The 42042-nt window shown below is 49.2% G+C and carries 39 protein-coding genes, 2 rRNA genes and 1 other annotated feature; of the genes, 33 read left to right on the top strand and 8 right to left on the bottom strand.

The features are described from left to right. The 15 genes from rrf to RQP52_RS35295 all read left to right on the top strand — a co-directional run. A 5S ribosomal RNA gene (rrf, locus tag RQP52_RS36645) occupies positions 1–78 on the top strand; the annotation flags it as partial. A gap of 824 nt (positions 79–902) precedes the next feature. Beyond that, positions 903–1772: a PHP domain-containing protein gene (locus tag RQP52_RS35360; protein ID WP_315956140.1), complete on the top strand. Its 870-nt coding sequence runs from the start codon at positions 903–905 to the stop codon at positions 1770–1772. A gap of 1 nt (position 1773) precedes the next feature. Further along, positions 1774–2406: a DapH/DapD/GlmU-related protein gene (locus RQP52_RS35355; RefSeq protein ID WP_315956139.1), complete on the top strand. Its 633-nt coding sequence runs from the start codon at positions 1774–1776 to the stop codon at positions 2404–2406. A gap of 21 nt (positions 2407–2427) precedes the next feature. Then, positions 2428–3129: a GntR family transcriptional regulator gene (locus RQP52_RS35350; protein WP_315956138.1), complete on the top strand. Its 702-nt coding sequence runs from the start codon at positions 2428–2430 to the stop codon at positions 3127–3129. A gap of 155 nt (positions 3130–3284) precedes the next feature. Beyond that, complete coding sequence (gene phnG, locus RQP52_RS35345; RefSeq protein WP_315956137.1) at positions 3285–3710, top strand: phosphonate C-P lyase system protein PhnG; 426 nt, start codon at positions 3285–3287, stop codon at positions 3708–3710. Between the two features lie 14 nt (positions 3711–3724). After that, entirely contained in the window at positions 3725–4318 is a 594-nt protein-coding gene (phnH, locus tag RQP52_RS35340; RefSeq protein WP_315956136.1) for a phosphonate C-P lyase system protein PhnH, read from the top strand. Positions 4319–4321: 3 nt separating this feature from the next. Beyond that, positions 4322–5452, top strand: coding sequence for a carbon-phosphorus lyase complex subunit PhnI (locus RQP52_RS35335; RefSeq protein ID WP_315956135.1), 1131 nt, complete (start codon positions 4322–4324; stop codon positions 5450–5452). 5 nt (positions 5453–5457) lie between these two features. After that, a complete protein-coding gene (locus RQP52_RS35330; RefSeq protein ID WP_157322373.1) occupies positions 5458–6291 on the top strand; it encodes an alpha-D-ribose 1-methylphosphonate 5-phosphate C-P-lyase PhnJ in 834 nt (277 codons plus the stop codon). A gap of 30 nt (positions 6292–6321) precedes the next feature. Continuing rightward, positions 6322–7167 (top strand): ATP-binding cassette domain-containing protein, encoded by an 846-nt coding sequence (locus RQP52_RS35325; RefSeq protein ID WP_315956134.1) that lies wholly within the window; start codon positions 6322–6324, stop codon positions 7165–7167. Positions 7168–7193: 26 nt separating this feature from the next. Then, a complete protein-coding gene (gene phnM, locus RQP52_RS35320) occupies positions 7194–8375 on the top strand; it encodes a phosphonate metabolism protein PhnM (protein ID WP_315956133.1) in 1182 nt (393 codons plus the stop codon). Between the two features lie 14 nt (positions 8376–8389). Then, the gene (locus RQP52_RS35315; RefSeq protein ID WP_315956132.1) at positions 8390–9118 is read left to right on the top strand and encodes a phosphonate C-P lyase system protein PhnL; all 729 of its coding nucleotides are present in this window, start codon (positions 8390–8392) and stop codon (positions 9116–9118) included. A gap of 73 nt (positions 9119–9191) precedes the next feature. Then, positions 9192–10256 carry a phosphate/phosphite/phosphonate ABC transporter substrate-binding protein gene (locus RQP52_RS35310; RefSeq protein WP_315956131.1) on the top strand — a complete coding sequence of 355 codons (1065 nt, stop codon included), beginning with the start codon at positions 9192–9194 and terminating at the stop codon, positions 10254–10256. 38 nt (positions 10257–10294) lie between these two features. After that, entirely contained in the window at positions 10295–11083 is a 789-nt protein-coding gene (phnC, locus tag RQP52_RS35305) for a phosphonate ABC transporter ATP-binding protein (protein WP_315956130.1), read from the top strand. After that, positions 11073–11858, top strand: coding sequence for a PhnE/PtxC family ABC transporter permease (locus RQP52_RS35300; protein WP_315956129.1), 786 nt, complete (start codon positions 11073–11075; stop codon positions 11856–11858). Before phnC ends, RQP52_RS35300 begins: the two co-directional genes overlap by 11 nt. 1 nt (position 11859) lies before the next feature. Beyond that, entirely contained in the window at positions 11860–12726 is an 867-nt protein-coding gene (locus RQP52_RS35295) for a PhnE/PtxC family ABC transporter permease (RefSeq protein WP_315956128.1), read from the top strand. A gap of 183 nt (positions 12727–12909) precedes the next feature. On the opposite strand, the gene RQP52_RS35290 is transcribed toward RQP52_RS35295, so the two are convergent. Further along, positions 12910–13896, bottom strand: coding sequence for a GNAT family N-acetyltransferase (locus tag RQP52_RS35290; RefSeq protein ID WP_315956127.1), 987 nt, complete (start codon positions 13894–13896; stop codon positions 12910–12912). Between the two features lie 177 nt (positions 13897–14073). Beyond that, positions 14074–14327 (top strand) — a binding site (T-box leader). 49 nt (positions 14328–14376) lie between these two features. On the opposite strand from RQP52_RS35290, the gene ileS reads away from it, so the two are divergent. Further along, entirely contained in the window at positions 14377–17457 is a 3081-nt protein-coding gene (gene ileS, locus RQP52_RS35285) for an isoleucine--tRNA ligase (protein ID WP_315956126.1), read from the top strand. 129 nt (positions 17458–17586) lie between these two features. Here ileS and RQP52_RS35280 read toward each other — a convergent pair whose 3' ends face one another. Further along, positions 17587–18300 carry an SDR family oxidoreductase gene (locus RQP52_RS35280; RefSeq protein WP_315956125.1) on the bottom strand — a complete coding sequence of 238 codons (714 nt, stop codon included), beginning with the start codon at positions 18298–18300 and terminating at the stop codon, positions 17587–17589. A 159-nt stretch (positions 18301–18459) separates the two neighbouring features. Between RQP52_RS35280 and RQP52_RS35275 the strand changes: the two genes are divergently transcribed. Further along, the gene (locus RQP52_RS35275) at positions 18460–18798 is read left to right on the top strand and encodes a winged helix-turn-helix transcriptional regulator (RefSeq protein ID WP_315956124.1); all 339 of its coding nucleotides are present in this window, start codon (positions 18460–18462) and stop codon (positions 18796–18798) included. 98 nt (positions 18799–18896) lie between these two features. On the opposite strand, the gene RQP52_RS35270 is transcribed toward RQP52_RS35275, so the two are convergent. After that, positions 18897–19457 (bottom strand): DJ-1/PfpI family protein, encoded by a 561-nt coding sequence (locus tag RQP52_RS35270; RefSeq protein WP_315956123.1) that lies wholly within the window; start codon positions 19455–19457, stop codon positions 18897–18899. Positions 19458–19562: 105 nt separating this feature from the next. Here RQP52_RS35270 and RQP52_RS35265 point away from each other — a divergent pair, with 105 nt between their 5' ends. The 3 genes from RQP52_RS35265 (at position 19563) to RQP52_RS35255 (ending at position 21649) form a co-directional block, all read left to right on the top strand. After that, entirely contained in the window at positions 19563–19817 is a 255-nt protein-coding gene (locus RQP52_RS35265) for a TroA family protein (protein WP_315956122.1), read from the top strand. Beyond that, entirely contained in the window at positions 19814–20002 is a 189-nt protein-coding gene (locus RQP52_RS35260) for a hypothetical protein (protein ID WP_315956121.1), read from the top strand. The genes RQP52_RS35265 and RQP52_RS35260 overlap by 4 nt, the downstream gene beginning before the upstream one ends. A gap of 153 nt (positions 20003–20155) precedes the next feature. Beyond that, positions 20156–21649 carry a glycoside hydrolase family 32 protein gene (locus RQP52_RS35255; RefSeq protein ID WP_315956120.1) on the top strand — a complete coding sequence of 498 codons (1494 nt, stop codon included), beginning with the start codon at positions 20156–20158 and terminating at the stop codon, positions 21647–21649. Positions 21650–21800: 151 nt separating this feature from the next. On the opposite strand, the gene RQP52_RS35250 is transcribed toward RQP52_RS35255, so the two are convergent. Next, positions 21801–22721 carry a phosphotriesterase family protein gene (locus RQP52_RS35250; RefSeq protein WP_315956119.1) on the bottom strand — a complete coding sequence of 307 codons (921 nt, stop codon included), beginning with the start codon at positions 22719–22721 and terminating at the stop codon, positions 21801–21803. A 131-nt stretch (positions 22722–22852) separates the two neighbouring features. Between RQP52_RS35250 and RQP52_RS35245 the strand changes: the two genes are divergently transcribed. Together RQP52_RS35245 and RQP52_RS35240 are read left to right on the top strand one after the other, a co-directional pair. Continuing rightward, positions 22853–23722 (top strand): AraC family transcriptional regulator, encoded by an 870-nt coding sequence (locus tag RQP52_RS35245; protein WP_315956118.1) that lies wholly within the window; start codon positions 22853–22855, stop codon positions 23720–23722. Between the two features lie 129 nt (positions 23723–23851). Beyond that, entirely contained in the window at positions 23852–25120 is a 1269-nt protein-coding gene (locus tag RQP52_RS35240; protein WP_315956117.1) for an FAD-dependent oxidoreductase, read from the top strand. A 290-nt stretch (positions 25121–25410) separates the two neighbouring features. Here RQP52_RS35240 and RQP52_RS35235 read toward each other — a convergent pair whose 3' ends face one another. Beyond that, positions 25411–26100: a 3D domain-containing protein gene (locus RQP52_RS35235; RefSeq protein WP_315956116.1), complete on the bottom strand. Its 690-nt coding sequence runs from the start codon at positions 26098–26100 to the stop codon at positions 25411–25413. Between the two features lie 223 nt (positions 26101–26323). On the opposite strand from RQP52_RS35235, the gene rpoN reads away from it, so the two are divergent. After that, positions 26324–27628 (top strand): RNA polymerase factor sigma-54, encoded by a 1305-nt coding sequence (gene rpoN / locus RQP52_RS35230; protein WP_315956115.1) that lies wholly within the window; start codon positions 26324–26326, stop codon positions 27626–27628. A gap of 13 nt (positions 27629–27641) precedes the next feature. Here the strand turns inward: rpoN and ablB are convergent, their stop codons facing one another. Beyond that, the gene (gene ablB, locus RQP52_RS35225; RefSeq protein WP_315956114.1) at positions 27642–28517 is read right to left on the bottom strand and encodes a putative beta-lysine N-acetyltransferase; all 876 of its coding nucleotides are present in this window, start codon (positions 28515–28517) and stop codon (positions 27642–27644) included. 165 nt (positions 28518–28682) lie between these two features. Here ablB and RQP52_RS35220 point away from each other — a divergent pair, with 165 nt between their 5' ends. Genes RQP52_RS35220 through RQP52_RS35190 form a run of 7 tightly spaced genes read left to right on the top strand, consistent with a single transcriptional unit; the run spans position 28683 to position 35794 of the window. Next, positions 28683–28946 (top strand): YokU family protein, encoded by a 264-nt coding sequence (locus tag RQP52_RS35220; RefSeq protein WP_315956113.1) that lies wholly within the window; start codon positions 28683–28685, stop codon positions 28944–28946. Between the two features lie 41 nt (positions 28947–28987). Then, on the top strand, positions 28988–30355 hold the full coding sequence (locus RQP52_RS35215) for an aspartate aminotransferase family protein (protein WP_315956112.1): 1368 nt from the start codon (positions 28988–28990) through the stop codon (positions 30353–30355). Then, on the top strand, positions 30342–31052 hold the full coding sequence (locus tag RQP52_RS35210; protein WP_315956111.1) for a CoA transferase subunit A: 711 nt from the start codon (positions 30342–30344) through the stop codon (positions 31050–31052). The genes RQP52_RS35215 and RQP52_RS35210 overlap by 14 nt, the downstream gene beginning before the upstream one ends. Then, entirely contained in the window at positions 31019–31681 is a 663-nt protein-coding gene (locus RQP52_RS35205) for a 3-oxoacid CoA-transferase subunit B (RefSeq protein WP_315956110.1), read from the top strand. Before RQP52_RS35210 ends, RQP52_RS35205 begins: the two co-directional genes overlap by 34 nt. Positions 31682–31711: 30 nt before the next feature. Next, a complete protein-coding gene (locus RQP52_RS35200) occupies positions 31712–33001 on the top strand; it encodes a peptidase (protein WP_315956109.1) in 1290 nt (429 codons plus the stop codon). Between the two features lie 3 nt (positions 33002–33004). Beyond that, a complete protein-coding gene (gabT, locus tag RQP52_RS35195) occupies positions 33005–34360 on the top strand; it encodes a 4-aminobutyrate--2-oxoglutarate transaminase (protein WP_315956108.1) in 1356 nt (451 codons plus the stop codon). A gap of 15 nt (positions 34361–34375) precedes the next feature. Beyond that, positions 34376–35794, top strand: a complete 1419-nt coding sequence (locus RQP52_RS35190; RefSeq protein WP_315956107.1) for an aldehyde dehydrogenase family protein — start codon at positions 34376–34378, stop codon at positions 35792–35794. A gap of 439 nt (positions 35795–36233) precedes the next feature. On the opposite strand, the gene kamA is transcribed toward RQP52_RS35190, so the two are convergent. Both kamA and RQP52_RS35180 read right to left on the bottom strand, forming a co-directional pair. Then, positions 36234–37670 carry a lysine 2,3-aminomutase gene (gene kamA, locus RQP52_RS35185; protein WP_315956106.1) on the bottom strand — a complete coding sequence of 479 codons (1437 nt, stop codon included), beginning with the start codon at positions 37668–37670 and terminating at the stop codon, positions 36234–36236. A 113-nt stretch (positions 37671–37783) separates the two neighbouring features. Continuing rightward, positions 37784–39205: a sigma-54 interaction domain-containing protein gene (locus RQP52_RS35180; protein ID WP_315956105.1), complete on the bottom strand. Its 1422-nt coding sequence runs from the start codon at positions 39203–39205 to the stop codon at positions 37784–37786. A gap of 390 nt (positions 39206–39595) precedes the next feature. Between RQP52_RS35180 and RQP52_RS35175 the strand changes: the two genes are divergently transcribed. From RQP52_RS35175 to RQP52_RS35165, 3 genes are all read left to right on the top strand, one after another. Then, a complete protein-coding gene (locus RQP52_RS35175; protein WP_315956104.1) occupies positions 39596–40336 on the top strand; it encodes an ABC transporter ATP-binding protein in 741 nt (246 codons plus the stop codon). A gap of 17 nt (positions 40337–40353) precedes the next feature. After that, on the top strand, positions 40354–41574 hold the full coding sequence (locus RQP52_RS35170; RefSeq protein ID WP_315956103.1) for an ABC transporter permease: 1221 nt from the start codon (positions 40354–40356) through the stop codon (positions 41572–41574). A 376-nt stretch (positions 41575–41950) separates the two neighbouring features. Next, a 16S ribosomal RNA gene (locus RQP52_RS35165) occupies positions 41951–42042 on the top strand; the annotation flags it as partial.

Genomic DNA, 42042 nt, shown 5'->3' with positions numbered 1-42042 from the left:
TCGAACACGACCGTTAAGCCCTCCAGCGTCGATGGTACTTGAACCGCAGGGTTCTGGGAGAGTAGAACGTTGCCAAGCACAGATGAAGAACCTTTTTGAGAGAAATCTCAGAAAGGTTTTTTTTGTTTATTTCGTTCATCTCATCACGTAGCTGCAGAAAGTACATCAAAATCAACAGCCTCAGCCCTTTTTCAACTCATTACCTGCATTTTGTACAGGTAAGTCCACACGAAATGCCCCAAAAAGATCAATTCACCGAAATTTACTACACTTTTTACATCTAAGTTTGTTATTCTGAGCAGCGGAGCATCATTACCTGCACTTTTTGCAGTTAACTTGCCAAGTCCGCTGATGTTTTAAGCTCTTGAGGAACTACAGGCCGCTATCTCTCTGAAAAGGCATGTTTTATAGCCATGGGGAACTACGGTCCTCTATTTTGCAGATATCAGCTGAAAAACACACCAAGGAGAACAAATAAGAGCCTGTAGTTCCGCTCAAAAAAATTTCTCCGAATAGCGGACTCCAGTTCCCTTGAGCGAGTGCAGGGTTTCATTCCCACCAGGCATGTTAAACTTTGCACGATCAAATAAATCGTTCAACTCCATCAATCCAACAGTCTATCGGTCTATCAGCCTATCAGTCCATCGAAACTGCTCATGCAAGACTACGACAGTCGTATACACGAGAGTACTGCATTAGTGTTCGTGCTCCTTCCCGGATCTAGCCTCCTGCTAGGTCCTTTTTTTATATCCTTACAATTTCTTAACCTGGCGATTACACAGCATTGACCCTAAGAACTTGGCATCAAGTTAGAATTGATTTAAAGAACAAAACAAAATAAAAACAAGAAAACGCACGGAATTAACAACGATTTTCACGTTCTTTTCAAGGAGGATGTTTCTATGAAAGTAGAACTGCATTGCCATACAAGACTATCAGATGGTTCTTTCACATTTGATGAAATATTGAATCTGGCTATTCAAGAAGGTATTGGTCATTTGGCGATTACGAATCATGATACAACCCGTGATCTTCAACAAATGGTCCATACTGGGCAGGAGAGAGGCGTAGAGATCATTCCTGGCATAGAAATCTCAGGTTATGATTTTGCAAGAAAGAGAAGGGTTCATATTCTTGGTTACTTCATAGAGCCAGGAAACGCTGCGATTGAGGCGTTATGCAGTCCGCTGCTGGAAAGACGTCACCAAGGCTGCCTTACAGCGATTGATAGACTGATCAAGGCCGGGTACTTAATTACTTTGGATGATGTGATGAAGCATGCGGAAGGCGGAACGGGTATCTACAAGCAGCATATTATGCATGCCTTGATAGAGCAGGGGTATACAACAACGATCTATGGCGATTTATATAAAAAGCTGTTTTCTCGCGGTCAAAGCGGCGAACAGCCGGGTATTGCCTACATCCCGACAGAATATGTAGATGCTTGTGAAGCCGTTAGGGTCATTTTACAGGCAGGCGGAGTACCTGTGTTGGCACATCCGGGGCAATATAGTAGCTTTGAATTGGTTCCGGATCTGGTGGAAGCAGGTCTCCAAGGCATCGAGGTGTGGCATCCGCTGCACAATCAGGAAGATGAGCGAAGAGCTCATGAGTATGCCTTGCAGTTTAACCTGGTGATGACCGGTGGCTCTGATTTTCATGGATTTTATGGCGAAAAAGACGTGCAATTGGGAAGCAAATCCCCCGGTTTGCATGTAGTGAACGAGCTGCGTGAACGCAAACAAGCGCTATCCAACAAGGAGATGATTTGATATGAAGCCGATCCATCAAACCCATGCCAGCCTTCCATTATCTTCCGAGCCAAGGATTCACGCAAGCAGTCATATTACGAACAGTTTTGCTGGAGAGTGGACTTCCATCGGCCCAACGAATCATATTATCGAGTCCCGAATCGGTGACTATACCTATACGATGGATGATGTGACGATCAATTATGCCGAGGTAGGCAAATTTACGTCCATTGCCTCGCACGTTTGTATCAATCCCGTTGATCACCCCATGGATCGGGTGACGCAGCATCACATGACGTACCGGGGAGCTTCCTACGGACTCAGTGACACGAATGACGAGGAGATTTTTAACTGGCGCAGAGGCAATCGTGTCACGATCGGACATGATGTATGGATCGGACATGGAGCGACTGTAATGAAAGGTGTTCACATTGGTACAGGAGCTGTTGTCGGTTCAGGAGCTATTGTTACCAAGGATGTTGCTCCATATACGGTAGTAGTGGGTGTGCCTGCGAGACCGATCAAGCAAAGATTTTCTCAAGAGATCATTGATATGTTGTTTCAAATTGCTTGGTGGGATTGGCCCCGTGAACTCATTCAAGAAAGGTTCCATGAATTGAACGATATCACGAGTTTCGTGAAGAAATACGCGTAATTGGAGAGGGAGGCGGCAAGCATGTTTGAAGAAATGGATATCATGGACCATCTCATCCAGATGATTCAATCGGGGAAGTATGAGCCTGACGATAAACTGCCATCCGAGAATGAAATCGCAGATTGGTTCAAGGTTCCTCGTATCACGGCTCGTAAAGCCTATGAACGGCTTCAGGAGCTCGGCTACATTTACTCCAAACAGGGAAAAGGAAGCTTCGTGCAGGATAGAAACCTGCGAATCCCCCTGGTGCTTTCCGCCAATAAAAGCTTTAGCCAGAAAATGATTGAGCTCGGGTATAAATACGAGTCGAAAAATATTTTTTGCGATCCAATCGAATTCAATCACAAAATATACGAGACGCTTGGCGTAGAGGAAACGGATCGTGTCTACAAGATTGGCCGTCTTCGCATCATCGACAGTAGGCCGATAGCGCTGCATATTTCCTATGTTGCTGAATCTGTTTTCCCTGATATAGAAAGATCGGGTAAGGATATTACTTCAATATTTAGCTATTACAAAAATCATGGTTACAAGAACTTTCAATCTACAGAGTCAACACTTCGGTTAACGCATCCTTCCAAATATGATAGGGAGCTGCTGGCTTGTTCCAGTCTGATTCCATTGCTGGTCCTAGAATGCGAGTGTAAGGACAGCGAATCTGGCCGAACTTTGGAATACAGTAAAACGATGTATCGTGGGGATTTGTTTACTTATGTTATTTAGAATTGCTTTTACACAAACTTAACAGCTGCTAACCTGGCAACAAGATATTGTGTGTGATGTGAGGTTGGTTTGCTCTATCGTGCGTGAAGTAAAGTTAGTTTGCACATTGTGGATGATGTGAAGTTGCATTGCATAGGGAAGAAGGAGGCTTAGACATGAATCGGAAGCAAAGAACGGAAATGCTGATTAACGGTTCGCCCCAGCTCGCTGCTGCTTTGGCTAATGAGATTGAAAGCCGATATCCTGTTGCTTTAATCGAAGAGCCGAATCATGGACTTGTTATGGTGAAGGTAAGGGAGACTGCACAAAAAAGCTTGTTTTACTTGGGCGAGGTGCTGGTAACCGAATGTAAGGTGCGCGTCGAAGGCGCAGTTGGGATTGGCCTATTGAAAGGTGACGAGCCGAAGAAAGCGTACGAACTGGCTGTTATCGATGCGGCGTATGGAGCCGGCTTGAAGGAGACAGAGGCTTGGACAGCTTTGCTACAGTCGGAAGGCGAGCTATTAGCGGCAAGACGACAAGCGCAGCACAAGATTGTTTTAAGAACGAAGGTAGATTTTGAAACGATGGATATAGATTGAAAGGAGTTTGACCGATGATGCTGGATATGGTGCACGACATCCAAACCGCTTATAGAAAGTTAATTGACTCGATGTCAAGGCCGGGGACAATTTCAGACCTTTCGGAAGAAGCAGGAAAGCTGGAACACTTACAAGGTTATCTGCCTGCAACGTATATAGCAGCGCGAATGCTGCTTGATACGGAAGTGACTTTCAAGGTCGTGTCTAAGCGGGAAAAGGAGATGGCCCAAGCGCTTAGTCAATCTACGTATGCCAAAGAGGTTGAGCTAGAGGAAGCGGATTTCATCTTCGTCCTTAGCGATGCTGAGCCATCGGAATTGCTTCGAGCGTTGAAAACGGCCAAAATCGGAGAGCTTCAGGACCCGCACAACTCAGCGACGATCATTATCGAAACGGAAGCTTTATCCGGCGGAACAAAGCTGCTTTTGAGCGGTCCCGGGATTCGGACGACCGTTAAAGCTGAGATGCAGGTAGCAGACGAGTGGATGGCCATTCGTGCTGAACGAAATGCTGAGTTTCCACTTGGGCTGGATCTGATTTTTACAGATGCTTCCCACGGTATGCTGGCATTGCCTAGGACGACTCAGGTCATGAAGGAGGAAGTCTAAAAGATGGGTTATGTAGCGGTAAAAGGTGGAACGCGAGCAATTGAACAATCTTTGCAACGAATCCAGTATGAACGGTTGCAGCAGGGCAAGGTGCTGGATGTGTCTGCGATTGAAACTGGCATGAGAGGGCTCGTTGATCAAGTCATGTCAGAAAGCAGCATGTACAGCGAACAACTTGCGGCACTGGCGATTAAGCAAGCGGAAGGTAACCCGGAGGAAGCGGTTTTCCTACTTCGTGCCTATCGTTCTACGCTGCCTCGAAAGCATTATTCCAGAACTGTGCACTCGGAGGAGATGCGGGTGGAAAGACGAATTTCCGCTTCGTTCAAGGATATTCCCGGCGGGCAAATTCTAGGTGCTTCCATGGATTATTCCCATAGGCTTTTGGACTTCGACCTGGTCGATGAGACAGAAGAAACAGTGACGCAATGGTTGGAAGAATATCGTAAAGCGGAAGAGATTTCGGCTCAAGAGATGACCGATACAAATGACGGGCGATTTCCCAAAGTGTTGGATTACTTGAGGAAAGAAGGGCTCATTGCCGAATGTCCAATGGATCCAACCGAACCGGATGATGTGACCCGGACAAGTCTCACGTTTCCTGCAACACGGAGTGAGAAGCTGCAAGTTTTGACAAGAGGACAGACGGGAGCCGTTACTTCACTGGCCTATGCAGTCATTCGTGGATATGGCATGGTCCATCCTACAGTCGGAGAGCTGAGAGTCGGAGAGCTTCCCGTATATATCGACAGCCCGCTCACGAAGTCTGGTGAAGAGGATGATGCCTATTTTATCGGTGACATTAAGGTAACTGAGGTGGAAATGCTCGTGCCAGTAACGGTTGAGAAGGAGAATGGCCGGAAAGAGCTGCAGCTTGAATTCGGATACGGTCTCTGTTACGGACAAAATGAAACGAAAGCCATTGCCATGAGCATTCTGGACAAAAGCCTCGAAAAAGGCGACAAGTCGATTCCTACGCAAAATGAGGAGTTTGTCCTTTTCCATATCGATTCTGTCGAATCAACAGGTTTCATTTCTCATTTGAAAATGCCGCATTATGTTACGTTCCAAGCGAAGCTTAACGATGTTCGTAAGACGAGAAAAACCCCAGTGGGCAAAGGCCAGGAGGTATAAGGCAGATGCGAATCCAATATAACTTTGCGTTTCTGGATGAAGGGTCCAAGAGAGAGATCCGCCGGGCTACGCTTAAAGCGATAGCGATTCCGGGTTATCAGGTGCCTTTCGCTTCCCGTGAACTGCCAATCGGACGTGGTTGGGGAACCGGGGGTTTACAGCTGACGTTGTCCCTAATCGGGAAAAGCGATGTGCTGAAAGTGATCGATCAAGGATCGGATGAATCGGTGAATGCCGTCAGCATCAAGAAGCTGATCGACAAAACAACGGGTGTTCCTACGGTAGACGCAACGCAGGATGCTACGCTAATCCAATCCCGGCACCGTATTCCGGAAGTCCCGCTGGATGCAGGGCAAATCCTTGTGCTGCAAGTTCCAATGCCGGAGCCGCTGCGGATGTACGAATCCAGTGAACTGGAAACCAAACGCCTGCATGGGGAAAAAGATTATAGCGGAGCTTGGTTGATGTTATTCGAGCAAATTATGAAGTACGGCAGTGTATCCACAGGTGCGGATCATCCGGTGATGGTGCATGACCGCTATGTCATGGCGCCAAGCCCGATTCCAAAGTTCGACAATCCGAAGATGAACTACTCCGAGGCATTAATTTTGCTGGGTGCGGGACGTGAGAAAAAAATCTATGCCGTTCCACCGTATACGCAAGTGGTTTCCTTGGCGTTTGACGATGTTCCTTTCGAACCGGAGTCATTCCCAGGTCAAAGCTGCCGGCAATGCGGAGCACAAGATGTATTTATGGATGAGCTTTATGACGCCGAAACAGATGAAACATTTTATCAATGTAATGATACAAGTTATTGCTTAGAACGAATGAATCCATAATCGCTCCAAAGAGGAAGAGGTGACATGAGGATGGGAGAAATTGCAACCCCTATTTTGAGTGTTAATCATTTAAATAAACAATTCGGTTCAGGCTGTGAAGCGTGCAGTAACCCGGAGACCAGGCAGTTGGAGAGAAATTATTGCCGGGCTTGCGGTACCGTCTATTCGTGCCAGGACATCACTTTCGATCTATACCCCGGCGAGGTTCTTGGTATTGTAGGCGAAAGCGGCAGCGGCAAATCGACATTGATGAGATGTCTTTACTTCGATCAGGAAGTGTCCGGTGGCGAGGCTTACCTTCAGCCATACAAAGATGGCGAGAGCAACCTTTTTCAGGAATCATCCCAACAGAAGAAGCACATCCGTAATCATCTCATGGGCAAGGTGTATCAAAATCCGGTTATGGGCTTGAGGATGAACTTCTCCTCGATCGGTAATATTGCGGAAAAAATGATCGCAGCTGGAAATCGTTCGGTCAGCGCCATGGAGTCCAGGGGAAGCGAGCTGTTGGAGCAGGTTCATATTCCGGTTTACCGGATGAAGGAAGCACCGAAAAATTTCTCCGGCGGTATGCAGCAGCGCGTTCAAATTGCCAAAGCATTGTCGAATAACCCACCGATTTTATTGCTGGACGAAGTGACGACCGGACTTGATTTATCCGTGCAGGCCAATGTGTTGGATTTGATCAAGCACCTGCAAAGAGAGCTGAAGATCAGCATGCTGCTAGTGTCGCATGATCTTGGCGTGATCCGGATGCTGGCAGATCGGACGATGGTGATGCTGGACGGCCGTGTCGTTGAGCAGGGCTTGACGGACCAAATCCTGGAAGATCCACAACATGCCTATACACAACAGTTGGTTCATTCCCTGTTATAACGAATCCCTTGAGTGGAGGTCTTATGATGTATCTACTAACGAATGGCATCATTATTACGGAAGAAGCGCTTTTGGAGGGTTATGATCTATGGGTCCAAGACGGGCGAATCGCCAGAATTGCCCCCAAAGGTGAAATTGAGGCAGGAAATGGCATAGAGGTCATCGATGCAGGCGGAGGTTACGTAACTCCGGGGATGATCGACATCCACTCCGATTACATTGAGCATATGACCGCACCTAGGCCAACTTCACTTATCGATTTTAAAATTGGTTTGCGCGAAACAGAGAAAGAACTTATTTCACATGGCATTACGACGATGTACCACTCTTTGTCCATTTTCAAATCCGTTGATTACAAGTACCGTCCGATTCGGGAGCCTGAAAATGTACGGAAGCTCATCGATTTGATCGATAGCACGCACAACAGCAAGCATTTGATTCGCCATCGTTTTCATGCCAGATTCGAGATCGACAATCTGGATCAGATTGATAACCTGAAGAGCTACATTGAAGAAGAGAAGGTCCACTTGGTATCTTTCATGGATCACACACCTGGACAAGGACAATACAGAGATCTCGAAGTGTACAAAAAGACGGTTCTCGGCTACGACACGCTGTCCGATGAGAACATCGCCGTGTTGATCGCCAACCATCAGACCAAAGAGAAAATGACGGTAGACGCGATAAGGGAAATCGCCGAAATGGCCAGAGCGCACAACATCGCCATTGCCTCGCATGATGACGATTCGGTAGAGAAGTTGGATTTGGTGAAGAGCTTTGGCACCGCCATCAGCGAGTTCCCAATCACGCTCGACATCGCCCGCAAAGCGAAAGAGAAGGGCTTGCATACCGTAGCTGGCGCTCCCAATGTCATTCTTGGCGGCTCGCATAGCGGCAACTTATCTGCAGCTGAGGCTATTGAAGATGGCTGTATCGATATACTATGCAGCGACTATTACCCGGCAGCGATGCTTCACGCTGTGTTCCAACTCGCAGGACCGAACCAGCAGAATCTGGTCGAAATGTTCAAACTCGTTACCCTTCATCCGGCGCAGGCGGTTAACATTGACGCGGAATATGGCTCCGTCCGGGAAGGAAAGAAGGCAGACCTGCTGATCATTGAGCGATTGGAGCCGGATGATTTTCCAGTTGTGACCACCGTCTTGGTAGACGGAAAACTGATTCAGAAAACGAACTACAGGATCTAACAGGAGGTGACGGCATGGAAAATTTGCTGTCGATAGAACGGTTGTCCAAATCTTTTACGCTGCATAATTTAAACAAACAAATCTCTGCGATCGAAGATGTCAGTTTATTTCTGAAAGAAGGCGAATTCGTAGGGATTACTGGAAAAAGCGGAAGTGGGAAATCCACCGTTCTGAAATGCATTTACCGTACCTACCTGCCTCATGCGGGACATATTTGGTACAACTCCGAGAGGTTCGGCCGTATCGATCTGGCTGCCGCTCCTGAACGGACGATTATCGAACTTCGCAAACACGAAATTGGCTATGTATCGCAATTTCTTAGCGTCATGCCACGTACGACAGCTCGAGAGCTGGTCCATAATGCCATCGTGGAGATGGGCGATGATGCCCAGTATGCGGAGGCGGAGACGATCAAAATGCTGGAGCATTTCGAGCTCGACCGCAGCTTGTGGGACAGCTATCCCGCCACTTTTTCCGGAGGGGAGAAGCTGCGGTTAAATATTGCGAGAGCGATGGTCAAGCGCCCGAGACTGCTGCTGCTGGATGAGCCGACGGCGAGCCTTGATCACGGTTCGAAACTGAAAGTGAAACAATTGATTGAGCAATTGATGAAGCAAGGTACTACGATGCTCGGTATTTTTCATGACCTGGAATTCATGGATCATCTGTGTGACCGGGAGTATCAAATCAGGGATGGCCGATTCTACACAGCAGAGAAGAAGGACAAGTTTACAATCTCTTAAATTAGACAGAATATTCTGGAAACAATTGTGCGGTAACCTAGATAAAATAGGAATAATAGGAGGATTTTTTCAAATGAAAAAAATATTAACACTTATCATTTCTTTATCTTTAGTTGCCGTGGCAGCAGGTTGCGGTACAAAAGCAGCAGGAGATTCCAAGGGTGCAGCAGCGCCTGTCAAAACAAAAGACACCATCACGATCGCTTGGTATCCGAATGAATCCGGTGCCGAGTTGAAAGATGCACGTGAAGAACTAGGAAAAGCAATCGCAGCAGCAACGGGGAAAAAAGTCGAGCACAAGACAACAACGGATTACATCATCGCGATTGAAGCTATTGCCAGCGGTGGTGCGGATTTGGCTTATATGGGACCACAGGGCTACGTTGAAGCGAATGCAAAAAATAACAAGGTTCAGCCTCTGGTTGTTCCGAGCGGTGAGTCAGGCACATTGGAAGACGCTGTTTACTATAGCTGGTTAGGCGTACGTAAAGGTGATGAGGCTGCATACAAAAACGGCAACGGATTTGCCATCGATAAAATTGCCGGCAAAAAGTTCTCATTCGTATCGAATTCTTCTACATCCGGATTTAAAGTACCATCTGCCGGAATCATTAACTATTTCAGTAAACAAGATCAGTATAAAAAGTTAACCGTTGATGATCTGCTTCAAGGTGGTAAGGACAAGTTCTTCAGTGAAGTTCTTTTCGGAGGCACGCACCAAGGAGCGGCTGTCAATTTGTTAACAGGTAAAGCTGACGTAGCTGCTTTCTGTGATACATGCGTGGCTAACTATGTGGAAGTGAGCTCAGGAACGGCTAACACGCCAGGAGCGGTATACAAAGTGAAACAAGGAGCAGCGGAACCTTTTAATACGCAGGTTGGTAAAGAGTTTAGTCTCATTTCGGTAACGCCGGTATTGAACTCCCCACTTGCTATTAACACAAACACGGTCAGCGCGGAAGATGTGAAACAATTGAAGGATGCTCTAACATCGGATGCTGTAACGAAAAACCCGAAAATCTTCTTGCCTAAAGACTCCAAAGATGCCGGCGTGTTCAAACAAAAATCAGGTAAAGAGAAATTCCTGCCTGTGGATGATGCCTTTTTCGGTCCGGTTAGAATGCTGTCCAACAACTAATGTTACCACGAACCAACTAAGGGATTAAGGGAGCAACCATGACAACGTTACTGGAATTCAAGCAGGTCTCTAAACAGTACGGTGCGGATACAAGAGCGTTATCAGATGTTAATTTCACTGTGAAGGAAGGGGAGTTCCTTTCAATTATCGGCCCTTCTGGAGCAGGCAAATCAACCCTCCTTCGCTGTATTAATCGGATGATCGACGCAAGCAGCGGAGAAATCATTTTTGATGGCGCGAACATTATGAATTTCAAGAAGCACGAATTGAAACGGCTGAGAACGCAGATGGGTATGGTGTTCCAGCATTACAATTTGGTGAACAGGCTGACAGTAGTCGAGAACGTTCTGCACGGACGTCTTGGCTACAAGTCAACGTTAGAGGGAGTTCTGGGGCTTTATTCCAAGGAAGAGAAAAAGCAGGCTTTTGACATTCTGAGTATTCTCGGATTGGAAGATCAGGTGTACAAGCGTTGTGACCAGTTAAGCGGTGGGCAAAAGCAAAGAGTGGGCATTGCCCGCGCGCTCGTGCAGAATCCGAAGATGCTGCTGTGCGACGAGCCGATTGCTTCCTTGGACCCGAATGCCTCCAAAGTCATTATGGATTACTTGCGTACGATCTCTACCAATATGGGCATCACGGTCATTGTTAACCTGCATCAGGTGGATGTAGCGCTTAAGTATTCGGATCGAATCCTTGGTGTGAACAAGGGAGCTATCGTCTACGATGGTTCCCCGAAACAGATCAAGCGCGACCAGCTTTCCCTGATTTACGGCTCGGAGCTTGAAGAGCATGCCGAGGAGCTGGAGGGCAAATATGCGGGATAACTTCTTTGCCAAAAAGCGCATGAACACGCTGCTCTTCTGTGCTTTCCTATTGGTCATCACGCTAATCGCTATCGTTGTTACAGACTATAACGTCATCAAAGGTTTTACTTCTATACCGAAAGCAGCCGAATGGGCGGCCAGCAATTTTTATCCCAATGAAAAAGCGATGAAGCGGCTTCCCGCAATCATTAGCAGCTTATCAGAGACCATTCTTGTGTCTATAGCATCAACCGCCGTTGCAGCCGTATTTGCCTTGTTGTTCGCCATTGCGGGTTCACATACGACAGGTGTCGGCGGAGTTTTCAGCTTTGTAAGCCGTTCAATCGCAACGCTGTTTCGCAACATTGATGTGGCTGCTTGGTCCATGATTTTGTTAATTTCTTTCGGGCAAAATGTACTTACCGGATATTTCGCGCTCTTTTTCGGCTCATTCGGATTTCTAACAAGAGCATTTATGGAGTCCATCGATGAAGTAAGCAATAGCTCTGTCGAAGCCTTAAGGTCGACGGGGGCAGGTTATTTTCCAATTATTTTTCAATCCGTCATTCCTGCCAGTATTCCGCAATTGCTCAGCTGGGTTCTATTCATGGTGGAAACCAACATTCGTCAGGCAACATTAATCGGCATCTTGACGGGTACCGGCATAGGCTTTCTTTTCAGCTTATATTACAAAGGCCTTAATTACAGCTCTGCCTCTCTGGTCGTTATCGTTATCGTTCTTGCGATTTTCGCCATCGAATCGGTTTCTACGTATGTTAGGAGGGTGATTTTGTAAAATGGACCTTCAAGAATCTTTGAAAGCTGTCTCTAACAAAGACACCAGCTGGAGTCACATCAAGAGTGTGAATCCCAAGAACCCCTTTAACAAACAGTCTTTTGTAATCCGGCTGACATTAGTTGCCCTGGCTTTATTGACGGTTGTTGCATTTGTTACTTTTGACTATAAGGACATTAACCTTGTAGAAGCCGCCTCTTTAACGGCTCAAACGGTTAAAACCATGTTTTTTCAACCGCTTTTTCAACATATTACCTTTTTTGAGGCTATTAAACAGTTGACCATTACATTGGGGCTTGCATTCTTGACGACATTGTTCGGCTCGATCATCGCCCTGTTCCTCGGCTTGTTGGCAGCTCGCAATTTATCCAATCCTAAACTATCTATCGTCATTAAAGCCGGAGTCGCTTTTATTCGTGCGGTTCCAACCGTTCTATGGGTTTTAATTTTTGCTGTTGCATCTGGACTCGGAAGCGTCGCGGCTGTCATCGGAATGACTTTCCACTCCATCAGCTATCTCGTCAAAGCGTACTCGGAATCGTTCGAGGAACTGGACAAAGGGGTTATTGAAGCCTTGAAAGCGAGCGGCGCCAATTGGTGGCAAATCGTGTTTCAGGCTGTGCTGCCATCGTCCGTCTCCTATTTGATCTCATGGACGTTTATGCGATTTGAGATCAACTTCGCAGTCGCTCTGGCGATGGGAGCAGCAGCTGGAGCGGGGGGCATCGGATTCGATATGTTCATGGCCAGTTCCTTCTATTATGATGTGAGGGAAATCGGAGCTATCACGTATCTCATCCTTGCATTCGCTATCTTGCTTGAATTGCTTGCAGCAAAAATCAAGAAGAAGCTAAGGGTTCATGGGTGATCCCATAAAGCAAAAAGCGCATTCACTCCTTGGGGTGAATGCGCTTTATGTTTGATTGGCAGCATAGGCCTTGACGCCAGACCGAAGCTAATTGGGCAAACGCTGCAAAGATTCGGACATTAGCAGGAGTCATCGGCGTTAATTGCTAGAAATTGCACCACTTGGACAAAGCACACAGCTTCCTCACTTCAGTTCACACACCATCTTATAACTCCCAGCTTCCGCACGGAAACCGAGCAGATCACGGTTTATTCGCAGCATGGGGGCGTTCATGGAATCGTTGTGTGTTCTTAAATAAGGCACACCGCAGGCAGTCGCTGTTTGTATGCCGAGCAACTTCAAAGCGAGTGCTATGCGGCGGCCCCGGTATTCCGGCAGCACGCCTGTAAACTCGTGATACATCGCCCGTGTTTGTTCGTTCTGCTGGAGTGTGACAACGCCAATGTAACGATCGCCGTCCTTGGCGATATGAATCCACTCCGGACGTACACCGGATTGCGTGATGGTCCACTTTTTCCATTCTTCGAACCATGGAAAGCTGCCGGAGTAGCCGGGAATATCCGGATGGGTGATTTTATACAGCTCATAAAGCTTATTCTCGCTAGCATCCCCTGGCTCATCCGCTAACGTAATGAATCTAATCCCAGCCTGCTCCGCTTGGTTGATCGCATCATGCAGCGAACCGCCATCGAACGATGCCAAGTCCAGCACGGATTCAAACGTGTGGCGCTCCTTGACATAGCCTCGACGTTCCGCAAAAGCAAGCGATCTCTCATCCGTTTCCCTCATGTAATCAATTAATCGTGACGCCCTGACCTCGCAAGCCCATTGATGAAGCGTATCGAATAGGGCTGCTCCGACCCCAAGCCCGCGATGTTTCGGATGAACGACGATCGTATGACTTAAGGCCCCGGGCTCCGTCCAAGGCGCTCGCCATGCCATCGCGTAACCGACAACTTGTCCGTGTTCATCTTCCGCGACCCATTTGGGACGGTCCCATCCCATCAGTTCGCCGTCCTCATTGTAGTGCAGCTTGCCTGGGGGAATGCTTTCCTCGTCTCGCTGCAGCCGTTCAGCTGTTGTCGGCTCTGACCAAATCAAATTCAGCAAGGGTGCAACAGCCGCATAATCGTCCGGTTGCCGCATTGGGCAAATCGTATACTTTGACATGTATGATTACCTCCATCTCGAATTAAGCTATCGGATATAGTCATTATCCCATCCGTGAAGCGGAACTTCTTGGTAAAGTCTGGATATAAATAAAGATTCGGCAGCAAGCCCTTTTTCCCTAATTCATTTGACAATTTAGCTAAAAAGGTGTAGAAATGAATTAATTGAATGTTCTGAGTAAATTCATTGACGAGATCGAGTAAGCTAATCCCTTGTTCCCCAGAGAGTTGGCCCTGTGCTGAAAGCCAACGTTCAAGACTTAGCCCAAAATCCTCTCCGAGAAGGAAAGCTGAAGCCACTGGAGTAAGCTGACCCGGGATCCTGCCGTTACATGGGGCGCGTATGATGGTACGTTGGCGGAGGTGCCGAGGATCGAGTTATGGATCAATCGGAACAAGGGTGGTATAGCGAGATATAATCTCGTCCCTTATGGGACGGGATTTTTTTGTTTTTATTTTAAAATTGGAGAGGATGTCCTGGATGAGAAAAGTAGATGTAAAAGAAAAAGCAAGGGCTCGCGAGCTGCGCATCCTGAATCAATGGCAACAAAACGAAACATTCCGCGCATCAATCGATCATCGGAATGATAAACCGAACTTCGTCTTCTATGAAGGACCGCCTACAGCCAACGGAAAACCGCATATCGGTCACGTGCTCGGACGTGTCATTAAGGATTTTATCGGCCGGTACAAAACAATGTCAGGTTACCGTGTCGTGCGAAAAGCCGGCTGGGATACACATGGCCTTCCCGTTGAGCTTGGCGTGGAGAAGCAGTTGGGCATTTCGGGAAAACAAGAAATCGAGAAATACGGGATAGCCGAATTTGTTGAGAAGTGCAAAGTCAGCGTCTTCGAATACGAGAAGCAGTGGCGGGAATTGACAGAAGCAATCGCCTACTGGACAGACATGGATCATCCCTATGTGACGTTAACGAATGATTACATCGAGAGCGTCTGGCACATTTTATCCGAAATTCATAAAAAAGAACTCCTCTACAAGGGACACCGGGTCAGCCCTTATTGTCCGGATTGCCAGACGACGCTCAGCTCGCACGAGGTGGCTCAAGGTTATGAGGATGTCAAGGATTTGAGCGCGACAGTCGAGTTTCGCAGCACGAAAGGGCCGGAAATATTCCTTGCCTGGACGACGACGCCATGGACGCTTCCAGCGAACGTTGCACTTGCGGTAAACAAGGACATCGACTATGTGAAAGCCAAACAAAACGGCAAAGTCTACGTCATTGCCAAAAATCTTGCTGAAAAAGTATTGAAAGAGAACTATGAGATCCTTTCTACGCACAAAGGGGAGGAATTCGTCGGGACCTCCTATGAGCCGCCTTTTGGCTATATCACTGTGAACCGAGGGCATATCGTTGTCGATGCGGATTACGTCAGTGACTCAAGTGGTACCGGTATCGTTCATATCGCGCCTGCACACGGGGAGGATGACTACCTCACATGCCGTCAGCATAACCTGGATTTCGTAAATGTGGTGAATCTTGCCGGACGGTATACGGATGAGGTTGTCGACTTTGCCGGACGTTTTGTGAAGGATTGCGATGTGGATATTGTCAAAAGCTTGTCGGAACGCGGTCTATTGTTTGCCAAGGAACGTTATGAGCACAGCTATCCTTTCTGCTGGCGCTGCAAAACTCCGCTTCTCTACTATGCAATGGAAAGCTGGTTTATCAAAACGACGGCTGTGAAGGACCAGCTCCTTGCGAACAACAGCCAAGTGAACTGGTACCCGGCCCATATCCGCGAAGGCCGTTTCGGGAAGTTCCTTGAGGAACTGGTCGATTGGAATATCAGTCGAAACCGCTATTGGGGCACACCGCTGAACCTCTGGCTTTGTCAGGATTGCGGGGCAGAGTATGCGCCAGGCAGCAGGAAAGACCTGTATGAAAAATCCATCACGCCTATCGATGATAGTCTGGAGCTTCATAAGCCCTATGTAGACGCTGTAAAATTGCGCTGCTCCTGCGGCGGAACCATGGAAAGGACGCCGGAAGTGATCGATGTGTGGTTCGATAGCGGCTCGATGCCATTCGCTCAATATCATCATCCGTTCGGTGACGAGAAACAGTTCGAGGATCAGTATCCGGCTGATATGATCTGCGAAGGCATTGACCAAACGCGCGGCTGGTTTTTCAGCTTGATGGCCGTCTCTACTTTGTATAATGGCAAGCTGCCTTACAAAGGGGTAATTTCAACCGGTCATGTTTTGGATGAGAATGGATTGAAAATGTCCAAGAGCAAAGGGAATGTGATTGACCCTTGGGAAATCATTGAAGAATTCGGCGCGGATACCTTCCGTTGGGCTCTGCTTGCAGACAGCGCACCGTGGAACAGTAAGCGATTCTCGAAGCAAATTGTAGCCGAAGCGAAGTCTAAAGTCGTAGATACGATCAATAATACACACGCTTTTTACTCGTTGTATGCCATCATTGATCAATACAATGCCGAAGACCATCCGCAGCAAGCTTCAAAGAACGAGTTAGATCGGTGGATACTCTCCAGGTTGAACACGACCCTTCAGAACGTGGTGAAGGGGCTGGAGGATTACGATTTTCTGAACCCGGCCAAGCACATGGAAGCCTTTGTAGATGAGCTAAGCAATTGGTACATTCGCCGCTCGCGCGACCGTTTCTGGGGCAGTGAAATGACCGAAGATAAAGTTGCCGCCTACCAAACGCTTCGCGAAGTTCTAGTCACCTTAGCACAAATGGCTGCCCCTTATATCCCGCTCATCGCGGAGGATATTTACGGTAACCTTGGCGGCGAAGGAAGTGTTCATTTGACCGATTACCCGAAAGTGAACGAAGCTGCAATCGATACGACACTTGAAAACGATATGGCTACGGCTCGACAAATTGTTGAGCTGGCGCGCAACATACGCAACGAGGTCGGAATCAAAACGCGCCAACCTTTGTCGGAGCTGATCGTTTCGCTGGACCGTGAATTTCATTTGAGCCGGTTCGAAGCCATCATCCAAGATGAAATTAACGTGAAACAGATTCGTTTGGAGACGAGCGAAAGCACCTTCGTCGACTATTATTTGAAATTGAATTTGAAAGCGGCGGGCAAGAAATACGGCAAATTCGTCGGTCCTTTGCAAAATGCCTTGAAACAGCTTTCTGCTGCTGAAGCTAAAAGGGCCGTCGACTGCGGTTATGTGGACGTCAACTTAGACGGAGAAACGATTCATCTTACGCTGGATGAGCTGCTTGTGGAAAAGCAAGGTAAAGCAGGATTTGCCTCTGCGACGGGGTACCATATCAACGTCGCGTTGAATACGAACCTAACGGAGGAGCTGGAACAAGAAGGTCTTGTTCGTGAAGTGATCCGCGGCATTCAGGATTATCGCAAGAAATTGGATTTGCCGATTGAAAAACGCGTCATTCTGACGCTGCATGTTGATGCTCCTCTCCGAGCTGCGATTGAGCGCTTTGATCATGTTTTGCGCGAGAACGTGCTTCTCTCAGAAATCAAATATGCTCAGGCTGCGAATATGGAGGATATTTCGTTCGGTGGTTATCAATGCTTGTTGCTCATTGAGTAATTAGCGCTTGTGGGGGCTGCTACTTGGGAAGCTGCCTTGTTGAAAATAAAGGAATATAGTTCCCTCTAGAGAGGGTGGATAAACAAAGACCAGTCTAACACCTACGTGTTTGGACTGGTCTTTGTCCTATTAGGTTAATCGATGTCCGCCATCGACATGGAGTACAGTTCCCGTTACGAACGAATTTTGGATCAAATACAGGACGCTTTGAGCAACATCCTCAGCAAGCCCAACCCGTTGCACAGGTAGCTTACTTCCCACCTTTTCATAAAATTGATTACGTGCTTCTTCAGTCATCTTACTGCGAGCAGGCGTATCAATAATGCCCGGCGAAACGATATTCACACGGATAGGCGCTAGCTCGAGCGCTAAGGTTTGACCAAAGTTTGAGATTGCTGCATTCACCGCGCCTAGTGCGGCAGATCCCACGGTTGGTTTGTAACCGACTACGCCGGAGAATAACGTGATAGAACCATTTGGGGAAAGGGTATGGGCTCCATATTTCGCTGCGTGGTACTGGCCCCAGAATTTGTTTTCGAATAAGTTCCGCGCTTGTTTTGTTTCTGACTGGAGGAAGGAGCCGCCGGATGTTTCGGCCGCACTTACGACAAGATGTTCGTAGCTGCCGACCTTTTTAAAAAACGTTTGAACCTCATCTTCCTCTGTCGTATCGAGCACATACACTTGCGCTTGGGATCCAAGCAGTTCTTTGGCTTTGTACAACTTTTCCTCCGAACGGCTGGCAATGATGACTTGGGCGCCAAGCACAACGGCTTTTTTGGCAGTCTCCAGTCCAATACCTGAACTTCCGCCAATAATGACAATTCTCTGATTGTGTAACATGAACACTCCTCCTAATGTTTACTAGTGGTTATAGCGCTATTGTATATGTAGTTAATTCCATTAGGGAAGTAGTGATATTAATTTCATATAGTTTCCAAAAAGGAAGTAATGTGCTAATGTTGGGTTTATCCCAATATATTTTTTGAGGAGGCTATTGTTATGTCCGTTCAAGAACCCGTTGTTTTGAATAAAGGAACACCCGGCGAGTTATGCCCAATTGCCAAAACGCTGGACGTCATCGGAACAAAATGGACTTTTTTAATTATTCGTGACCTGCTCATTGAAGGCACGTTGCGGTTTAGTGATCTTTTGAGATCAATGGAGGGGATTAGCCCCAAAACACTTTCGCTCCGCCTAAAGGAGTTAGAAGAAAACGGGCTGGTTGAAAGAAAGGTGTACCCGGAGGTTCCGCCCCGAGTTGAATATTGGTTAACGGAGAAAGGCAAACGCTTGGAAGGTGTATTTATAGAATTGAAGAGATTTGGACTGGACTTGTGACTTGGACGCCTTCGAGGAGATGTTGGGAGGGATCAAGCACGAATATTTAACGAGGGGGCCCAAACTTTACAGCTTGGATCCTCCCTCTTTTATGTAAATTATTTTGCAATTAATTTCAAAAACTCACGCATGAAGCCCGGCAAATCTGGCCAAGCATGACCCGAGACTAACTTTCCATCCACATGCAGCGTATCCGCCGCATACTTAGCTCCAAGCTGCTCGACATCCAAACGGCAGGCTGTATAGGCTGTCATTGTACGGCCTTCAAAGTAATGGTTATCTTTTAACGCGGAGAATACTTGCGCAGCATGGCAGATAGCGCCAAGCGGCTTGTCAGCTTCAAGAAAATGGCGAAGAATGCGCGGGACGTGCTCATTGGACCGAATGTACTCCGGCGCTCTGCCCCCAGGAATGATTAGTCCATCATATTGACTTGGATCTACATCAGCAAAAGCGATGTGTGACGGCAGCAAATGCCCTGGCTTCTCTGTGTAGGTCTCCCAGCCATCGATAAAATCATGGACGACGGTATGAAGCACTTTTTTCGTCGGTGCAGCAATAACAGCCTCATATCCTTCTTCTAGCACACGAAAATAAGGATAATATACCTCTAAAACTTCTGCAGCATCACCGGTAAGAATTAAGATTTTCTTTGACATCGTATCACTCCTTGGAAATGAATGGTAACCCATAATCAATTATGAAGAAACCTCGTAACGATGTAAACGGGTGGAATTTGACACGAATTGTCGAATGTTCTCGTCATGAATGTGTATGGACGGCTTCCCGGCAGAGCCCAAGCGTGTCGTTGCTGCGTAAGACAGAAGGAAGCGGAACAATGGCTCGCCAAATATGAGCAGAAGGCCAAAGAAAACCGTGAGAAAATCAAAGGTGCGGTGAAAGAAGGCGAAACAGCGGTTATCATTAACGTCCGGGAGAAAAAGATTTCCTTCCTTGGCGATAACTATGGTCGTGGCGGAGAAGTTATGCGAATGTCGATCACATTTTTATCTGCATGAACGAAGGCACGACAGAAGCGCAGGTGAAGGAGATTCTTGAGAGCCCGATCTGGAAGACACTTCCTGCTGTGAAAAACAACAAAGTCCATATGCTGGACTACAAAACATTCCTGCACTACGATCCAATCTCCATTCTGGGACAAGCGGATTTGATTACGGATATGTTGGTGAAGAGTGCAAAATAAAGAGCTTGCTTGGCAGCGACAAGCTGCTGCCGCCTTACCTTAACTGGATGAGGCGGCTTTTTGTTTTATACATGAAGGTTAGCAAAGGGGAGATGGAGAATTTGTTTGATGAGGTGTTAGACATTTGGCACATGCGTGACAGGAGGAGAAAACATGGATCAGCAAGCGGTAGAGCGAATTAAGGCGCACGAGGAACGAGTGGAGCAAGCGAATGCATTTTTGAAGCAAAAGGTGGATGAGCTTGAGGAAGACAGTTACAGACTCAGCTATCATTTGATGCCTCCTGCAGGCTGGATGAACGATCCGAATGGCCTTATCTTTTATAAAGATGAGTACCATGCGTTTTATCAGCATTATCCGTATGAAGCCAAATGGGGACCCATGCACTGGGGACACGCCAAAAGTAAAGATTTAGTGAACTGGGAACATCTCCCGGTCGCGTTAGCGCCTTCGGAAGTTTACGACACAGGAGAAAATAGCGGCCATGGCTGCTGGTCAGGCAGCGCAGTGGACGATAACGGTCATCTCACGTTAATTTATACAGGGCATGTTGACGGACGCACCCCCGTGGAGGTGCAGTGTCTCGCCACTAGCACGGACGGATTGAACTTCCGTAAAGAGGCTGGCAACCCGGTCATTGCGGGGGCTCCGGAGGAAGGCGGTCTCGGTTTCCGGGACCCGAAGGTGTGGCGGCATGCAGGGGCATGGTACATGGTGGTCGGATTTGGGAAAGACGGCTTGGGTAAAGTGCAATTGTATACGTCAGAGAATTTACGGGAATGGCGTCACCTTGGAGTGGCTGCGGAGAGCGACGGAACGATGGGGGATATGTGGGAGTGTCCGGATCTCTTCCCGTTAGGGAGTGGGGACGATTATGTGCTGGTCATTTCCCCGATGAATATGGGAACGACGAAGACGATGTACCTAACCGGCAAATTAAACTATGAGACCGGTCAATTCAGCTATGGCTATAAGGAGCGGCTGGATTACGGGTTTGACTTCTACGCCCCGCAGACGTTCATGGACGGGCAGGGCCGGCGCATCCTCCAAGGCTGGATAAACATTTGGGGGGCCAAGATGCCTGAGCAGGAGCGGGGCTGGATGGGCGCATTTACCTTGCCGCGCGAGTTGAAGCTTAACGCGGATGGTACGCTGCGGATGGAACCCGTGGCGGAATTGCAGGCTTTACGCGGGGCTCATCAACGCGTGAATGGTCTGTCAATAGGCGCGGATACGGAAGTGACGCTGGCGGGTGTGCATGGCGATACGCTTGAGCTAATCGCCGTTTTTGATGTGGCCAAAGCCGGAGGCGCAGCAGAATTCGGCTTGCTGCTTCGCTGCTCCGAGGACGGTACCGAGTACACGAAGGTGGTCTATTCAGCCGCTGAGCGCAAGCTCAGCGTGGATCGCACGCGCTCCGGCGCAGGCGAAGCGGGTGTGAGCGAAGCTCCGTTAACGCCGATGGCGGACGGACGCGTGAGGCTGCATCTGTTCCTCGACCGCTCGTCGGTCGAGCTCTTCGCAAATGACGGAGTGAAAACCGTCACGAACCGGATTTACCCTGCGGCGGCTAGCCTGGGTATCAAGCTGTTTGCCGAGAAGGGCGAAGCTCATCTCGAGAGCTTGGACGCTTGGGTGTTGGGGTAGGATTAGATTGGTTTGAGCTCCTCGCTCCTCACTTCCTGGCACATGGGGCAGGAACGCGGATTTACACGGATTCTGCGCAAATAGCGGACACAAGCTCCCTTAACACAAAAACCAGCAAACCCATGTAAAGGGCTGCTGGTTTTTGTGCATTCTAATTCCGTACACGCATCGCCTGATAAGCATTCCGGGTTACGCACTGTGTAAGCCAATTCAGATCCAATCCTTGCTGAGCCGCATAAGGGAGGAAATCAGTCAGCAGGTGGTGATAAGGCCGAAGATTGCCGCCTTTCTCCTCGCCAACCGTGTACCAACCTGTGTCTTGTGAAAGTAGAATTTGCTCGCTGCTTATACCATGATTCCGGAGCTGCTGCAGTAATTCCACATGCTTGTCATAGGTGCCTGGCAGAATGGAATCAATCGAAATCCACATGCCCTCATCCGCCAGTCGTTGATGGACTGTCAAATCCTTGCCGGTTTGGGCATGCACCCAGATGAAGCGCTCCAGGCCGAAGCCTGCTTCTCTCATGATTTCGCCCGCGTGTAGGGCGGTATCCCCGCCGATGGTATGACATTGAATCGGCAATCCGGTTTCAAAGGAGGTGCGAATAGCGGCCCGCAATATTTTTTGCTGCGTCTCATTGATCGACGTTCCGTCGTTTAGAGCGATTTTGATATAGCCAGGGTAGACACCGCTATCTCCAATGCCGTTTTGCGCCTCGCGAATCCATAGATCGGATAGCTCACGCTCCGTGGTTTGATAAACGAAAGACGGCAAATAAGGTGCCTTATAAAAGCCGGTGTTCGTCACGAGATGCAGACCGGACTGGGCAGACAGGTCTTTTAAAACATAGGGGTCACGCCCCAAATACTCCGGCGCACAATCTACGAATGTTGAGCAGCCAGCCTCCTTCAACTGCAGCAGGAGCGGCAAGATGGAGGCAACGACTTCATCGCGGTCGTAATCGTTCGGAGTTAACTTGCCATCTTCGACAAATCCAACTAGGACATGCTCGTGGACGAGAATCGTTCCGGCTTCTTTTTCGTTGATAAGCCCTGTTACGGTCTGCAGCATAGTATCGATATCCCCCTTGATCCTTGATTTTACTCTCCTATAGTCTATAGTGGACCGGTTGGAGTAGGCAACACCCTGTTATTCTTTTACAATAGAATCATCAGGAAAATATTGAAGAACGGAGAATCCGCATGTCCGCCGATTCGATTTTAAATCATGAGCTGCAGCCGTACATTCGCTATGCGGACCTGTTGCATTTTCAACAATGGAAAACGCCGCCCAGAATTATTACCGACTACATGCTGCTTTACGTACAGGAAGGGTCCTTTCGCCTTCAAGCAGAAGGGGCGCTCTATGAGGTGAATCAGGGGCAGTTCATCTTCGTGCAGCCGGGCATTGTGCATCAGATGGAATCCGAAGCGCCGGTTTGGCTGATGTCTTTGCACATGGATCTGTTCCCCTCTCAAGTCGATGCTCGTCCGGAAATGATTGTGCCGATCGATCATGGTTTTAACCCAGATTCAGTTCCTCTGCAGCCAAGCCTGAAAACATTTGCGGATATCTCCATCCCTTATCTATTGAAGCTTTCGAGGCACGAATGGATGTTGGACACTCTGCAGCAAGCAATAGCGCATTGGGGCCGCAAAAATGCAATCGACCTTCTTCAAGCACAAGTCCACGCCACAGAGATTGTGCTGGAATTGTTAAAAGAATACACAACCCGCGATACCTCCGAGCATAGCCGCTCTACCTCGCTTAGTTGGGTGCCGGCCTATATGCAGTACCGGTTGTCGGAACCGCTGACTGTGGAGGAAATGGCACATAAGGCGCTCATGTCCCGCTCTTATTTCTCCTTGCATTTTCGCTCGCAATTCGGAGTGTCCCCTCATCAATTTCTGCTCAAGCTGCGTCTTGATTACGCGACCGACCTGCTCCGTGGAACGGATTTTCCGCTTCAAGATATAGCGGACAGCTGCGGATTTTCGAGCGTTCACCATTTTTCCAAGATGTATAAGCTTCGCTTCGGATACCCGCCAAGTCAAATCAGACGCCATCCATAAAAAAGACGTTTTGATACATTTACTATGCATTTTGACAAAGCCAGGCGGTCCAAAGCTCCCTATAATGAAGCCATAGAACTAGAAACTTTTTGAAGCATGGGCCAAAATAGAAGGGAGCGAAGGCGGAAAATGAGTGACAAACGAACGTATGATTTTCAAAGACAGATAGAGACTTATGATCGCGCTGATATCGTCGTTATCGGAGGAGGACCTGCGGGAACGGCGGCTGCGATTTCGGCGGCAAGAAGAGGCAAGAAAGTCATTTTGCTCGAAAAATCAGGGCAGCTTGGCGGTATGGGCACCTTGGGGAATGTGAGCATTTTTATGCCGATTGGGAACGTGACGGGCATTTACCGTGAGATGATTGCCGATGTGCTGGCCGAATATTTGCCGGAGCATCATGATACGTCCATTGCCCCGCAATATTCGCCTTTTGAGCTAAGGCATTATTTAAATGAGAAAATGAAAAAAGAAGGCGTAGAGGTCATCTACCATACCGAATTCGTTGGGGCGGTCAAGGACGGAACTCGCTTAGAAGCTGTAATTGCGTCTACACGCGAAGGATTGAAGGCTTTTGAGGCTAAGCAATTCATAGACTGCACCGGGGATGCCAGAGTCGCACTCGATGCCGGGGTGCCTCATACGTCGGGAAGAGACGGGGATGGGCTGACCCAGCCGATGACGCTTATGTTTATGATGCAGAACACAGGCAAGACCGTAACTCCGATCCTGCCGGAAGGCTGCTATTATTATGAAAAAGTGTCCGATCTGCCACAGGGACGCCATCTGTATTGGGAGCGCAACAAGGACGGCCAGCTCCTGGTGAACATGACGCGGGTCAAAGGCAACGGCGCGAACATCAAAGACATCAACTACGCGGAAACCGAGGCGCTGAGACAGGTATTTTCCATCGTGCATTATTTGCAGCGGAATGGTTTTGAGACCTATGCGCTTTCGCACGTGGCCAATCAGGTTGGCGTGAGGGAAACGAACCAGATTCAGGGGTTGTACACACTGACGGAGCAGGATGTGGTGGAGGGCCGCCGATTCCAAGACGTGGTCGCCCAGACGAACTACGAGATCGACATTCACAGCCCCGATGGCAAAAAGACCACCGACGAACGCAAAGTCAGCGGCTACGATATTCCATATCGCTGCATGGTGCCCGAAGACGTGGACAATTTGCTCGTCGCCGGCCGTTCCATATCCGCAACGCATGTCGCGATGTCATCCATGCGTGTGCAGCCTACTTGCTACGCGTTGGGGCAGGCAGCGGGAATTGCTGCTTCCATCGCTTTGGACGAAACCTGCGTCATTCGCGATGTATCCATCGATGCGCTGCATGAGGGACTACGTGAGATGAACGTTGTATTTCATAAGCTTGCATCGTATTCGTAGACGAACATAAAAACCCTGACGGACTAAACTCCGTCGGGGTTTTCTACGATAAATCCGCCAAGGCTTCAGTTAGAGGAACTGAGATCCCTTATTTGGTGAGAATCGAGCGATTTCCCCACTTAGCGGAACTACAGGGCGTTATTCGCCTCCCATGACACATTTTTCAGCTGAAATGGTCAAAATAGGGGAACGTAGTTCCCCTGACAAGCCGGAAACGTGCCTTTTCATAGAAATAGCGGCCTGTAGTTCCCCTAAACCCACTTCACTTTTCCGCTCGCCTTTCTAGCAAACTAGATATTCTCCCGGTTCAGCACATAAACTTTCACGTTTTTCTTCACGCCGAATTCCTGCGCCTGACTCAAATCGTTCATGAACACATCAATTCTCGAACCGCGAATCGCCGAGCCGATATCTTCGGCTTTGCGAATGCCGATTCCCTCAATGAATACAGTGGAACCTAGTGGAATGACGGCTGGATCGACGGCGATCGTCCGCCCCTCCTTGGCTTTTAACCCGCTGAAGGTGATGCCGTACATGGGATGGGAGGCCTTTTTACCGGTCGATTCGAAACCCGCTGTATAGGCTGTCAATGTGGTGTTGATTACTTTTTTAATGATTTTTGGCTGTGTTTGCGTGGCAGGCGCTGTTCCACTTGAAGGAACATTCAGGGTTTGTCCAATGGTCAGGCCGCGCGGATCACTAATTCCGTTGGCTGCCATCAGGTCGTTCACATCCACTTCAAAGTCACGAGCGATTTTGAACAAGGTATCTCCCCGGTTAACCTGATACTGCGTTGTTGGCAGCGCGGTAGCGGCGGTAGTGGTAGTGGTTTCAGGTTCGACTGCATTTGATACAAAACTGTAAGATGGCGGGAGTTCCATATTTTCATCGCTGCCTGGGTAGGAATAGGCTTTACCAGTAAGCCATAAACTTACTAACAAAGGAATTGTCAGAGTCGTAAACAAGATTCTTAGAAACATCATAGCTCCTCCTCAAAAAAGTTAATAGAGTTATAGCTACTAGACTCGTCAAATTTATATTTTTCTATACGTATTCTATGAAAAATTACTAGATTAAAGCCCGCAAAAGGTCCTTTTACGGGCTTTTTTGCTGTTTACAGACAGATTGGCAAACGTTCGTCCTTGCGTGAATACACTATAGCAACAACCTAAAGGAATGATGTTCATGCGCCCAGGATACGGAATGTTTCAACAACAGTCGGCGAAAATGCGGCTCACGCCGCAGCTGCGCAAAGCGATATCGATTCTGCAGCTCTCGACACCGGAATTGCTGGAGGTTGTTCAGCAGGAGATGAATGAGAATCCGGTATTGGAGTTCGCCTCCGCTAACGAGCGGACGGTCGATGCTCCCGCTCGCCCTACCCGTACGAGGGATGGCGACGCTCCCTACGATCCGCTGCACCATGCCGCGTCGAATGAGGTGTCTCTGGAAAGGCATTTGAAGGAGCAGTTATTCTTCATGAAAAAAGTGCCGCAAGCCGTGCGCCGCATTGTCATTTTTATGATTGGAAATGTGGATAGCAATGGCTATCTGACCTCTTCGATCAGTGAAATTTCGGATGTTTTGAAAGTGGAACGTGAGCTGGTGGAGCAAGCTCTTACGATTCTGCAAAGTTTTGAGCCTGCCGGTGTAGGGGCGAGAAATTTGCGCGAATGCCTGCTTTTGCAGGTACAATCCTTGGCGGAAAGCTTTCCGCTCGTCGCCATACTCATTCGCAATCATTTGAAGGATGTTGCCGATTATCACATTCACAAACTATCGCAGCATCTGCAAGCTTCGCCGCAAGAAATTCATGCAGCTGTAGCCGTGATTAAGGGGCTAAATCCCAGGCCAGGGGCTGCCTTTCATACGGAAGCCATTCACTATATCATACCGGAGGTGATCATTGAAAAGTCAGGCGGCAGGCTTGCCGTGTTCACTCATCAGGCAGCGCTGCCCCGTCTATCGATGAATGGCTATTATGAGCGACTTGTGAAGGAGGGAAAAGATGCGAACGAAGCCGCTCGCTTTCTAACCGGCAAGTTACAATCGGCGATGTTTTTCTTAAGGTGCCTGGAGCAGCGCCGAAAGACGATTTATCGTGTGGCTCAGGCCATCGCCGAGGAACAAAGCGAGTTTTTTTGGAAGGGGACGGCCTATATCAAGCCGATGACCTTGAAACACATTGCCGATAAGCTCGGCATGCATGAATCGACAGTCAGCCGCGCCACAGCCGGCAAATATGCTCAAACGCCTTGGGGCATCTTCGAGCTCAAGCACTTTTTTCCATCAGGCTTGCTCAAAGACTGTGGAGAAGCAGCATCCTCCGAGCGTGTCAAAGCCAGATTAAAGGAGTGGATTCGTGGCGAAAACCCTGCTAAGCCATACTCGGATCAGAAGTTGACAGTGCTGCTGAAGCAGGAAGGCATCCAGATCTCACGCCGCACAGTGACGAAATATCGGGAGGAGCTCGGCATTTCTTCTTCCTTGAGAAGGAAACGCATATAGTTAACCTAAAGGGTTATGGCTTGATTAAGGTTTTGGCCCATAAATTCATATCCTCATATTTATCGTAGATATCGCAGTTTTTCGTCAGCCTGCCGTAATACCCATAGCCCATTTGATGGAAAACGGCATTCATGCCAAAGGAAAGAGCTCTGGACAGCGAGTAGGCACAGTTAATTTGGCGAGCGATCAATTCATCCTCCAAAGCATGCATCAATAATCGCATGAGCCCTTTGTTGCGGAAGGCAGGCAGTGTGGCGCAATCAGTCATTTCCGCATTGGCATATCGCGCATTAATTTCAGCGGAAGCGGCGCTAATGAGCTCATCTTGCGATTCGACGAGATAATAAATCGTCCCCTCCTGCATCGTTTTTGCAACATAAAGCGGATCGTTCATGGGTGTTGGGTAGGTTTGGAAAATCTGGCTGTACAAATGAGACAGCTGCTCTGCATCCTTGAGCAAGGCTAAACGCAGGGTAAAAGGTTCCGGTATGACGGGCATTACGGGTTTACGAGAAAGCGCTAGCACTTGATGCAAAATGCAATCCTCCTCCATCCAATAATCGCTGCTCCGCCGCCCCAGATCGTAATAAAACGCCATACAGTAAGCGTCCATGCCATGAAAATATCCTTTGTAAATGCCCTCTAGCATGCAGCCTTTTCCTAAAAAGATCTGCCAATCCTGCTCTCGCGATTTGATAAAAACCTTGGTCAGCGCATGGCTTTTGGCTGCGTCGGCTATTCGATCGTAGATGGCATCGACATTGCCTTGATAGTCGTCTACCCGCAGTCTTTTGTTCATGAAATCGAGGTAAAAGCTTACCGTATAATCACTGCCGCTTTCAACTTCCAAACGGGATGTTGGCCGATCATTTGGCATTTGATTAGGCATCTGGCAGTCCCCTCCTTCTTCTTACCATGGTTATATGCTTCGATCCATTAGATTAGCCTTGCAATAGTTGGGGGTGTCGGTCCAAAGTTGGCATGCATTTTGCTTCGTTATTAGGCAGTAGCAGTCGTAACGCAAACCATATCTCATGAAGGAGGCTGAGCGCTTATGCAGTGCATGTGGTGTGAAACGGAAGATGTCCGTGAAGGGGTAAAAGATTGCTACTGGATCATGCCGGACGGGAGGATGGCTGTACAGATTTTGAACGTACCCGCGATCGAGTGCGCGAACTGCCGAACGTATGTGCTGGAAGGCACTGCCCAGCAGATCGAAGAGTTGCTGTATTGGCATGATGTTTCTGCGCTCGGAAGCTCCTTTCACTATGAAGATCTGATGAAAGCTCCTCGGGTCAAAAATATGTTCTTGAAATAAAATCAACAACGATAGTGATGGCTGATTAGCGGGGGTGCCTTATGGGGCGGGAGCATTTAATCAAGCCGGTACTGGATCATCCTTATCCCACGATTCAATATGGCAAAGGGGTGTTCCTCTACGACGAGCAGGGCAAAGCGTATCTGGATGCCTCATCAGGGGCCGTGACGGCCGGCATCGGGCACGGCGTGCAAGACATTATCGATGCCATGATGGAGCAGGCGAGTAAGGTATCTTTTGTGTACCGTTCACAGTTCACAAGTGAACCGGCAGAGAAACTGGCGAAGAAGCTGAGCGATTTGGCGCCAGGGGGCGACTATTGGGCCTTCTTCGTGAACAGCGGCTCTGAAGCGACGGAAACGGCGATGAAGATTGCCATTCAGCATTGGCAAGAGAAGGGCCGCTTGGGGAAGAACAAAGTGATCTCACGCAGGATGAGCTATCATGGCATCACCATGGGCGCGCTTTCGATGTCCGGCCATGTACTTAGACGAAGGCGGTTTATACCGCTGTTAGAGGATTTCCCAGTCGTTGCTCCCGCCTATTGCTATCGGTGTCCGTTCAAAATGAACGCAGCTTCCTGCAAGCTGGCGTGCGCAGACGACTTGGAAACAGCGATTAAACGAATCGGCGCCGAGCATATCGCTGCCTTCATTGCAGAGCCTGTAGTCGGGGCTGCCGGAGGAGCGATTGTGCCGCCTGCGGGTTATTTTAAGAAAATCAAAGAGATTTGTGAGCGCTATGAGATCTTATTTATCGCCGATGAAGTGATGACCGGCATTGCTCGTACGGGTGAAATGTTTGGCATGCAGCATGAAGGCGTAGAGCCCGATCTGATCGCACTGGGGAAAGGCTTGAGCGCCGGTTACACACCGATGGCTGCAACGCTGGTTAAAGATCACGTGATGGCGCCTATTTTGCAAGGCTCCAAGAGCATAATGGCCGGCCATACGTACAGTGCCAACCCACAGTCGGCCGCCATCTCGCTAGCAGTGCTGGACTACGCCCTGAAGCATCAACTAGCTCAGTCAGCTCGAAGCATGGGTGCATATCTGCTAGCTAAACTGCGTCAAATCGCGGATGGCATCGAAATCATTGGCGATGTCAGGGGGAGAGGGCTTCTTCTGGCCCTGGAGTTCGTCCAAGATCGAGACTATAAGACGATGTTCCCACCTGTGGAGGGCATCACTTCCCGAATCATAGATAAAGCCTTTCAAAAAGGCCTGCTCGTTTACCCCGCAGCTGGCGCTGTGGATGGGGCTGGGGACGCCATTATTGTGGCGCCGCCTCTGGTCATTACGGAAGCGGAAGTTGATCAGCTCGTACAGCTTTTGGAGGAAGCGATTCGGGAAGTTGCGGATGAGTTGACCAGGGAGTCGGAGGGAGGTGGCAAAGATGGAGAGATCTGAGCTGAGCAAAGTGAAGAGCTTGGAAGAGGCACTTCATGCGATTAATGACGGCTGCACGCTTATGTACGGCGGGTTTGGCGGTATCGGTACACCACCAACGCTGATCGATGGCATTTTAAGCAAAGGGGTCAAAGACTTAACGATTATCGGCAACGATACCGGTTTTCCTCATATCGGAATTGGCCGTTTAGTAACCGCCGGACGGGTGAAAAAGGTGATTGCTTCCCATATCGGCTCCAATCCTAACGCTGGTCAAATGATGGAAGACGGCACCATGGAGGTCGTTTTTTACCCGCAAGGTACGCTGGCGGAGAAAATCCGAGCAGGCGGAGTCGGCCTCGGAGGCATTCTGGTGGACGTTGGTGTCGGGACGATGATGGGAGAAGGCAGGGAGACGGTATCAATTGCGGAGCGTACGTATTTGGTGGAACCGGCTTTGACAGCCGATGTGGCCATTGTTCATGCTTTGAAGGCGGACCCTTACGGCAATCTTGTTTATGATAAAAGCGGCAGAAATTATAATCCGCTCGTGGCGATGGCAGGGACATTTACCATTGCCGAGGTGGATGAAATTGTGCCTCTTGGCGCGCTGGACCCTGAAAGCATTGTTACGCCGGGCATTTTTGTCGATATGGTCATCCTCAGCAAAGGAGTGAACTGGCAATGGGTATGGGAAAAGAAAACCGTGACCGAATAGCGAAACGGGCCGCTCAGGAATTAAAGAACGGCATGGCCGTCAATTTAGGCATTGGCATCCCAACCCAGGTTGCGGACTACGTGCCGGAGGGTGTGCAGATCGTTTTTCATGCGGAAAACGGCATCTTGTATGCAGGCGGAGCCCCGAACCCCGGAGAGGAAGATGCGTTTCTCTGCAACGCGGGCGGGTATCCGGTCACGATTGTCGACGGAGCCTCCTATTGCGACAGCTCCATCGCTTTTGCCATGATTCGCAGGGGCTGCATTGATATTACGATCCTTGGGGCGCTGGAGGTTAGCGAACGCGGCGATTTGGCTAATTGGATCGTGCCTGGGAAGCGGGTGGCCGGCATCGGCGGGGCAATGGAGCTTGCGCAGAAAGCGAAAAAAGTCATCGTGCTCATGAACCATGTCAATCGGCAGGGAGAGTCCAAAGTGAAGAAGCAGTGCGAATTGCCGCTGACGGCCAGGGCTTGCGTGAAACTGATTATTACGGAGATGGCCGTGATGGAAGTGGTGGAACATGGCTTGCTTTTGAAGGAGATTATGTCTCCATATACTGTTGATGACGTCGTTCGCCATACCGAAGCGGCTTTAATCATTCCTGAGCATATTACCTATATTCCATAATGGAAAGCGAACCAGAAGGAGGGAATTCCATTGCCGAATCCGAAGGCTGAACTGCTGGAGCGCATTCATGAGTGGATCACGCTTCATCGTGACGCAGGGACCGCACTGCTGCAGCAAATGGTCCGAATTGCAAGCACACAAGGCAACGAGAAGGAAGTTCAACTGCTCGTTGCCGATCAGCTGCGGGGCATGAGAATGGATGTGGATATGTGGGAGCCGGACGGAGAGGAGCTTGCGGATCATCCGTATTTTTGTTCGCCACGGAGCCATTTTGCAGGCAGTCCTAATGTTGTGGGCGTTATGAAGGGAACAGGAGGCGGACGTTCCATCCTGCTGAACGGCCATGTAGACGTTGTGCCGGAAGGCCAGCGGAATCAGTGGGCACACGACCCTTACAGCGGCGAAGTGGTTGACGGCAAGCTGTATGGACGTGGATCAACGGATATGAAAGGCGGCAATACAGCGCTTTTGATAGCCCTCGGTGCTATTCAGGGTGTGGGGCTGAAGCTGAAAGGTGACGTTATTTTCCAAAGCGTTGTGGAAGAAGAAAGCGGCGGGGCCGGAACACTGGCGGCTATTCTAAGGGGTTACCGGGCCGACGCAGCTCTGATTCCGGAACCTACGAATTTCCGCATTTTCCCCAAACAGCAAGGCTCGATGTGGTTCCGCATTGAAGTCAAAGGGCGGTCGGCGCATGGCGGAACAAGGTATGAAGGCGTGAGTGCTATTGAGAAAAGCGTCAAAGTCATTCAGCATATCCTGGAGCTTGAGAAGGAGAGGAATGCCCGGATCACTAATCCGCTGTATGCGAACAACCCGATTCCGATTCCTATTAATCTTGGCGTTATTCAAGGCGGGAATTGGCCTTCGTCTGTTCCAGATACCGTAAAACTGGAGGGTCGCATGGGGGTTGCCCCTGAGGAGATGCTGCAAGATGCCAAGGAGGAAATGTTGAATTGGTTGGAGCAGCTGAAGGAAGCTGATCCATGGTTTGCCGAGTATCCGCCAGAACTGGAGTGGTATGGGGCGCAATGGGTGCCGGGCAGCGTTGATCCCGAACACCCTTTGATGGAAGTGCTTATGCAGCAGTTTCGCGCGGTTAAGCAGGAAGAGCCTGTCATCGAAGCATCGCCATGGGGCACGGATGGTGGCTTGCTCACGCAGCTGGGCGATACGCCTTGCATTGTTTTCGGCCCCGGAATTACGGAAGTGGCGCATTATCCGAACGAGCACATTGTGCTGGAGGATGTGTTCAAGGCTGCTGAGATTATCGCGCTAACCTTGATTGACTGGTGCGGTTTTGACAGAATGGAGGCATAGGGGATGGATGTGAAGGAGAGAAGGACGACGTACATTGACATGAAGACCTCTCTGCCGGGTCCGGAAGCTCAGAAGCTGCTGGAGCGGCGCATGGCGAGCATTCCACGGGGGCCGTTCAATACCGTACCTACCTTTGCGGCAAAAGGGGAAGGAGCCTTGCTCACGGATGTCGACGGGAATACTTTTATCGACTTGGCTGGAGCAATCGGCTCTTTAAATGTCGGCCACTGCCCGCCTAAAGTGGTGGAAGCTCTGAAGGCGCAGCTGGACAATTATTTGCATCCATGCTTTCATGTGATGATGTATGAGCCGTATGTCGCTCTTGCTGAGAAATTAAACGAATTGACGCCAGGTGATCATGCGAAAAAAACGTTTTTTTTGAACAGCGGAGCAGAGGCTGTCGAGAATGCGGTAAAAATCGCACGCAAGTTTACGGGGCGTAAAGCTATTATTTCCTTTGAGCGAGGCTTCCACGGGAGAACTTACATGGCGATGTCGCTCACGAGTAAAGTGAAGCCTTATAAAAATGGCTTCGGTCCTTTTGCGCCCGACACCTATAAAATGCCATATCCCTACTACTACCGTGCCCCTAACGGCATGTCTGCGGATGAGCTCGATGCTTACATCTTGCAGAAGTTTGATGATTTTTTCTTGTCTGAGGTTCCGGGCGAGGACGTCGCTGCCGTGATTCTGGAGCCGGTTCAAGGCGAAGGGGGATTTGTCATCCCTTCCACGCGTTTCATTCAAGGCGTCAAAGCCATATGCGAGAAATATGGGATTTTGCTTATCGCTGATGAAGTGCAGACAGGTTTTGGGCGTACGGGTAAAATGTTTGCGATGGAGCACCACGGTGTTGTACCGGATCTCATGACGATGTCCAAATCGATTGCAGCCGGCCTCCCGATTAGCGCCGTGACCGGCAGAGCGGAGATCATGGATGCTCCGGGGATCGGGGAAATCGGGGGCACGTATGGCGGCAGTCCGCTTGGTTGTGCTGCAGCCCTGCAGGTTATTGCGATGCTGGAGGAGGAGCGGCTCTCCGAACGGGCTGCCACGATCGGCGCAGTCGTCACGGAGCGTTTTGGGCGTATACAGCAGGAACTCAGCTTCATCGGGGATGTGCGTACATTGGGTGCCATGAGTGCTATTGAGATCGTGAAAAATCCTGTGAGCCGAGCGCCGGATAAGGAGTTGACGGCCCGGATTTTGCAGGAAGCGCATCAGCATGGGGTAATCATTATGAGTGCAGGTATTTACGGAAATGTGATTCGTATCCTAAGCCCGCTAGTGATCACAGACGAACAGCTCGCTGAGAGCCTTGATGTGCTGGAGGCGGCGTTCAGGGCCTGCGGCGGTTAGAAAAGGGGAAACAGCATGAAAAAGCATTTATTCATTGAGGGCCGGTGGGTAGAAGCCGGCGAATATCGGCCCTTATTCTCGCCATACAGCGGTGAACAAATTGCCGAGATTGCCTACTCAGGAGCGGCCGAGGTGCAGCACGCACTGGAGGCGGCTGAACGGGCCAGACCTTTGATGGCGCAAATGCCTGCACATGAACGCGCCGCAATATTAGAGCGGCTGGCTGCCTTGATTCGGGATAATGCGGATGAGTGCGCTCGCATTATCGCGCTTGAAGCAGCGAAGCCGCTGAAGACGGCAAAGCTTGAAGTGGAGCGGACCATCGCAACGTACAAGTTCGCAGCTGAAGAGGCGAAGCGGATTCACGGCGAAACGATTCCGATGGACGCAGCGCCTGGCGGGGAGGATCGCGTGGCGTATACGATCCGCCAGCCATTGGGGGTTGTTGCGGCGATAACACCGTTTAACTTTCCGATGAATTTGGTTGCGCATAAGGTGGGTCCTGCGCTGGCTGCGGGCAACACCATCGTTTTGAAGCCGGCGGGACAAACGCCGCTGTCTGCGTTGTTTTTGGCGGAGCTCTTGCAGCAGGCGGGGCTTCCTGCAGGGGCGCTGAACGTTGTAACCGGCAGCGGGAGCGCCATCGGCGACATCCTGGTGACGGATGCAAGAGTGAAGGCGGTTACCTTCACGGGAAGCCCGGAAGTCGGGATTGCCATACGGAGTAAGGCAGGCCTGAAGAAAGTGATTTTGGAATTAGGCTCCAATTCTGCGCTCATTGTGGATCAAGGGACGGATGTGGACAGCATGATCGCGCGGGCTGTTACGGGGGCTTTCTCCTATGCAGGCCAGGTGTGCATTTCCATTCAACGGATTTACGTGCATGAAGGGCTGTTTGACGAGTTTGTCGGGAAGTTCGTCAAGCAGACAGAGATGCTTCGATTGGGGGACCCGCTAGATCCCCAGACGGATGTTTCAGCTGTCATCGCTCCGCGTGACGTTTTGCGGGCGTTGGAGTGGATTGCAGATGCCGAGCGCTCCGGCGCTGTTGTCGCAACCGGCAACAAGAAGGAAGGGAATGTCGTGCATCCGACAGTCCTGCTTCATGTTGCTGCGTCGAGCAGCATCTCCTGCCGGGAGGCGTTTGCTCCCGTTGTGATGATCAATAAGATTGCCTCCGTCGAGGAGGGAATCGGGCTGGTCAACGACTCCCGGTACGGCCTGCAAGCGGGCATCTACACGCAAAATATCCGTACAGCGTTCGCCGCTGCCGAAACGTTGGAGGTGGGGGGCGTCATGATTAATGACATTCCCACCTTCCGTGTGGACCACATGCCATACGGCGGCGTCAAGGAGAGCGGCACAGGACGCGAAGGCGTGAAATATGCCGTGGAGGAGCTGACGGAGCTTAAGCTGGTGTGCTTTAAAAAGTAAGCGTGGGCTGCTTCGCCGGCCTGTCCGTTGCCATAAATGTTGAAGGGGAGCCCGAGGGCATCCCCTTCATTGTTTATTCTAGCGCTATGCAGGAACTCTTGCGCATGCAGGGGAACTCCAGGGCGCTATTCGAGCGCGATCCGCCGAATTGGCTCCTGAGAGGAACTACAGGTCCTTATTTGGCCTCAAATGCCTGCATTTGAGCCGAAAACGGGGAAATAGCGTCCCGTAGTTCCCTCCGGCGCGTCGTAGAGCCTCTTTCCTGCAGATAGCGTCCTGTAGTTCCCTTTCGCTCTCGCTCCACGCACTTTGCCCTCCGCTCCTCACGCACGCGCTCCACGCACTTTGCCCTCCGCTCCTCACGCCCTCGCTCGCCTCACGCTCAGCTCTCCGCCTTCGCCCTTGCCCTCCGCTCCTCACGCCCTCGCTCGCCTCACGCTCAGCTCTCCGCATCAGGCTCCTTACCCTCGCCAGGCCCATCCGAGGAATGGCTGCCATCCGAAGCGCCAACTTTACTCTCTTTCTGCTGCGCCTTCATCAGCTTATCCTTCATTTCATCCCGCTTAGTACGGCGGTCCTTTAATGAGGCGTGCTCAGGCGCCTCCGAGTAGGCTTTTCTTCTGCCAATCCGGCGCAAGTTTTCTGGCACCAAGTTGAATTTTTCATCTTTCATCAGCGCGATAATGCCCGTGCTTTCAGGCTGCTTCTCCACACCGTAGATTTCGTTAAAATATTCATCCGCCCGGCCCGGTACATAATTTTTGGGCTCTGGGTACCCAACGATGACGCCTTCGTAGTTGCGCAAAATAACCTTATCTTGGCTCTGCGAGATCAAATAGTTCGGCTGGAGCGCGATTTTTCCTCCGCCACCGGGAGCGTCAACAACAAAGGTAGGGACAGCATACCCAGACGTATGTCCGCGCAGCGCTTCAATAATTTCGAGGCCCTTGGACACCGGAGCCCGGAAATGGCCGATGCCTTCGGACAAATCACATTGATAAATGTAATAAGGGCGCACACGCATTTTGACAAGATCATGCATGAGCTTTTTCATAATGTAAGTGCTGTCGTTGATGCCCGCTAGAATCACGGACTGATTGCCCAGAGGAACACCCGCATCGGCGAGCATGGCGCATGATTTTTTTGCTTCCTCCGTCATTTCCAAAGGGTGATTGAAATGCGTGTTGAGCCAGACGGGATGATATTTTTTGATGATGGTACACAAATGCTCCGTAATCCGCTGCGGAAAAACAACCGGTGCCCTCGTACCGATCCGGATGATTTCAACATGGGGAATCGCCCGCAAATTTTTCAGGATATATTCCAAAATATTATCATTAATCAGCAGCCCATCCCCGCCGGACAGCAAAACGTCGCGCACCTCAGGCGTATTTCGAATATACGCAATGGCGTCATCCAATTGTTTTTTGGGAACACCCATGCCCACTTGACCGGAGAAACGGCGGCGCGTGCAGTAACGGCAGTACATGGAGCACTGATTGGTAACCAGAAAAAGTACCCGATCCGGGTAACGATGTGTCAAACCTGGCGTAGGAGAGTCCTCATCCTCGTGCAGAGGGTCCTCCAGATCATATTTTGTTTTCAGCAATTCGGCGGAAACAGGGACAGATTGCATACGAATCGGGCATCTTGGATCATCAGGATTCATCAAGGATGCATAGTAGGGGGTAATATTCAAAGGGATCGTCTGCGTCGAGATGCGAACGCCCTCTTCTTCCTCAGGGGTTAGATTCACCACTTTTTTCAAATCATCCAAGGAACGAATGGTATGTGTCAGCTGCCAAAGCCAATCATTCCACTGCTCATCCGTGACGTTTTTCCATAGCGCAACTTGCTTCCAGTGACGTCGTTCCATATTGGCACCTCCAGTAATGATGTTTGCTCAGTAATAGAAGATGCAAAAAGCATGCCAACATTTCCTCCTGACGCTGGAAAACGCAAAAAAGACTCCTAACGGAGTCTGACAGACTAAGGTTTTCTCACGATGCCGTAGCGATTAAGTTTATACTGCAGGGCTTGGCGTTTGATGCCGAGGGCTTGAGCGGTAAGGGTTATATTGTATTGATGGCGGGTGAGCGCGTTCACAATCGCTTCTTTTTCCAACTGTTTCACTTTATCGGTTAAGCCGGTTGAAATTGCCTCTTCATGATGCTTGTCATACCGCAGTGGGTGGATCCCCAAGATCGAAGCGGGGAGGTGAGCCTCTTCAATGATTTCGCATTCCAGCTCCATCATATTGTAGGTCGATTCGATCGCATGGCTCAGTTCGCGAATATTTCCCGGCCAGTGATAGTCGAGCAAACGCTGCATGGCTGCTGGCGCTATCCCCGTAATTTTCATGCCAAACAAATCATTAAACGTATCGATAAAATGGTTCGTCAAAATCGGAATATCCTCTTTGCGCCCAGCGAGCGGAGGAAGCGTCAGATTCACCACATTCAGCCTGTAAAAAAGATCGCTGCGCAAAAGCCCCTTATCAAGTGCCTCTTTTGGATCAATATTCATAGCGGTAATGATGCGGACATCCACCTGCTGCTCCTGTGTGCCCCCGACCCGGCGAACAAGCCCATCCTGCAGCACGCGCAGCAGTTTGGCCTGTAGAATTAAATCCAAGCTGTTCAGTTCATCCAGAAAAAGCGTTCCGCCATTCGCCTGCTCAAATAAGCCGGCACGGTCAATGGCCCCGGTAAAGGCGCCTCTTGCCGTTCCAAACATGATGCCTTCCATGAGCTCGTTGGGGACAGCTGCACAATTTTGCGCGATAAAAAGGCGGCTTCTACGGGCCCCGGCATTATGGATGCTCTGGGCTACTAATTCTTTGCCCGTGCCGGTAGGGCCGCATATTAGAACCGGCGAGCTTGTACGCGATGCTTTTTTGGCAAAAGAAATCGTTCGAAGGAAATCTTCGTTAGTGCCGATTAAATCGCTGAAATGGTAGCGGGCGGAGCTTGTGTGCTTCTTATCTTTGGAGGGGGACTCGTAAATTTGATGCCGAAGGTCCAGAATTTGATCGTGGAGATGAACGATGCTTGTGATATCTTTGGCCACTTCCAAAGCGCCGATGATGTCTCCATTTTCCAGAAGCGGGTACGTGCTGTTGATTGTGGTGATTCTTTTGCCAGTGACGCTGACGTACGTTTGGATTTTCTCGCGAATTTCTGTGCCGGTTTGCAAAACCTTCATGAAGGTGCTCGTTTCATTGGTTAGAGAAGGGAACAACTCAAAAAAATTTTTCCCGACAACCTGCTCACGCTTCAGCCCATCCGTTTCCGCCATTTTATCATTATAAAAAATCGTGATTCCCCCACGGTCAATGAGATGAACACCGACATCAATGATATTCAGCATTTTTTCAAAATAAGCTGCGCCATGCTCGTTATGCCCGGACATGAAGTATCCCCCCTCGCGTAAGGATGGTTCCGTGATTCACTTAACATCTTATGATGGCGAGAGCGGAATAAGACCTGCAAATACAAAAAGCCGAAGGGACATGGCCCTTAACGGCTTCGGCTGTTAGGTATGAGTTCGATTAATGAGACAAGGCGGTTCCGATTAATTTCAGATACATCATGTCGCCTGTTTTTGCCCACATCAGAAAATGGTAGCGATTGAGCAGGACGTTCTTTTTCATGTCAGTTTTCATGTACAGCACCTCCTTTTTGTTAGTAGAAGAATTGATAGAGTAATAGATACTAGATTTGACCAAATCATAGAATTATATACATCGGAGATTGATAGCTTGAAAAAAAGCGGCAGAAATGCAAAGATGCCTTATATAGGATGAGGGTAGAAGGGAATGTGATCGTAATGTCAGAAGAACGATTAGCCGTATTAGAAGTACATATTGATCAGGCTGGTTATGACGAGGTTCCGGATATTATCAAAAACATTCATTTTGAGGTGCGGCAAGGTGAACTTGTAGGTCTGTTAGGTCCCAATGGAGCCGGCAAAAGCACGACGATGAAGAGCATCCTGGGTTTGCTGAAGGATTTTAAAGGGAAAATTTCTTTTATGGGTGAGCAAAAAAGCTACGCCTATATTCCTGAGCATCCTATTTTGTACGATGAGTTGACGTTGTGGGAGCATATGGAATTTGCTGCTTCCGTTTATGAACTGGATCGAACCGTATTCCTGGAGCGCGCGGATGATCTCTTGCACAGGTTTCGGCTGTTGGACGAGAAGCATCAATTACCGGGCAAATTCTCCAAAGGGATGCAGCAGAAAATCATGCTGATTCTGGGCTTTTTGAATAAACCGGACGTGTACATTGTGGATGAGCCATTCATTGGACTTGATCCGAAGGCGATCAAAGATTTCATTGGGATGTTAGATGAGGAGCGTAAGCGGGGCGCCGGCATTTTGATGAGTACCCATGTGCTGGACACAGCAGAACGGATATGCAGTTCGTTTGTGCTTCTGTCAGGTGGCAGACTGGTGGCTAACGGAACCTTGAAGGACATCCAACAACAATGCGGCATGCCGGACGCGCCATTATTCGATTGTTTCCATTCCTTACTCTAGAAAGGAGGGACCGTATTTTGAAAAACAGTTTTCAGCTTTTTGCTAGGCGCGTTCGATCGGATTGGTTTTTTCAGTATAAAGCGATGCGAATGGCTGTAGATTGGGTTATTGCGATCTATTTTGTCATTCCGCTGATCATTGTGGCTGGTTATCAATACTACTCTTGGTGGGTGGCTCAACCTTCTTGGTTTAGCTGGATATCCTTGTTTATGATTGGAACGGCCTTCTATGTGTTCACTTGGCTCGGGACCATTCGATACTTTGTTGAGGAAGGCGATCAGCTATTCCTACGGCAGAACCGGCGGTGGTTTCAGCATCTCATGCGACTCGGACATAGATATTCCCTTATGCTGCAGGGGATTACAACGCTTCTTTTGATGCTTGTGTTTCTTCCTTTGCTCGTTCAGGCGTATGGCTTTCGTGCACCTCAGCTGATTGCCCTGTGGTTGATTACTTATCTGCTAAAAATTAATTTAGGCTTACTTCGTCAATTGGTAGCCCTTCGTATGCAGGGAATCCTTCATTGGATGCTGCGGATCGTTGCTTTTGCAGGGCTGTTCTTTGTGTATCAAAAGCTGGTTACGGCGGTCAGTCAGGACGCACTTTATATTTGGGCGGTTCATCTGCTGTTACTCGTATTGGCTGTATACTTGAGCAAAGTACGTTTGCAAGAGAAAGGGGCTTTCTTCGCAGATATCGCCAGAGAGCGCGACTCGCGGATGCGGATTGTTTCTTTAATGTTAATTCGTGTTACGGAGAGAAAAAGAAAACCGAAGCGAAAGCGTCCCCTATTATTCAAAAATTCGCAACGTTTGTTTAAAGGGAAAGGCGCTGGTAACGGCATCGCTGATTTGTTAGTAAAATCGTTCTTTAGAAATGGCACGCAGTGGAAGCAAACGATACAGTTTGCCGCTCTGATTAGTGCGGCTATGTTTATCATGCCGGGACCACTAAAAATTACGATCTGGATTGTTGCCGCGTGCGCGTTGGTATTTTGGAGGAAATCCTTTTGTAAGGACGAGCTCAGGACACCCTTTTTAACGCTATTTCCTATCCAGGATACAGAGAAGCATCAAGCTCTCCAATTATCGACACCTATTCTTGTGCTGCCTGCGCTAATCCTGATTAGCCTATGTATGGGGATCTCCTTCTTCACTTGGTGGGGACCTGTCCTGATGGTTGGAGCTGCATTTCCTTTGGCTTATGGGACTTCTTCCGTATTTACAAGCTGGTATTGAATGGCGAGCGTTTCACTGAAATAAGCTATAGTTGAAAAGAACAACGTTGCAGACATACAGCGTTGTTCTTTTTTTGTGTGCATGAAAGTCTAATTAGAGGTTGTAATCCTTCTGGAACCATGGTATATTGCTAATCTGTCGTTCAAAGACAGGTTAAATAGCTCTCAGAAAAGTGTCGAAAAAGAATTAAAAAAAAAGCTTGCAAATCAAATTTCGACATGGTATATTACTTTTCGCTGCTTCGGTAACACGGCAGTGAGCGAAAGACATTGATCTTTGAAAACTGAACAACGAGTGAGTAAGCACAGTCGAGTAATCGACTATAAATGAGATGAATAATCTCGTTAGCAAGTCAATGAGTACAATCAGCTTTTCTATTATGGAGAGTTTGATCCTGGCTCAGGACGAACGCTGGCGGCGTGCCTAATACATGCAAGTCGAGCGGAGCACTTCGGTGCTTAGCGGCGG

The organism is Paenibacillus violae, assembly GCF_032461945.1.
In the GTDB taxonomy this organism is placed as follows: Bacteria; Bacillota; Bacilli; order Paenibacillales; family NBRC-103111; genus Paenibacillus_E; species Paenibacillus_E violae.
The sequence above is the reverse complement of the archived record's forward strand: the minus strand, read 5'-3'. Positions and strand labels throughout refer to the sequence as shown.

Excerpts from the sequence above, each read along its gene's own strand:
- RQP52_RS35360 (WP_315956140.1), top strand. The coding sequence starts at position 903 with ATGAAAGTAGAACTGCATTGCCATACAAGACTATCAGATGGTTCTTTC.
- RQP52_RS35355 (WP_315956139.1), top strand. The coding sequence starts at position 1,774 with ATGAAGCCGATCCATCAAACCCATGCCAGCCTTCCATTATCTTCCGAG.
- RQP52_RS35350 (WP_315956138.1), top strand. The coding sequence starts at position 2,428 with ATGTTTGAAGAAATGGATATCATGGACCATCTCATCCAGATGATTCAA.
- phnG (WP_315956137.1), top strand. The coding sequence starts at position 3,285 with ATGAATCGGAAGCAAAGAACGGAAATGCTGATTAACGGTTCGCCCCAG.
- phnH (WP_315956136.1), top strand. The coding sequence starts at position 3,725 with ATGATGCTGGATATGGTGCACGACATCCAAACCGCTTATAGAAAGTTA.
- RQP52_RS35335 (WP_315956135.1), top strand. The coding sequence starts at position 4,322 with ATGGGTTATGTAGCGGTAAAAGGTGGAACGCGAGCAATTGAACAATCT.
- RQP52_RS35330 (WP_157322373.1), top strand. The coding sequence starts at position 5,458 with ATGCGAATCCAATATAACTTTGCGTTTCTGGATGAAGGGTCCAAGAGA.
- RQP52_RS35325 (WP_315956134.1), top strand. The coding sequence starts at position 6,322 with ATGGGAGAAATTGCAACCCCTATTTTGAGTGTTAATCATTTAAATAAA.
- phnM (WP_315956133.1), top strand. The coding sequence starts at position 7,194 with ATGTATCTACTAACGAATGGCATCATTATTACGGAAGAAGCGCTTTTG.
- RQP52_RS35315 (WP_315956132.1), top strand. The coding sequence starts at position 8,390 with ATGGAAAATTTGCTGTCGATAGAACGGTTGTCCAAATCTTTTACGCTG.
- RQP52_RS35310 (WP_315956131.1), top strand. The coding sequence starts at position 9,192 with ATGAAAAAAATATTAACACTTATCATTTCTTTATCTTTAGTTGCCGTG.
- phnC (WP_315956130.1), top strand. The coding sequence starts at position 10,295 with ATGACAACGTTACTGGAATTCAAGCAGGTCTCTAAACAGTACGGTGCG.
- RQP52_RS35300 (WP_315956129.1), top strand. The coding sequence starts at position 11,073 with ATGCGGGATAACTTCTTTGCCAAAAAGCGCATGAACACGCTGCTCTTC.
- RQP52_RS35295 (WP_315956128.1), top strand. The coding sequence starts at position 11,860 with ATGGACCTTCAAGAATCTTTGAAAGCTGTCTCTAACAAAGACACCAGC.
- RQP52_RS35290 (WP_315956127.1), bottom strand. The coding sequence starts at position 13,896 with ATGTCAAAGTATACGATTTGCCCAATGCGGCAACCGGACGATTATGCG.
- ileS (WP_315956126.1), top strand. The coding sequence starts at position 14,377 with ATGAGAAAAGTAGATGTAAAAGAAAAAGCAAGGGCTCGCGAGCTGCGC.
- RQP52_RS35280 (WP_315956125.1), bottom strand. The coding sequence starts at position 18,300 with ATGTTACACAATCAGAGAATTGTCATTATTGGCGGAAGTTCAGGTATT.
- RQP52_RS35275 (WP_315956124.1), top strand. The coding sequence starts at position 18,460 with ATGTCCGTTCAAGAACCCGTTGTTTTGAATAAAGGAACACCCGGCGAG.
- RQP52_RS35270 (WP_315956123.1), bottom strand. The coding sequence starts at position 19,457 with ATGTCAAAGAAAATCTTAATTCTTACCGGTGATGCTGCAGAAGTTTTA.
- RQP52_RS35265 (WP_315956122.1), top strand. The coding sequence starts at position 19,563 with ATGAATGTGTATGGACGGCTTCCCGGCAGAGCCCAAGCGTGTCGTTGC.
- RQP52_RS35260 (WP_315956121.1), top strand. The coding sequence starts at position 19,814 with ATGAACGAAGGCACGACAGAAGCGCAGGTGAAGGAGATTCTTGAGAGC.
- RQP52_RS35255 (WP_315956120.1), top strand. The coding sequence starts at position 20,156 with ATGGATCAGCAAGCGGTAGAGCGAATTAAGGCGCACGAGGAACGAGTG.
- RQP52_RS35250 (WP_315956119.1), bottom strand. The coding sequence starts at position 22,721 with ATGCTGCAGACCGTAACAGGGCTTATCAACGAAAAAGAAGCCGGAACG.
- RQP52_RS35245 (WP_315956118.1), top strand. The coding sequence starts at position 22,853 with ATGTCCGCCGATTCGATTTTAAATCATGAGCTGCAGCCGTACATTCGC.
- RQP52_RS35240 (WP_315956117.1), top strand. The coding sequence starts at position 23,852 with ATGAGTGACAAACGAACGTATGATTTTCAAAGACAGATAGAGACTTAT.
- RQP52_RS35235 (WP_315956116.1), bottom strand. The coding sequence starts at position 26,100 with ATGTTTCTAAGAATCTTGTTTACGACTCTGACAATTCCTTTGTTAGTA.
- rpoN (WP_315956115.1), top strand. The coding sequence starts at position 26,324 with ATGTTTCAACAACAGTCGGCGAAAATGCGGCTCACGCCGCAGCTGCGC.
- ablB (WP_315956114.1), bottom strand. The coding sequence starts at position 28,517 with ATGCCTAATCAAATGCCAAATGATCGGCCAACATCCCGTTTGGAAGTT.
- RQP52_RS35220 (WP_315956113.1), top strand. The coding sequence starts at position 28,683 with ATGCAGTGCATGTGGTGTGAAACGGAAGATGTCCGTGAAGGGGTAAAA.
- RQP52_RS35215 (WP_315956112.1), top strand. The coding sequence starts at position 28,988 with ATGGGGCGGGAGCATTTAATCAAGCCGGTACTGGATCATCCTTATCCC.
- RQP52_RS35210 (WP_315956111.1), top strand. The coding sequence starts at position 30,342 with ATGGAGAGATCTGAGCTGAGCAAAGTGAAGAGCTTGGAAGAGGCACTT.
- RQP52_RS35205 (WP_315956110.1), top strand. The coding sequence starts at position 31,019 with ATGGGTATGGGAAAAGAAAACCGTGACCGAATAGCGAAACGGGCCGCT.
- gabT (WP_315956108.1), top strand. The coding sequence starts at position 33,005 with ATGGATGTGAAGGAGAGAAGGACGACGTACATTGACATGAAGACCTCT.
- RQP52_RS35190 (WP_315956107.1), top strand. The coding sequence starts at position 34,376 with ATGAAAAAGCATTTATTCATTGAGGGCCGGTGGGTAGAAGCCGGCGAA.
- kamA (WP_315956106.1), bottom strand. The coding sequence starts at position 37,670 with ATGGAACGACGTCACTGGAAGCAAGTTGCGCTATGGAAAAACGTCACG.
- RQP52_RS35180 (WP_315956105.1), bottom strand. The coding sequence starts at position 39,205 with ATGTCCGGGCATAACGAGCATGGCGCAGCTTATTTTGAAAAAATGCTG.
- RQP52_RS35175 (WP_315956104.1), top strand. The coding sequence starts at position 39,596 with ATGAGGGTAGAAGGGAATGTGATCGTAATGTCAGAAGAACGATTAGCC.